Origin of the sequence: Paenibacillus rhizoplanae (genome assembly GCF_042684125.1) — a bacterium.
Taxonomy (GTDB): domain Bacteria; phylum Bacillota; class Bacilli; order Paenibacillales; family Paenibacillaceae; genus Paenibacillus_AQ; species Paenibacillus_AQ rhizoplanae.
The window spans coordinates 1-51,905 of sequence record NZ_JBHUKY010000023.1; the positions used below are offsets into that span (position 1 = coordinate 1).

39 protein-coding genes and 1 pseudogene are annotated in these 51,905 nt (G+C 52.3%); 30 read left to right on the forward strand and 10 right to left on the reverse strand.

Features of this window, described 5'->3' with window-relative positions; all coding sequences use genetic code 11:
• From ACFSX3_RS33305 to ACFSX3_RS13290, 16 genes are all read left to right on the forward strand, one after another.
• On the forward strand, positions 1 to 2,256 hold a 2,256-nt coding region (locus ACFSX3_RS33305; RefSeq protein WP_449290226.1), incomplete at its 5' end, for a beta strand repeat-containing protein.
• Positions 2,257 to 2,445: 189 nt separating this feature from the next.
• On the forward strand, positions 2,446 to 3,633 hold the full coding sequence (locus tag ACFSX3_RS13220) for a hypothetical protein (protein WP_379312928.1): 1,188 nt from the start codon (positions 2,446 to 2,448) through the stop codon (positions 3,631 to 3,633).
• Between the two features lie 27 nt (positions 3,634 to 3,660).
• Positions 3,661 to 4,839, forward strand: coding sequence for a collagen-like triple helix repeat-containing protein (locus tag ACFSX3_RS13225; protein WP_209985003.1), 1,179 nt, complete (start codon positions 3,661 to 3,663; stop codon positions 4,837 to 4,839).
• Between the two features lie 302 nt (positions 4,840 to 5,141).
• On the forward strand, positions 5,142 to 6,374 hold the full coding sequence (locus tag ACFSX3_RS13230) for a hypothetical protein (RefSeq protein WP_209985000.1): 1,233 nt from the start codon (positions 5,142 to 5,144) through the stop codon (positions 6,372 to 6,374).
• A gap of 65 nt (positions 6,375 to 6,439) precedes the next feature.
• Positions 6,440 to 7,645 carry a collagen-like protein gene (locus tag ACFSX3_RS13235; protein ID WP_209984997.1) on the forward strand — a complete coding sequence of 402 codons (1,206 nt, stop codon included), beginning with the start codon at positions 6,440 to 6,442 and terminating at the stop codon, positions 7,643 to 7,645.
• 31 nt (positions 7,646 to 7,676) lie between these two features.
• Complete coding sequence (locus tag ACFSX3_RS13240; RefSeq protein ID WP_209984994.1) at positions 7,677 to 10,007, forward strand: collagen-like protein; 2,331 nt, start codon at positions 7,677 to 7,679, stop codon at positions 10,005 to 10,007.
• Positions 10,008 to 10,134: 127 nt separating this feature from the next.
• Complete coding sequence (locus ACFSX3_RS13245; RefSeq protein WP_209984991.1) at positions 10,135 to 11,367, forward strand: collagen-like protein; 1,233 nt, start codon at positions 10,135 to 10,137, stop codon at positions 11,365 to 11,367.
• A 61-nt stretch (positions 11,368 to 11,428) separates the two neighbouring features.
• Entirely contained in the window at positions 11,429 to 12,637 is a 1,209-nt protein-coding gene (locus ACFSX3_RS13250; RefSeq protein ID WP_209984988.1) for a hypothetical protein, read from the forward strand.
• Between the two features lie 31 nt (positions 12,638 to 12,668).
• The gene (locus ACFSX3_RS13255) at positions 12,669 to 15,020 is read left to right on the forward strand and encodes a collagen-like triple helix repeat-containing protein (RefSeq protein WP_209984986.1); all 2,352 of its coding nucleotides are present in this window, start codon (positions 12,669 to 12,671) and stop codon (positions 15,018 to 15,020) included.
• A gap of 130 nt (positions 15,021 to 15,150) precedes the next feature.
• Positions 15,151 to 16,035 (forward strand): glucose-1-phosphate thymidylyltransferase RfbA, encoded by an 885-nt coding sequence (rfbA, locus tag ACFSX3_RS13260; RefSeq protein WP_209984983.1) that lies wholly within the window; start codon positions 15,151 to 15,153, stop codon positions 16,033 to 16,035.
• Between the two features lie 24 nt (positions 16,036 to 16,059).
• On the forward strand, positions 16,060 to 17,829 hold the full coding sequence (locus tag ACFSX3_RS13265; protein WP_209984980.1) for a thiamine pyrophosphate-binding protein: 1,770 nt from the start codon (positions 16,060 to 16,062) through the stop codon (positions 17,827 to 17,829).
• Positions 17,830 to 18,092: 263 nt separating this feature from the next.
• Entirely contained in the window at positions 18,093 to 19,493 is a 1,401-nt protein-coding gene (locus tag ACFSX3_RS13270; RefSeq protein WP_379255853.1) for a collagen-like protein, read from the forward strand.
• Positions 19,494 to 19,598: 105 nt separating this feature from the next.
• Positions 19,599 to 20,729 carry a glycosyltransferase family 2 protein gene (locus ACFSX3_RS13275; protein WP_209984977.1) on the forward strand — a complete coding sequence of 377 codons (1,131 nt, stop codon included), beginning with the start codon at positions 19,599 to 19,601 and terminating at the stop codon, positions 20,727 to 20,729.
• Between the two features lie 145 nt (positions 20,730 to 20,874).
• Positions 20,875 to 22,320 (forward strand): glycosyltransferase, encoded by a 1,446-nt coding sequence (locus ACFSX3_RS13280; protein ID WP_209984974.1) that lies wholly within the window; start codon positions 20,875 to 20,877, stop codon positions 22,318 to 22,320.
• Positions 22,317 to 23,270, forward strand: a complete 954-nt coding sequence (locus tag ACFSX3_RS13285; protein WP_209984971.1) for an NAD-dependent epimerase/dehydratase family protein — start codon at positions 22,317 to 22,319, stop codon at positions 23,268 to 23,270. The genes ACFSX3_RS13280 and ACFSX3_RS13285 overlap by 4 nt, the downstream gene beginning before the upstream one ends.
• A 69-nt stretch (positions 23,271 to 23,339) precedes the next feature.
• Positions 23,340 to 24,776 (forward strand): amino acid permease, encoded by a 1,437-nt coding sequence (locus ACFSX3_RS13290; protein WP_209984968.1) that lies wholly within the window; start codon positions 23,340 to 23,342, stop codon positions 24,774 to 24,776.
• Here the strand turns inward: ACFSX3_RS13290 and ACFSX3_RS13295 are convergent.
• Positions 24,773 to 25,384 carry a LysE family transporter gene (locus tag ACFSX3_RS13295; protein ID WP_379312931.1) on the reverse strand — a complete coding sequence of 204 codons (612 nt, stop codon included), beginning with the start codon at positions 25,382 to 25,384 and terminating at the stop codon, positions 24,773 to 24,775. The two genes, ACFSX3_RS13290 and ACFSX3_RS13295, sit on opposite strands and share 4 nt — an antisense overlap.
• Positions 25,385 to 25,529: 145 nt before the next feature.
• Entirely contained in the window at positions 25,530 to 26,051 is a 522-nt protein-coding gene (locus tag ACFSX3_RS13300) for a DUF3231 family protein (RefSeq protein WP_209984965.1), read from the reverse strand.
• 307 nt (positions 26,052 to 26,358) lie between these two features.
• On the opposite strand from ACFSX3_RS13300, the gene ACFSX3_RS13305 reads away from it, so the two are divergent.
• Positions 26,359 to 27,663 (forward strand): MFS transporter, encoded by a 1,305-nt coding sequence (locus tag ACFSX3_RS13305; RefSeq protein WP_209984962.1) that lies wholly within the window; start codon positions 26,359 to 26,361, stop codon positions 27,661 to 27,663.
• Positions 27,664 to 28,333: 670 nt separating this feature from the next.
• Here ACFSX3_RS13305 and ACFSX3_RS13310 read toward each other — a convergent pair.
• Positions 28,334 to 29,995 (reverse strand): ribonuclease J, encoded by a 1,662-nt coding sequence (locus ACFSX3_RS13310; RefSeq protein WP_209984959.1) that lies wholly within the window; start codon positions 29,993 to 29,995, stop codon positions 28,334 to 28,336.
• A gap of 153 nt (positions 29,996 to 30,148) precedes the next feature.
• Here ACFSX3_RS13310 and ACFSX3_RS13315 point away from each other — a divergent pair, with 153 nt between their 5' ends.
• The 3 genes from ACFSX3_RS13315 (at position 30,149) to ACFSX3_RS13325 (ending at position 32,628) form a co-directional block, all read left to right on the forward strand.
• The gene (locus ACFSX3_RS13315) at positions 30,149 to 30,274 is read left to right on the forward strand and encodes a hypothetical protein (protein WP_339219250.1); all 126 of its coding nucleotides are present in this window, start codon (positions 30,149 to 30,151) and stop codon (positions 30,272 to 30,274) included.
• A 234-nt stretch (positions 30,275 to 30,508) separates the two neighbouring features.
• Positions 30,509 to 31,801, forward strand: a complete 1,293-nt coding sequence (locus ACFSX3_RS13320) for a glycoside hydrolase family 125 protein (RefSeq protein ID WP_379255864.1) — start codon at positions 30,509 to 30,511, stop codon at positions 31,799 to 31,801.
• A 170-nt stretch (positions 31,802 to 31,971) separates the two neighbouring features.
• Entirely contained in the window at positions 31,972 to 32,628 is a 657-nt protein-coding gene (locus ACFSX3_RS13325) for a class I SAM-dependent methyltransferase (RefSeq protein WP_209984956.1), read from the forward strand.
• A gap of 49 nt (positions 32,629 to 32,677) precedes the next feature.
• Here the strand turns inward: ACFSX3_RS13325 and ACFSX3_RS13330 are convergent, their stop codons facing one another.
• Complete coding sequence (locus tag ACFSX3_RS13330) at positions 32,678 to 33,706, reverse strand: alpha/beta fold hydrolase (protein WP_209984953.1); 1,029 nt, start codon at positions 33,704 to 33,706, stop codon at positions 32,678 to 32,680.
• A 203-nt stretch (positions 33,707 to 33,909) separates the two neighbouring features.
• On the opposite strand from ACFSX3_RS13330, the gene ACFSX3_RS13335 reads away from it, so the two are divergent.
• The 9 genes from ACFSX3_RS13335 to ACFSX3_RS13375 all read left to right on the forward strand — a co-directional run bounded on the left by ACFSX3_RS13335 (position 33,910) and on the right by ACFSX3_RS13375 (position 44,674).
• Positions 33,910 to 34,056 (forward strand): lmo0937 family membrane protein, encoded by a 147-nt coding sequence (locus ACFSX3_RS13335; RefSeq protein ID WP_143804202.1) that lies wholly within the window; start codon positions 33,910 to 33,912, stop codon positions 34,054 to 34,056.
• A 156-nt stretch (positions 34,057 to 34,212) separates the two neighbouring features.
• Positions 34,213 to 34,788: a 5' nucleotidase, NT5C type gene (locus ACFSX3_RS13340; protein ID WP_209984951.1), complete on the forward strand. Its 576-nt coding sequence runs from the start codon at positions 34,213 to 34,215 to the stop codon at positions 34,786 to 34,788.
• 160 nt (positions 34,789 to 34,948) lie between these two features.
• Positions 34,949 to 36,541 carry a diguanylate cyclase gene (locus ACFSX3_RS13345; protein WP_209984949.1) on the forward strand — a complete coding sequence of 531 codons (1,593 nt, stop codon included), beginning with the start codon at positions 34,949 to 34,951 and terminating at the stop codon, positions 36,539 to 36,541.
• Positions 36,542 to 36,624: 83 nt separating this feature from the next.
• Positions 36,625 to 38,223: a DcuS/MalK family sensor histidine kinase gene (gene dcuS / locus ACFSX3_RS13350; protein ID WP_209984946.1), complete on the forward strand. Its 1,599-nt coding sequence runs from the start codon at positions 36,625 to 36,627 to the stop codon at positions 38,221 to 38,223.
• Positions 38,224 to 38,278: 55 nt separating this feature from the next.
• On the forward strand, positions 38,279 to 38,986 hold the full coding sequence (locus tag ACFSX3_RS13355) for a response regulator (RefSeq protein ID WP_209984943.1): 708 nt from the start codon (positions 38,279 to 38,281) through the stop codon (positions 38,984 to 38,986).
• Positions 38,987 to 39,300: 314 nt separating this feature from the next.
• Positions 39,301 to 40,656 carry a 2-hydroxycarboxylate transporter family protein gene (locus ACFSX3_RS13360; RefSeq protein WP_209984941.1) on the forward strand — a complete coding sequence of 452 codons (1,356 nt, stop codon included), beginning with the start codon at positions 39,301 to 39,303 and terminating at the stop codon, positions 40,654 to 40,656.
• Between the two features lie 254 nt (positions 40,657 to 40,910).
• Entirely contained in the window at positions 40,911 to 42,110 is a 1,200-nt protein-coding gene (locus ACFSX3_RS13365) for an NAD(P)-dependent malic enzyme (RefSeq protein ID WP_379255872.1), read from the forward strand.
• Between the two features lie 165 nt (positions 42,111 to 42,275).
• Entirely contained in the window at positions 42,276 to 43,340 is a 1,065-nt protein-coding gene (locus ACFSX3_RS13370; RefSeq protein ID WP_209984935.1) for a suppressor of fused domain protein, read from the forward strand.
• 176 nt (positions 43,341 to 43,516) lie between these two features.
• Entirely contained in the window at positions 43,517 to 44,674 is a 1,158-nt protein-coding gene (locus ACFSX3_RS13375; RefSeq protein WP_209984932.1) for an AI-2E family transporter, read from the forward strand.
• 635 nt (positions 44,675 to 45,309) lie between these two features.
• Here ACFSX3_RS13375 and ACFSX3_RS13380 read toward each other — a convergent pair.
• The 4 genes from ACFSX3_RS13380 to ACFSX3_RS13395 form a co-directional block, all read right to left on the reverse strand.
• On the reverse strand, positions 45,310 to 46,053 hold the full coding sequence (locus ACFSX3_RS13380) for an amino acid ABC transporter ATP-binding protein (RefSeq protein ID WP_379312934.1): 744 nt from the start codon (positions 46,051 to 46,053) through the stop codon (positions 45,310 to 45,312).
• Between the two features lie 15 nt (positions 46,054 to 46,068).
• Positions 46,069 to 46,728 (reverse strand): amino acid ABC transporter permease, encoded by a 660-nt coding sequence (locus ACFSX3_RS13385; protein ID WP_209984930.1) that lies wholly within the window; start codon positions 46,726 to 46,728, stop codon positions 46,069 to 46,071.
• Positions 46,729 to 46,757: 29 nt separating this feature from the next.
• Positions 46,758 to 47,498, reverse strand: a complete 741-nt coding sequence (locus tag ACFSX3_RS13390; protein ID WP_379258670.1) for an amino acid ABC transporter substrate-binding protein — start codon at positions 47,496 to 47,498, stop codon at positions 46,758 to 46,760.
• Positions 47,499 to 47,841: 343 nt separating this feature from the next.
• Entirely contained in the window at positions 47,842 to 48,525 is a 684-nt protein-coding gene (locus ACFSX3_RS13395; protein WP_209985194.1) for a pectate lyase, read from the reverse strand.
• Between the two features lie 238 nt (positions 48,526 to 48,763).
• On the opposite strand from ACFSX3_RS13395, the gene ACFSX3_RS13400 reads away from it, so the two are divergent.
• Positions 48,764 to 49,444, forward strand: a complete 681-nt coding sequence (locus ACFSX3_RS13400; protein WP_209984925.1) for a GDSL-type esterase/lipase family protein — start codon at positions 48,764 to 48,766, stop codon at positions 49,442 to 49,444.
• A gap of 70 nt (positions 49,445 to 49,514) precedes the next feature.
• On the opposite strand, the gene ACFSX3_RS13405 is transcribed toward ACFSX3_RS13400, so the two are convergent.
• Together ACFSX3_RS13405 and ACFSX3_RS13410 are read right to left on the reverse strand one after the other, a co-directional pair.
• Positions 49,515 to 50,714, reverse strand: a complete 1,200-nt coding sequence (locus ACFSX3_RS13405) for an MFS transporter (RefSeq protein ID WP_209985189.1) — start codon at positions 50,712 to 50,714, stop codon at positions 49,515 to 49,517.
• A gap of 252 nt (positions 50,715 to 50,966) precedes the next feature.
• A pseudogene (locus tag ACFSX3_RS13410) lies at positions 50,967 to 51,905 on the reverse strand (hypothetical protein); the annotation flags it as partial.

Sequence of the window (51,905 nt, forward strand, 5' to 3'; positions counted from 1 at the left end):
GGAGCGACGGGACTTACAGGAGAGACCGGGGTGACAGGTCTTACAGGTGAGACGGGTGCGACAGGACTGACGGGAGAAACGGGAGCAACGGGGCTCACGGGAGAAACGGGAGCGACGGGGCTTACGGGAGAAACGGGAGCGACCGGACTCACAGGAGAGACTGGAGCGACAGGGCTCACAGGAGAGACTGGAGCAACAGGGCTGACTGGTGAGACTGGAGCGACGGGGCTCACGGGAGAGACCGGGGCGACGGGGCTCACGGGAGAGACCGGGGCGACGGGGCTGACTGGTGAGACTGGAGCGACGGGACTTACTGGAGAGACCGGGGCGACTGGGCTGACAGGAGAGACCGGAGCGACGGGACTCACCGGAGAGACTGGAGCAACGGGGCTGACCGGAGAGACTGGAGAAACAGGGCTGACTGGAGAGACTGGAGCGACAGGGCTGACGGGAGAAACCGGGGCGACAGGGCTCACAGGAGAAACGGGAGCGACGGGGCTTACGGGAGAAACTGGGGCAACAGGGCTCACAGGAGAAACGGGAGCGACAGGGCTGACAGGTGAGACTGGAGCAACGGGGCTGACCGGAGAAACGGGAGCGACAGGGCTCACGGGAGAAACCGGGGCAACAGGGCTCACAGGAGAACCGGGAGCGACGGGGCTGACCGGAGAGACTGGAGCGACGGGGCTGACCGGAGAGACTGGAGCGACGGGGCTGACCGGAGAGACTGGGGCGACAGGGCTCACGGGAGAGACCGGAGCGACGGGGCTGACCGGAGAGACCGGAGCAACAGGGCTCACGGGAGAAACGGGAGCAACGGGTCTTACGGGAGAAACGGGGGCGACAGGTCTTACAGGTGAGACTGGAGCGACGGGACTCACAGGTGAGACTGGAGCGAAGGGACTCACGGGAGAGACTGGAGCAACGGGTCTGACAGGAGAGACTGGAGCGACGGGGCTGACCGGAGAGACCGGAGCGACAGGGCTGACGGGAGAGACCGGAACGACGGGTCTTACAGGAGAGAGTGGAGCAACTGGACTCACGGGAGAGAGCGGAGCGACAGGGCTCACGGGAGAGAGCGGAGCGACGGGTCTTACAGGAGAGACCGGTGCAACGGGGCTGACTGGTGAGACAGGAGCAACTGGGCTCACGGGAGAAACGGGAGCAACGGGGCTGACTGGTGAGAGTGGAGCAACGGGACTCACAGGTGAGACTGGAGCAACGGGTCTTACGGGAGAGACCGGTGCAACGGGTCTTACGGGAGAGAGTGGAGCAACTGGACTCACGGGAGAGACCGGAGCGACGGGTCTTACAGGAGAGAGTGGAGCAACGGGTCTCACGGGAGAGAGTGGGGCAACGGGTCTTACAGGTGAGACGGGAGCCACTGGAGTTACAGGTGTGACTGGTCCAACAGGAGTTACTGGATTAAGTGTTGTTGAAACAGGTGCGACTGGTCATACAGGCGCGACTGGTCAAACAGGTCCAACAGGTCCAACAGGTATGACCGGAGTGACGGGCACAACAGGGAAAGCGGGTAAAGATGGAATAAATGGAGCCCCAGGTTCAAAAGGTGAGGATGGTAATACTGGTGTAACAGGGGTTACAGGAGCCATGGGTCTTACGGGAGATACAGGGGCGACGGGTCTCACAGGGGCAACAGGAGAGACTGGTGTCACTGGGTTAACGGGGGCAACAGGCCTCACGGGAGCAACTGGAGCAACAGGTCTTACGGGAGATACCGGAGCGACAGGTCTTACAGGGGCAACAGGAGCGACCGGACCAACAGGCATTGGTCTTGTAGGTCCGACTGGTGTTCTGTCTCAGAATTACGCTCAATTTGTTTTCACAGGTGAAAATATTGTGGCAACGGGCGATAATTTCTCTCTTCCACACTTTAGTGTTGTTTTCACATCCAGCAGCGGTACTACTATTAGACCGTTTGTCCTTAATACGAATGAGTTTGTGGTAGATGCCGGAAACTATTTGATATTGTATCAAGCCAATGTTCTATCCTCTGATACAAGAGCAGCAGGGCTGGAATTGAAAATTAACAATAATCCAGAGTCTACATCAATAGTTACTGCTGCAATAAATACTGTCCCTTCTATTGTAAATGGAACTTATATTTTAGAAGCTCAAGATACAACAACTATTCAACTTGCGCTTGTATATGAAGGGACTGCTGTAACTGTTGATATGGATGGAGTTTATTATGGCTTCTTCCCTGCCAAGGTCACTATAATTCAGTTGAGCTGAGTTTTCCTTGATTGTAATCATTAAATTTGTTTCTCATGAAGACCAGCCTGATTTTGGGCTGGTCTTTTCTCACATAATAAGAACTGTAACACATATCAGTTTTTCTTACATAGCCTGGACGAATTGCCGAACCAATCGAACCAAACAGCATATGATGGACTATTCTAAACAGGAAAGGAGAGGATTGATTTGTCTCAAGCTAATCTGCCTAACATTACACCTACCATTACACTCTCCCGTAGCGATGCCATTAATATGATGCTGTCAGCCATCGCCATGGAAGAGTTAGGGCTTAGCCATGTGATTAATGCAGAAGGGGAGAAGATGCAATACGCGCTTGGCACTCTGCCTGGAGTAACTGCTCCTGTGGTGAACATCTCTAATCTTCAGGACATCACTGATAGCGTCCGTAGTTTGCTGGGGGAGACGGTGAAAAGCGCCTGGCTGCAGACCAGCCAGTTAGAGAGTCTGCTTGCAGCACCGGTTGATTATGGCGGGATCGGAGCCACAGGTGTAACAGGTCCAGACGAAGGTCCGCAAGGTCCAAGAGGTCTGCAAGGAGAAGTGGGAGATACTGGGGATGAGGGTCCAAGCGGTTCAACGGGGGTTAGCGGCTTCCCAGGCATATCGGGCCCTTCAGGGGCAACGGGAGCTACAGGTATTACAGGGGCCACTGGGTTGACTGCATTGACCGGGGCTACCGGCCTTACAGGGGAGACGGGTGCGATCGGCTTAACGGGTCTGACAGGAGTTACAGGGGAAACCGGAGTTACAGGGGAAACGGGAGCGACAGGTGCTACTGGCCTGACGGGTCTGACAGGAGTTACAGGGGAAACCGGAGTTACAGGAGAAACGGGAGCGACTGGCGCTACTGGCCTGACAGGTCTAACAGGAGTTACAGGAGTAACCGGTTTGACCGGAGCAAGCGGAGAAACAGGAGAGCCGCCTATCGACCGGTGGTTATCTACTCTTACAACAGGAGGTCCGATAGGTCCAGGAGGTCCAATAGTCTTTGATGCCGATGCGTATGCCACAGGCTCCAGCATCAACCGTAGCCCAGGCGGTTTCAATCTGCAAAATAACGTTGTTTTAGGCGTGGAGGAACCGGCAACCTACTACGTTCATTATTCAGCTAATGCTTCTACTCCGACAGGGGAGAATTTTAGCATTGCCCTTACGCTCAATGGGGCTACCCTTCCGGCAAGTGACGCAATATCCTATCATACAGCAGTTGCTCCCACTTCAAATCTGGTATTGGGGGGGAGTGTTTTTCCCACCGTTACTGCTGAAGCAGTTAATACACTAGTTATGATTAATAGTGGTGCCGGTACAATTACAGATGTTAATGCCTCGATATCCATTCTTAAATTGTTGTAACCTACTAATCATAGAGGAGTTGATTACATGTCTCAGGCGAATCTGCCTAATATCACCCCCACTATAAGCATTGCGAGGGATGATGCCGTTAACCTGCTGCTGTCCTCCATTGCAATGGAAGAATTGGGACTCAGCCATATTATCAATGCAGAAGGGGAGAAGCTGCAATATATCCTGGGTACCTTACCTGGAGTTACAGCTCCTGATGCAACAATAGGCGATGTGCTTGCTATGAACGAAAGTGTGAGAAATATGATGCGGGACATTGTCAAGAAGGAGTTCATTCTTACCAACAAGCTGGAGACGGTGCTTAATGCTTCAATAATGGTAGGGCCTACGGGTGCAACGGGGGCTACGGGGAATCCGGGCGGGCCTCCAGGACCTCAAGGAGAACAGGGAATTCAAGGTATCGTAGGTCCGGCAGGAATTACAGGCCAGACCGGAGAGACCGGAGCTACGGGAATGACGGGACTGACCGGAGTGACCGGCATAACGGGTCCGACAGGAGAGACTGGCTTAACGGGAGCTACAGGGCTGACCGGACTAACCGGACTGACCGGATTAACAGGGCTAACCGGGGAGACGGGTGCTACCGGAGCTACGGGATTAACCGGACTGACCGGATTAACTGGAGAGACTGGCATAACCGGTATAACGGGTGCCACTGGCTTAACGGGAGCTACAGGGTTGACCGGCTTAACGGGAGTTACCGGGCTGACTGGTGTAACGGGCCAAACCGGGATGACTGGTATGACCGGGATGACTGGCTTAACGGGGGTTGCTTTCTTCGCAGATTTCTTCTCTGCTGCCTCTACTGAGTTTCAAGTTGGATTTGATGAAATGGTGACCTGGAGCGTAACAGGACCAGCAAGCGGAACTATTGCTATAAATGATACAAATCAGTTTTTCACTTTGCCTGCTGATTCTACAGTGCTGGTTCAGTACTATGTTAATGCTCAGAATAATAGTCTGGATCCCATGGAATTTCAATTGTATACCGTAGATCTGGATAGTGGAGCTCTCAAAATGGGTGTTACTGGATCAATATCCACCTCACCACTGAACAATATGGCAGTTGCAAGCGTGGGGGGAGCCGGTATCATAGGAACAACAGCCACACAAGGTGTGGCATTAGTCAACGATACGAATTCCGTTATAGGTGAGGGCGTCTTCTTTGCCAACATTCAATTGATCAGGATTAATTAAATCATTCTATTTGTAGTGAGAAGCGCCAGAATTTAATTCTGGCGCTTTCCTGCATGTGGAAATTGATAATTAATCAGTAATCCGCCTTTTTAGAGCTATTGACCGAATAATCCAGACCCCCATAGATTCATCAGCATAGGATATTAAGTGCTGCCAGACCTCAGAGGTCCATGAAGTATTCTGCATAACATGGACTTGGACAAACTATAGGCAGCATACACTGGTATTGGGGTGTTGATTGAATAGTTCTGCCGTTCGCAAATGGCAAGCAAATATGAAAGTGAAAGAAGGGTTGTGTCCACATGTCATCATTAATTCCGGTGCAACTGGGAAGTCCGGGACCGGCAATCAGGCTGTCAAGTCCGGTATTGCTGGAAGAAAGTCATCCCTACTTCCAAATCGATTTCAGTGTGCCTCTGTCGTTCAAGCCGGAAGTGTCCGGCAATTATCACCTGATCATCGGGTTATCTGTTCTGAAAGACGGCAATATCATTCATACCCTTACTGAGCCTTATATCGGCAGCAGTAACAGCGGGGAAGCTCTTATTGCTGATCTGAATGTAAATATTTCAGGAAGCTTCGGCCAAGGGGTGCAACACTTTGAGCTGGAGCTCCGGGTTCTGTCTTCCCAGAATATCGCAGCGAATCCGCTGGTTGGCCTTCCGGCAGTCTCCGTGCAAAATGATATAGTTGCTGCTGATGATATCGGTCCAACAGGACCAACCGGTCCACAAGGTCCATATGGTACGCGAGGTCCGAAAGGTCCAACCGGCACCACCGGTCCAGCGGGAACAACCGGTCCTGGCATCCTAGGGATAAAGGGACCCAAGGGACCCACTGGAGCTACAGGCGTGGCTGTCGCAACCGGAGAGGGGGGCGGAACCGGAGCAACCGGCCATACAGGACCTACCGGAGTAGGAGCAACCGGGCCAACCGGAATGACTGGTATTGGAGCTACTGGTATGACCGGATATGGGGTGCCAGGACCGGCAGGAATTACCGGACCAACTGGCGTGACTGGGAATCCGGGGCCCGGATCAAGTATTACCGGAGATACGGGGACGACAGGACTCACAGGTGTAACTGGACCAGGACGGGCGTTACCACTCGTTGTGAGCAACATTCTGCTGTCGAGCAGTCCCATCGAAAGTGAAATCGTGGGGCAACTTCCGGCGGTACAGATCAATTCGACAGATCAATGTGTAGTCATATCGGGTACTCTTCAGATAATGTACGGGAATCCCCCTGATGGCCATTATACCAACAATCTTCTATATGAAGTGCGTCGAGATGGTCAGGAACCTGATACCAACGGTTTCTTTTTTTGGTCAAAAATATTCAACTATTCAAGTAATCCGGCATTTAATAACGATCCTTCTGAAGAATTACTGTCCTTCTATGCGATTGATGAAAATCCGCCTCCGGGTCTTCATAACTATGCGTTGCGCGTTCATATCTATGATGTGTCTGACAATACAACAATCAGTTATAGATCCTTCAATGCATCTGCAAAGGTATTCCAAAGAGGCAACTGAGGCTGCCCGTTCATGAATCTTAACCAGAAGAAAAGCATCTGAGACATAAAGGAGTTGAAACATGCATGAACATCTATTCGTCGCTTCCCCTTGGAGCCGGCAATGTGCTGGTGCTCACGGATATCCGTGCAGACTTGGAGCAGCCGTATGCATCTGCGGAATTACAGTTGTCGATTCCATTGCTGCTGGATATTCTGTCCCCCGGTTATTATCATCTACATTTGAATGTTGAACTATGGAGGGCTAACGCGCTTGTTGAGATGCGTGATGTATCCTTAGAATCAACAGCAATGTCTGCCGGACTGGTTCAGACTGAATCAACGGTCAGATTCAATGATGTACTGCCCGCAGGGGTTCATCAATACGAGCTGAGAATGAAGCTGCTCCATTATCAGAATATTGCTTCCTATATCCGAGTGGGCTCCCCCCGGTTACAGACCGGCCCAGGGCCTGTCGTATTCAACGGTCCTATAGGTCCTCAAGGTCCAACAGGCCCCACTGGTCTAACGGGACGTACCGGTGTATCTGGTGGCGATGGGAGAATGGGAGAGGATGGCGCCTCGCTTACAGGCCCGACCGGCCTAACCGGACCTACGGGTCCAACGGGGACAACCGGCTATGTAGGAAGCTTTGCCGGACCCACCGGTGTAACCGGAGCAACCGGAACAGGGGTTACGGGGGCAACCGGACCTACGGGTGTGGGAGGCACCGGAGCAACTGGTCCGGCAATTACAGGCGATACCGGACTAACGGGTCCGACAGGACCCATAGGCTTCAACGGTCCGCCCGGATCAGGTAACGAAACAGGCGAAACCGGACCCCAAGGTGCCAAGGGACATACTGGAGCCTTAGCGGGTGGAGCATCTATTCCAATATTGACTTACAATGTTTCACCAGGGGGTGTTGGGTATATTAATAAGCCCGAACTGCTTGCATCTCTCCCGGTGGATCCAGGAAGCGGGCGTTGCCAAGTAGAGGGGATTGTAGGCTTATGGTTTTGGAAACCATCTACTCGATTAAATTCTGGCATACGGTTAACCATCACACTTACTGATTCTGCTGAAAATACATTGTATCAGTATACTGATTATTGGCAGAAACAAGGTCCTGAATATGCTGAATTCGCACAGACCTTCCCATTTACCGTTATGTATGACGGGCCACCGACTACATTGACGCTAACTGAAGTGATTACCGGTGATGATCAAGATCGATTAATTATCGTGATCCTTCCAACTGTTTTAACTTCCACGATAATTCCGAATAACTAGCATTACGTAATATATCTAAGGCGGTGAAAGTATGTCGAATCTAACAACTCTCCCTTTGGGAGCGCCGGGACCGGCTGTTCACCTGGCGGAGACGCTCGAAATCACTGCGGCTCAGCCTCAGGCGCATGTGACCTTTCATATACCTGTTATCTTCCAGAGCAGCTCTCCAGGCCAATCCCTGCTGCGGGTTGAACTGGAAACGCGGCTCTCTGGCGCTGTGCTGCACACTCAACTGGTCACCCTGTCCCATAACGGGACTGAGGAGACTGCCAGAACGATGCAAGTTACAGTCGACCACCCGGCATACCCGGGAACATATGCCTACAATATAACAGCCCGGGTAGTCAGTTATATTAACGTTAAGGCCGATCCTTCTATAGGCAGAGCTGTTGCAGGGATTGCTTCTGTTCATGCGATTCGGGCTGCTACAGGAATTACCGGTCCGACCGGCCCTACTGGAACGACCGGCACCCAAGGCCAGAGGGGAGGCGGCGGTGATTACGGAAATAAGGGCGTGACGGGGGCAACAGGGTACGGAGCGACCGGTCCGACAGGAGATACAGGCGAACCGGGGCCTTCTGCAAGCTTCACTGGGGGAATTAGCTATGGGCCCACTGGTCCGACCGGGATGACAGGGATGACCGGAATAGGGCCAACAGGTGCAACCGGTAATGCGGTGACAGGTGCGACAGGTACGAGTGTGAAGGGGGCGCAGGGTGCACCAGGGAAGGAAGGTCTGCAAGGAGCGCCGGGACCAACAGGGACGATGGGTCCAGGCCCAAGAGGGCCAGCCGGCGCTACTGGTGCAACCGGCTCAACCGGTGAACCGCTGTCTCCTGCCCAATATCAATATCGTACTGATCCGATGGTGTTGACTGATGCTCCGCGAGTTTTTCTAACCTCGAACGTGCAGACTATGGCCGGACAACGCGTTCTATTACAGGGGAATGTACAAATCACGTATCTCCCGCTCTCAGTAGCTACAAGAATTTCTATTATTATTGGCTTTGCGTATAACTTTAGTGGCAGTGCTTCCTTCTTCCACTCGTTTAATTTTCAGACGATCGTCCAGGGCTATGGGAGCGATATGCCTGATCCCGGACAACGGGCCAGCGTACAGATTCCTTTTAGCCTGACGCATCTCCCCGAACCCGGGACAGGAACATATACTGTATTTTTGTCGCAGAACTCTAATCCACAGGATAATGTGACGTTGACGGCGGAGAGACGGTATCTTGTGGTAGAGGCAGTCGATGGCGGAACCATCTCCTCCCCGAACAGTGACGCTTATTTTCTGGCGGCGGGCGGGGTGCAGACCATCAATGCATTGGTTGGTCCCACCCAATCGGTTCCGATGGACCCCAATATCCAGTGGGGAGCGAACGCAGCTTATGCCGCTTCAACAGGCAGTGAGATTTACTATGCGGTACAAGACAGGTTGTACCAGTTCGATACAGAGGCTCAAGTGGTGAACTGGGGAATCGATCTGAATCAGGATATGCAGGCAACAGATCTGCTGCTTACTCCTGACCAGAGATATCTGTTCATCTCGGATGAAGCCAGTCCTCGGGTGCAGATCTATGATCTGGTGAACAGGGTTACTGTCCGAACGCTGCCACTGGAATCGAATGTTCTCTTCTCCGCTGCTTCTCCAGATAGCCGCTATGCCTTCTTCTATATCTATACGGGTGAGGTTCATGCCTATAACATTGCCCTGGGAACACTGGAGCGGAATATCTTCAATGGATTGTATGTTATTCAGCCTCAGTTATATCCAGGCTACTCCAACCCGCTGGTAGTATCACCTGACAGTACCGAGGTGCGGTTTACTCCTGGTCTGGCACAAGTCTTTTATGCCTACGCAGAGGTTGGCAACTTCAGCAACAATGGTCTCAGAACCATATCCAGTAACAGCTCATGGGGCATTGTGCAGTTAGATAACGGAAATTGTATAACCATAGATAACGGCATAGATCCAAATAATTCGGCGCAGAATGCTAAAGTCAACCTTCTTAGACCCAATGGAGATTATGTGTTGGTAGAACTTAGAGTGCCATTATACTCCCTGGTTCTATCACCGGATGAGCAGTTTGTCTGCATCCAAAGTGAAGATGGGCTCTTTTTACTTGATACCGATAATTTATCTGGAGGTTCATTACCCTCAATAACGGATCAAACCTTCCGGGGAGGAGTCAACTTCACAAAAGACAGTAGCTTTATAGTTGTTATAGGAACTCAACATATTTACACGATAAGCTTGGAGGATCGTTCAGTAAGAACCTTTGATCTTCCGCCAGAACCTGCTAATCAGCCGCTGATCTACACCCTATCCAGTGGAGCGTACAAAACGCAAAGTAAGTAAAATGTGGATCATGCTGCCCGAGTAGTGCTTAGATCAATCCCTACGGTTAGGGAACCGATGGGGATTGATCCATTTTACACCAAATGGACAAGGTGAATTATAAAGTGGGTAGAAGGGTTGTGTTCACATGTCATCATTGATTCCGGTGCAACTGGGAAGTCCGGGACCGGCAATCCGGCTGGAAAGTCCGGTATTGCTGGAAGAGAGTCATCCCTCCTTCCAAATAAATTTCAGTGTGCCTCTATCGTTCAAGCCGGCATTGTCCGGCAACTATCATCTGATCATCGGGCTATCTGTTCTGAAAGATGGAATGATGCTTCAGACTCTGACCGAGCCTTATATCGGCAGCGGCAACGCAGGGGAAGCGCTTATTGCGGATGTGAATGCAAGTATTACTGGGAGCTTCGGTCAAGGGGGGCAATCCTTTGAAGTGGAGCTGCGGGTTCTGTCTTCACAGAATATTGCGGCGAATCCGCTGGCAGGTCACCCTACAGTCTCTGTACAAGAAGTAGCGGCTGACGAGGATGATGTCGGTCCGACCGGATCAACGGGTCCGCAAGGTCCACGTGGTACACGGGGGCCTAAAGGTCTGACCGGGAGCACCGGTCCGACCGGTACAACCGGCCCTGGCATCATGGGAACGAAGGGACCTAAGGGACCCACTGGAGCTACGGGCGTGGTTGTGGCAACCGGATCGGGAAGCGCAACCGGATCAACGGGCCCTACGGGGGCTACCGGGGTAGGACCTGCCGGTCCAACCGGAATGACAGGAATCGGAGCCACGGGTATGACCGGGTATGGACTGCAGGGCCCGACAGGAACGACTGGAGCAAGGGGGGAGACAGGGTACACAGGCCCTGGTTCAGGGTATACCGGAAATACAGGGACAACTGGCCCCACAGGTGTAACCGGACCCAGCCGTGCATTGCCGGTAGTTGTGAGTGATGCTCTGCTGTCGGGCAGTCCAGAAGAGAGTGAACTTGTAGGCCAACTTCCGCCAGTACTGATTACCTCGACTGATCAATGTGTAGTTGTAGCTGGCACTCTACAGATCAGCTACGGGAATCCCCCTGATTACGAATACAGCAATAATATTGTTTATGTGATACAACGTGATGGAGTCAACCTTCCTGAAGGCGCTTTGTTTAATTGGATGTTGTTCTATAATTATTCGAATGATCCATCAGCTAATTCCATTCCTTCCGAACAATCGCTGTTCTTCTACGCCATTGATGATAATCCGCCATTAGGTCTTCACAGCTACACATTGTCGGCTACAGCTAGTACGATAACTCCCAACACAACTATCAGCTATGAATCCTTCAATGCAACTGCGAAGGTATTCCTAAGAGGAAACTGAACTATCTGTTCAAGAATCGTACAGAAGAACAGCATCTGAGTAATAAAGGAGTTGAATATACATGGCCATCTATTCGTCGCTTCCGCTTGAAAGCGGCAATGAGCTTGTGCTTACGGATATCCGGACGGATGTGGAACAGCCGTATGCATCTGCGCAAGTGCAGTTGTCGATTCCAATGCTTCTAGATATGCTGTCCCCTGGTTATTATCATTTGCATTTAAATGTTGAACTATGGAGGGCTAATGCACTTGTTGAAACGCGGGGTGTATCGATAGAATCAACAGCCTTGGCAGCCGGCCTTGTTCAGACTGAAGCCACCGTCAGATTCACCGATGAACTGCCTGCAGGTATTCACCAATACGAGCTGAGAATGAAACTGCTGCATTATCAGAACATCGCTTCGGATATTCGGGTCGGCTCCCCTCTGGTCCAGACGGGACCAGGGCCTGTTATATTTAACGGTCCTATAGGTCCTCCAGGCCCAACAGGACCCACTGGCCTCACCGGACGTACCGGTCTGTCTGGTGGCGACGGGAGAATGGGAGAGGATGGCTCCTCGAATACAGGCCCAACCGGCCTGACAGGTCCTACCGGACCCACAGGGGCAACAGCCTATATAGGAGCACTCAATGGACCTACCGGAGCCACCGGAGCCACCGGAATAGGAGTCACAGGAGCAACAGGAGTTACAGGTATGGGGGCCGTCGGAGCCACCGGTCCTGGAATAACAGGGGAGACTGGGCCCGATGGTGGAACTGGGCCCACAGGCTTCACGGGTCCGCCCGGGGCAGGCAGTGAGCAGGGAGATCCTGGGCCAGAAGGTGCCCAAGGCCCAACTGGAGCGGGAGTAAGTGATGCATATATTCCAATATTAACTTACACAAGGAGCAGTCCTTTTATTACGGTGAATTTCAATACAAATGTATTGATTGTATCTCTCCCGGTGGATCCTGGAGGCAGCCGTTGCCAAATAGAGGGGATGGTAGAAATCCAATATTGGAGTAACTCAATTATAGAGAATAATGGATTGGAAATGACAATTACACTTACGGATACTGCCCAGAACCCATTGTATCAGTATACTGATTACTGGCAGAAACAAACGGGATTATTTCGAATTGCACAGGTTTTACCATTCTACGTTATGTATGATGGCCCAGCAACGACTATATCGTTATCAATACTGGTTGTTGGTGATCAACAAGACCAAGGGAATGTCTATATTAATCAAAGCACCTTATCTTCAACGGTAATACCTGACAGCATCTGATGTTGCAGAGAATATCAAAGGCGGTGAAGTGATGTCGAATCTAACCACTCTTCCCCTGGGAACACCGGGACCGGCTATTCACCTGGCGGAGACCCTTGACATAGTTGCAGTGCAGCCTCAGGCGCATGTAACGTTCCAGATTCCTGTTGTCTTCCAGGCAGTGTCTTCCGGTCCATCCTTGCTGCGGATTGAACTGTTGACGATGCTCTCTGGAAGTGTGCTGCAGACTCAACTGGTCACGCTGTCCCATACCGGAACGGAAGAGACTGCCAGAAATTTACAAGTTACAGTCAATCATTCGGCGAATCCGGGAACGTATGCGTACACTATACGAGCCAGGGTCGTCAGCTACATTAACGTCAAGGCCGATCCTTCTATAGGCAGAGCCGTTGCAGGGATAGCGGCTGTTCATGCCATTAGAGCCGCCACTGGGCATACCGGTCCGACCGGCCCGACTGGAACGACCGGTACCCAAGGTACGAGAGGCGGCGGCGGTGATTACGGCAACAAGGGCGTGACAGGGGCAACAGGCTACGGAGCGACCGGTCCGACAGGAGATACAGGCGAACCGGGGCTTCCCGCAAGTTTCACAGGCACAGCAGGCTACGGCGCGACTGGTCCGACCGGGATGACAGGGATCACCGGAATTGGCCCTGCCGGTGCAACCGGAATAGCCGTAACAGGGACTACAGGGTATAATGTCACAGGATCACCAGGCTTACAAGGAGCGGAAGGTCTGCGGGGCGCACTGGGCCCGACAGGGACCGGCAGCAAAGGCCCGACGGGAGCGGCAGGTTCTACCGGCGCAACCGGATCGACAGGAGAATCCGTACCCCCTCCCTTATATCAATATCGTGCTGATTCACAGGTATTGACCTCTGAGCTACAAACGGTTCTCAGCCTGGATACATTGCAGACGAAGGCCGGACAACGCGTACAATTACAAGGGGATCTCCGCATCTCTTATCTCCCGCTGGCAGAAGCTGTTCGAATTCCTCTTTCCATCAATGTTCTCTACAATAATGCAGTGATCCGCTCATTTGAATTCCGGTCCATCGTCCAAGGCTACGGCAGCGGTGAAGCTGATCCCGGCAAAAGAGCCAGTGTGCAATTCCCGTTCAGCCTGACGCATATCCCCGAAGCCGGACCGGGAGTCTATTCTGTTCAAGTGCAAATCGACTTTAGTATACCGAGTGCCCTCTCGCTGATTATGGAGAACCGTTATCTGGCGGCAGAGGCGATGGGAAGCGGGACACCTTACGTTGTCAGCGAGGCAACGGCTTACTTTCTGTTTAATGGTGGGGTTTGTGTCTTGGATGCTCAATCGGGTACCGTACAATATATTCCCGTGGATCCTAGTATCAATTTTGACGCAGGGACAGCGACTTTTGCCGCCTCAGCGGACAGCAAGTACATTTACTATGGGCTACAAGATAAATTGTACCGGTTCAATATTCAGTCCCGTGCCGTCGATTGGACCATGGTTTTAAACCTGGACGCATCTGTAGTTGATCTGCTGTTGACACCTGATCAGCGCTATCTATTTATATCCACTAACACTTCGCAGACGATTGTCTTTAATCTGTCCAATGGGAGTCCTATTAATATTCTCTCCATGACCTCCTCTGTGCAGTACTCAGCAGTTTCTCCTGACAGCCGGTACGCTTTTTTCTTCGTCGCCTGGGGTCAGATTCATGCGTATGAGATTGCAACAAGGGAGCTTACCGAGAATATATTCGGAGCTTATCCGGTTGCGTTGTTACAAACGCCGGCTTTATCCAATCCGCTAGTGGTTACATCTGATAGTATGGAAGTGCGGATGACCCCGGCCATGAGAAACACTTTCTACATCTACGCAGAGATTGGGAATTTCAGTAATACCGGCTTAAAGCCATCGAACAGTAATAACAGCACATGGGGGATTCGGCAGCTAAAATCCGGCGAAACCTATATCCTGGACAATGGCTTTCCTGAAAATCAGAATGCCTTTATCCCGATGAATGTTAGCATTTTCGACAGACAGGGTAACTTAACAAACAGTTTGCCGGGTCCCTTCAGTTCGTATTCGATCATTATGTCACCGGATGAACGATGGATATGTGTACTGGGAACACCTCCTGGGTCTTTTCAGATTAGACTGATCTCGACCAGCGATCAGATGATACAGCAGATTCCATCGACAACTTTGAATGATGTCTTAATAGGTTTTGCGAATTTTACTAGTGACAGCAAATATTTAGTTTTCATGGGATTTAATACCGTTTATTTAATTAGCATAGCGGATTTCTCGGTCCGAACTATTAATTATAATCCAGATAACATTGATATTTCAGCGGTATTTTACAGTCTTTCTAACGGGCGATACAAAACACAGAGCAAATAGAAGCATAGCACAGTGATTTAATAATGTTAATGAAGATCAACCCCTCCGGTTCCAGAAACCAGGGTGTTGATCTTCAACTCTATAACAAGTGGATAAGGGTAGAAGCTATAAGATCGGGAGCGTGATTTGTGTGAAGGGCATTATTCTGGCGGGCGGCTCGGGGACGAGGCTGCATCCGCTGACGAAGTCGATCTCCAAGCAGATCCTTCCGGTGTACGACAAGCCAATGATTTACTATCCGCTATCTGTTCTGATGCTCGCAGGCATCCGGGAGATTCTGATTATCTCCACCTTAAGGGATGTCCGATTATTCCAAGACCTTCTGGGGAGTGGCGAACAGCTCGGACTATCCTGTCAATATGCAGTGCAGGAGCAGCCACGCGGGCTTGCCGAGGCGTTCCTGATCGGGGAAGAGTTCATCGGCACGGATCATGTATGCATGATTCTGGGTGATAACATCTTCTATGGACAGAGCTTCAGCTCCATTCTGGAGAGGGTTGTCCGGCGGCGGGAAGGTGCTACGATCTTCGGCTGCCGGGTACAAGACCCTTCCGCCTACGGTGTTGTGGAATTCGATAACACAGGAAAGGCGGTTGCACTGGAAGAGAAGCCGCTGTATCCCCGCTCCCATTATGCAGTACCGGGCTTGTACTTCTATGACCAGCAGGTTGTGGAGATCGCCAGGCAGATTAAGCCCTCCCGGAGAGGTGAGATTGAGATTACGGATGTCAACCAGGAATATCTAAGCAGGGGGCAACTGAACGTGGAGCTGTTCGGCCGGGGGATGGCCTGGCTCGATACCGGGACGCCGGATTCCCTGCTGGAGGCAGCCAATCTGGTCGAGACCATTCAGAAGCGGCAAGGGCTCTACGTGGCCTGCATCGAAGAGATTGCCTTCAATAAAGGCTACATCACCAGAGCGCAACTGCTGGAGCTGGCCCGGCCGCTGCGTAAGCTGGCCTACGGACAATACTTGTTCAGCATAGCGGAAGAATCTCTTGTTGCGGGCGGATAAGATATATGAAGGAGGGAGCATACATTGAAGGTATCCGATTATGTCATTGATTATCTCAAGCAGCAAGGTGTCTCGCATGTCTTCGAGTTCATCGGCGGGGCAATTGTCCATTTACTTGACTCCATCTCGGTTAGGGAGGACATCGAGTGCGTCTCTGTGCGTCATGAACAAGCAGGCGCCTTCGCGGCAGAAGCTTATGCCAGAATGAACGGGAAGCTTGGTGTGGCGATGGCTACGAGCGGGCCGGGGGCCTTGAATCTGCTGACCGGTATAGGGAGTTGTTATTTCGACTCCGTCCCTTGCTTGTTCATCACCGGACAAGTGAATACGTATGAGTACAAATTCGATACTCCGGTAAGGCAAATTGGGTTCCAAGAAACAGATATTGTCAGTGTAGCGAAGCCGTTAACTAAATATGCAGTTATGGTGACGGAGCCGGATCAGATCAGATATGAGCTGGAAAAGGCTGTGGCGCTGGCGCAGAGCGGCCGGCCCGGTCCGGTGCTGTTAGATCTTCCGATGAATCTTCAGCGGGCAGATATAGAGCCAGACGGGTTACCCAGCTTCAACGATAGTGAAGAGTACCGGCTACTTATGCAAGATGCCGGGGACATAAGTGACGCCGTCGCTGCAGATGTCTTGACGCGGCTTAGGGCAGCCAAGAGGCCGCTGATTCTGGCTGGCGGCGGAGTGAGGGCCGGTAACTCAGCGGCGGCATTCACCCGGTTCACTGATCTTACGGGAATCCCTGTGGTTACCTCCCTGATGGGGGTGGATGCCCTCCCGCATGACCATCCGCAATACTCCGGTCTGATCGGGTCATACGGCAACCGCTATAGCAATCTGATCCTGGCGAATTGTGACTTGCTGCTAATCCTCGGCTCAAGGCTGGATAGCAGACAGACTGGAACCAGACCGGATACCTTCGGGCGCGGTGCTGACAAGATTCACGTGGATATTGATCCTAATGAGCTTAACTGTAAGGTTGGCGTAAGCCTGGCTATTCACTCCCGTCTGGATATTTTTCTGGAGCGGATGAATACTTCCCTAACCGGGTATATCAAGCCGGACATTACAGCATGGCTAGCGTATATTACACGGCTCAAGGCACAATATCCCACCTATTCCTTCACTCCGCAGGCTGATGAGATTGAACCGAACCGGTTCATGAGCCTGTTATCCTCCAGAGCTGAGCAGTTCCATGCGATATGTCTGGATGTAGGACAGCATCAGATGTGGGCATCGCAATCCTTCAGACTGTCCGCGAATCAAAGGCTGTTGAATTCCGGCGGAATGGGGGCTATGGGCTTCGCCTTGCCTGCTGCCATCGGTGCCTGTCTGGCCTCAGGAGAAGAGACGCTTGTGATTGCAGGAGACGGGGGGTTCCAGCTTAATATACAGGAGCTGGACACGGTGGTCCGGCTGAATCTGCCCATTAAGATCGTGGTTATGAATAATAGCTCACTAGGGATGGTAAGACAGTTCCAGGATTTATATCTTGCAGGCAGACAACAATCGACGGTGAATCCCAATCCTTCGTTCTTGGATATTGTTAGTGCTTATAGAATTCCGGCCTATCATATGATTACCATGGCTGATACTCATCCGCTTGATCAGTTCCTGAGTACGGAAGGACCGGCATTTCTGGAAGTGAAGCTGGATAAGGATACGAATGTCCATCCTAAGCTGGTGGTGAACCGGCCGATTGAGGATATGTATCCCTATTTGGACAGGGAAGAGCTGAGACAAATCATGTGCATCGGCCTTCTGGATGAGGAATACATTCCAACGTAATACAAGAACAACTTCCGGACTTGATGCATATAGTGGCATACACAGAGCAGAGGAGATTTGGTGAAGGGAGATGAAGCCCGTTCTAGGGAGTCCATCCACGAAGTCCACACCAAACCTGTAAGCTTGAATACTACTATATTAATCATTAAGTATGCTGCTGAATGAATGCGGAGGCCTGAAGGGGGAAAGTTCATCTGCCGATACCGCACTAATCCTGGCGCATACTGGAATGAAATCTAAATCTGTCAGGAAGTGATCACAGAATGGCCTTTTTATCAACAGGACCTATTGAGAACAATCCGGTCAACGGGGTGAGACCGACCCAACAGGTTACCGTTAAGATTGATAACCGCAGCGCAGACTCGGCATACTCCTTAACAATTCAGGGTTATCAGCTGAACGGCGGCATAAGAGTGATGTACGTAAGTGAATTACTCCATGTTGCAGCGAATCAAGTGATTACGAAGAATTATTATGCTGACTTGAATGCTTTTGAATTCATATTTATTACATCGCCGAGTTCAGCTAATCTGATTGATTCTGTACAAATCTCGGTGTGGGGCAAGAACGGGTCGGGTCAACTGGTAACAGCACACCGGCTGGTAGCAGAAGAATTGCTTAGAGAGAATACCGGCGGCGGGGCCGGAGGGGGGACAGGTCCGACGGGACCGACAGGACCGGCCGGGTCTCCAGGATTAAATGGACAGCCAGGACCAGCAGGACCAGCAGGACCAACAGGGCCGACAGGACCGGGGGCAGGAGATCCGGGAGCTACAGGAGCTACAGGAGTAACAGGACCAACGGGCCCAGGGGGAGGAGACCCGGGAGCTACTGGGGCAACAGGAGCTACGGGAGCTACAGGAGCAGGTGAAACCGGAGCCACGGGAGCTACAGGTGGAACAGGACCAACTGGCCCAGGGGGAGGAGACCCGGGAGTCACAGGAGCTACAGGAGTCACAGGAGTGACAGGCTTAACAGGAGCTACAGGAGCAGGGGAAACCGGAGCCACGGGAAACACAGGAGCTACAGGAGTGACTGGCTTAACAGGAGCTACAGGAGCAGGGGAAACGGGAGCCACAGGAGTTACCGGCCTCACAGGAGTTACCGGCCTTACAGGAGTAACTGGTCTTACAGGGGAAACTGGAGCTACCGGAGCTACGGGCATGACAGGTCCAATCTTGGCAACTGAAGGATTCTCAGTATTTCTGCCAACCTTGGTGACAGGCACCACGGCCACAGTTGGAGGTTGGGAAGAGACGGCACCTTATTACGGCAATGCAGCATTTGATGCTGTTTTGGGTCAATATACCGTTCCAGAGGCGGGTAGATATTCTATTGAGGCTACTGTCAACTTTGCCTTTACTGCAGCTATCCCTGCTGCATTAGGTGCAGATGTGAATCCTTCATTAGTGGTCCGAAGAACTACACCAACTCCAGCTACTGATCTGGTCACCGGATTATTACCGGTACTGGATGTGGCTGTTACAGGAACGTTAACCCTTAGAACACTCCTTAGAAGCGGTACTGTCACCTTGGCGGGAGAAGTAGAACTTGCGGCAAATGATGTGATCACCCTCGTCTATCAATCGGCTGGAGTAGCGCTTGATGTGAATCTAGGTGCTGCAACTCCAGGCGTTATATGGTCTGTTCACCGTCTAACCTGATCGTGGAAGGGACCTGTTTTACTTTTCTTTTCTACAAGCTTAAGACCATCCTTTGCAGGATGGCTTCTTTTTTATATATCTGATTAGAGCCAGGAGGCTAGGGAGATGGAAGCAGAACAGCAGGGGCTGTTCAGTCTATGTATGATTGTGAGGAATGAAGAAGCTGTGCTGGGGCGCTGTCTGGATTCGGTCAGAGAATTGATGGATGAGATCATTATTGTAGATACGGGATCAACGGACAGGACCATGACTGTTGCGGGCTGGTATACAGGGAAGGTATTCACATATCCGTGGGATGAGGATTTCGCAGCCGCCCGCAACTATTCCTTCGAACAGGCGACGATGCCCTATGTGATCTGGATGGATGCGGATGAGCTGTTGGCTGCTCCAGAAGCGGAGAAGCTGGCCTGGCTGAAGCAACAGCTGGCGCAGGAACAGCAGGGGGTAGATGTAATCCGAATGGGAACCCGGCTATCTCCCCCGCCTGCCCAAGGTGATTCTGCTTTAGTGCCAGTGCATTCTGAGATCCGCCCCCGGGTTGTCAGACGCGGGCATTTCTGTTGGCAAGGGCGGGTCCATGAGGAGCTGGATATTGGAGCAGGCACAGCCATGAATACAGATATCTATATTGACCATCGGCCGTCGGCTATCCATACGGAACGCAACCTGCAGATTCTGAAGCGCTGGATTACTGAAGAAGGAAAGGCCGAAGGAAAGCTTCTCTTCCACTATGCGAATGAATGCTTCAACGCCCGAGATTATCAAGCAGCAGAGGCTTCTTATGAACAGTTGTTGCGTGAACCAAGCGGCTTCAGAGGGGAACAGATTACAGCTTGTCTGCGGTTGTCCGAGTGTTACCGGCAGAAATGCGAAGCAGAGCTTAGACTGAACAGCCTCCTTCGTTCTTTCGGCTATGGACTGCCCCAGCCCGATGTCTGCTGTGGTATTGCCGGGTTCTTCGAGGAACGCCGGGAATGGGACAACGCGATCTTCTGGTATCTCCAGGCGATCAACCGGCAGACGGCAGGACTGGGGGAACGTCCTGTCTCCCAAGCTTATTACACCTGGCTGCCCCATGTCTTGGTCAGCCGCTGCTTCGCAGCCGCAAGAGAGTGGCAGCAGGCCTGGCAGCATAATGAGCAGGCCTTGGCTTACCTGCCGGGTAATCAGGTTTTGCTGGGCACAAGAAGACAATTACAGCAGGTACTGGAAGAAGGACGGAGCAGGTCAGAGTAACGCAGAAGCAGGCAGCCGTGATTACAGTTGCCTGCTTTATAGTATGTATTGAAATTCGCTATTGCCCTGCCGGTTCAGTTGGACTCATAACTTGTGCCGGTAGTGAGTACGTATATGTAAAGTGTCTTAAAAAGGGGGGGTTCTCTTGACTAATTCACTATCACTTCTCAAAGAGCCGGGTTACATATCGAATCCATCTTGTATTTCAATAGGCAGAAATGTAACGGTGCAGGGCGGGTATTACTGGAACATTCTTGAATCGGCTTCGGGCAGCACTCCAGAGCTTACAATCAGGGATGGGAGCCGGATAGAGGCAGGTTTACATGTGCAGTGCAGCCATAAAGTCCACATCGGCCGGAATGTGAAGATTGGACCTAATGTCAGCTTAACGGACAGTACAGCGGATGCGGATCAACCGGGTTATCCAGCCTGGGCGCAGCCCGCGAATAATATTAATACCTGTGGAGAACTGATAGTGGGTGATGGAAGCATAATCGGTGCGCACGCTGTAATTAACAGAGCGGTCAAGATCGGGAAATTCAGTATTATTGAGCCTAACAGTGTTGTGGTGGATCATATTCCAAGCTTTTGCAGAGTCTCGGGTAATCCGGCTGTTGTTACCCAAGTATTCGTTCCTGAGTTACTGGAGTGGGTTAAAGTGAACAGTGATACGGAGAGAGAGTCCGCACTTGCCCGCCGCATAGAACATCCATTGCTGTCGATCGTGATTCCAACCTACAATCGCGTCCAACATCTTAGTAATAATCTGCAATCCATCTATAAACAGGTCTCGGATGAGGATTTAGTGGAAGTAGTGGTCTCCGATAATGCCTCGACAGATCATACACTGGAAGTAGGCCGTGTCTACGCTAACCTGTACTCCAGTTTTCATTATAGCCACAATGAACAGAATATCGGCGGTGACTTGAACATCGATTATGTCAGTACGCTGGCTAAAGGCAGCTTCATTAAACTACAAGGAGATGATGATTACTGGCTGAATGGAGCGCTGATTGATTTCATCGGAATTCTTCTGGAGCATTTGGATTGTGCACTGATTCACACGATGCCATTCCTTCCTGATAACCGGGTATATACTTTAGAGGGCGGTGACTTATTCCTGGCTCATACGAGTAATAATGCAATGCAAATTTCTATGAATACTATGAAAAGATCAGTGTGGGATCAAATTGAGGATAAAAGCAAATATGCTTATACAAGTATTAATCAAATCTACTGGTTCTATGAAATTCTAATGATTGATCCTAAATTTTGTATGATCAATCATAATTTTCATCTTAATGCAGGTATAGCTCCAGAGGGATACAACATAGGTGAGGTATGCATTAAACATTTCCTGGATGCATTACACCATTATGAAGGTCGTACTCTGAAGAGAGAGACCATCCATGAGGAAAAAAAGAAACGCTTTTATAATGTGATTCTACCGTTGTATGGAACCATTGTAAGAAATAAATTCCCCAGCGATGTGTCCAACCTGGAGCGGTATTACACGGACTATTATGCAAATGAAGATTATTATGAGGATGGCCTGCTGAAGCTGCGGGAGATCTCGGTGCTGCAGTCATGATGAACGATAAGCGTAAGCCTGTTGCCATTCTGGGAGCCACTGGTCATATCGCCAAAAATCTGATTCTCGGTCTTGGAGCGACGCAGGAGTATGAGTTGTATCTATTCTCGCGGTCCAAGGACAGGATGGCTCTTTTCCTGGAGGAGAACCAGCTTGAGGAAGGGGCCACGCTCTGTGAATATAATGAATTTGCTCATTTGGCGGCCTACGATGTGATTATTAACGGGGTAGGTATCGGAGATCCGCTTGACCTCATACACCATCCGTTCCAGGTCTTTCAGATTACCGAGCAATACGACAATCTGATTCTGGACTATCTGCACAAGAACCCGGAGGCTGTATACATCAATCTGAGCAGCGGAGCGGTGTACGGGTCTGACTTCGATCAGCCTGCTACAGACGGGAAGTGGCTTAAGCTTGATCCCAACCACCTGTCCGCTCAGGAATTTTACGGAATCACCAAGCTGAACATGGAGGCTAAGCACAGAAGTCTGGGCCAGTACCGTATTGTGGACTTACGGATCTTCGGTTTTTTCAGCGCGTTTATTGATTTGGAATCCCGTTATTTGCTGACGGATATCATTCATCACCTTAAGACGGGAGAGACTCTACAGACTTCAGCAGACAACATCGTAAGAGATTATGTGCATTCGGAAGATTTCGTCCAGCTCATCAAGCTGTGTATGCAAGAAAAGATACGGAATGATGCCTATGATGTATATTCGCTGAAGCCTGCATTGAAGTTCGAGATTCTGGATTACTTCGCAGAGCACCATGGGCTGAAGTATGAAATTCAAGATAACCCCAACCATAACTCTATTACGGGCTCCAAAAATAATTATTATTCGCTTAACGATCGAGCTTCACAAATTGGTTATCAGCCCCGTTACACCTCACTACAGAGTATTGAGTCCGGTTACAGTCAACTATGCCGAAATAAAAATTCATGAATCTCCGTCCGCAGGGAATTATAGAGCCTTAGAGACCTCTCTAATACTGATCAGATAAGGACGGAATTCATGAAGCAGACTTCTGGTTCGGCAGAGAACGACAAGAAACTGAAGTGGTGGCAGCTCAGTCTGCTGGGCATTGCGGGGACGATAGGGACCGGGTATTTCCTCGGCTCGGGGCTGGCGATCTCGATGGGCGGACCAGCGGTGTTGCTGGTCTACCTGCTCGCAGCGGCGGGAACCTATGCGGTCTTCGATGCGCTGGCGCGGATGACGGCGGCGCAGCCGGAGCAAGGCTCCTTCCGCTCCTATGCCAAGCAGGCCTTCGGCAGCTGGGCGGGGTTCGGCAGTGGCTGGTTATACTGGTTCTCGGAGCTGCTGATTATGGGCAGCCAGCTAACGGCGCTGTCGATCTTCTCGCGGTTCTGGTTCCCGGGCGTGCCGATGTGGATTTTTGCAGCGGGGTATGCGGTGGTCGCTCTGGGGATTGTATTCTTCGGCAACAAGGGCTTCGACCGGGTGGAGAACGTGCTGGCCGTCATCAAGGTGGCGGCTATTCTTATGTTCCTGGTGATTGCGGCCGCGCTGCTGGCGGGCTGGATTGGCGGCGGCAAGTTCACCCCGAAGGTGCCAATGAGCTATAAGGCGTTTTTTCCTTCGGGGGGAATCGGGTTATGGTCTGCGTTTATTTTTGCCTTCTATGCTTATGGAGGGATCGAGGTGCTGGGGATTATGTCTTACCGGCTCCAGAAGCCGGAGGAAGCGCCGAAGGCGGGGAAGGTAATGCTGCTGGGACTGGCATCGGTGTATATTTTGTCGATTGGACTGGCGGTCATTATGGTACCGCTTAGCGCTTTTAACCCGAAGGAGAGTCCCTTCGTTCTGGCTCTGCGCAGCGACCATCTAGCCTTCGTGCCGCATCTGTTCAACGGCGTGCTGATTATTGCTGGGTTCTCCACGATGACTGCGTCGCTGTATGCGATTACCTCGATGATGATTACGCTGGCCCAGGAGGGGGATGCGCCCAAGGTATTCTCGAAGAAGTGGAAGGACAAGTATCCGTTCCTGGCGCTGTGCCTGATTGCGGGTGGTCTGACGGGGACGGTAATTATGGCCTTGCTGCTGCCGGGAAAAGTGTACGAATACATCACCACCGCCGCCGGGCTGATGATTCTCTATAACTGGGCGTTCATCCTGCTCTCCTCTGCCAAGCTGCTTAAGCCAAGCATTCTCAGCGGCGTGAAGCGCTGGAGCGGGCTGGTGCTGATTCTGGCTGCGGTCAGCGGAACGCTGTTCCATAAGCTCAGCCGCCCTGGCTTCTATATCAGCCTGCTTATCGTAGCGCTGATTGCGCTGAGTGACTGGATCGTGCAGCATTACCGCAGCAAGCACGAGGCAGCAGGGAAAGAACAGCACCCAGATGCGCATAAGGGAAGCTTCCACACGCTGCCGGGTGGACCAGGCTTCCGGATTAAGGGCATCCGGCTGCGGAAGAACAAAATCTAATGAAAGAACAGCAGCCGGGCCGCCTGAATCCCGAAGTAGAAGCCGAAGCCGACCAGCGACAGACCGGACAAGACAGAGACGGCCTTCAGCACCCGCTGAGTCAGGAATTTGCGGAACATGCTGGAGGCAGCGGCCATGGTCACATCCCATAGCAGAATGCCAAGGACAATGGCGCCGCTGTAGATCAGGAGCTGCTGCATCGGGTACTCGTTAACCGCCTTGGCTAAGATGGAACCGTAGATGCCCAGCCAGAACAGGATGGAGAGGGGATTGAACAGCGACATCAGGAACCCGGACACGAAGGATTTGGATAAGGAAGCTCCGCTTCGACGCACCTCTGTTGCTGAGAGTTCCCCCGAATGCCTGATGCTCTCCATACCGCTGTAGACCAGGACGAAGAAGCCGAACAGCCACAGGAAGGCCTTCACGAACGGGGCATCCAGCAGGTGAATCATGCCGAAATACACCAGCAGCATGTAGACTACATCGGCACAGACCGCCCCAAGGCCCACCGCCCAAGCTGGAAGGAAGCCTCCGCGCAGCCCCTTGTCCAATTGGGCGGCATTAATAGGCCCGATGGGGGCTGACAGGGATAACCCGAGAACCATATAACCTATGAATATGTTAATGTTGTCCTCCTCCTTTTTATAATTAGCATATTCCGCAGAAGGCGATAATAGGACAACCAGATATGAAGAAGGCCCGCGAAGAATCGCGGGCCTTCTTGCTTTACAGATGCTTGAGCCAACAGCGTTACGCGTGGACTGGCTCAGGTCTTTTGACGAGCAGCGGCGGGGGAACCAGCCAGCCTTTTTTCTTCAGCAGATGCAGGTTTTTCAGGCCGATGGCCGCCTTGGTGAGATGATATTTGGCGAACAATGCGCCGATATCCTCACGGATGGACTGCCCCATTGCCTGGCTGCACGCTACCATCCCAACCGCCAGAGTGGCTGCAACCATGGCTGCAATCTCAGGGTCCGTGAACCGTGCGCCCACCGGAATATCCTCCAGTCTCGCTTCAGGCCGGTTCGGGAGTGCCGGAGCAGCAGCAATGCCCTGCTCCGCCAGCAGCGAGTCGCATTCGCTGATCTCCAGCTCCGCCTGGTCGATCATGGCGGCCAGAATTTTTTTCAGGTCGCTGTCCCCGGCGTGATACATATGAGCTCTGTAGCCGGATAAAGCGCCCTTTGCTGCCATTGAGGTCTCCCACAGGGTGAAGATCTCTCCATAATGCATCGGTTCTTCCTTGGGGTTGCCGCCTAGAATTCCTGTCATAGGTAAGCTCCTTTACGGTTGGATTTGAACATGGAGTAGCATGTCCCGCAGGAAACGGAGATATTACAGTGCGAGGTTGTGAATTTGTTTACACGGATAAAAGGCTGACTGCCATGCCATAATAAGCAGATGTGAAGTCAGGGTGGAGTATCACCCCGACCGGGCTGGATGTCCATACCCTATGTGCTGGCCTGTTCGTTGTGCTACGGCTGGTATCTGATGATTAAAGGCAGGTCCCAAGGGGTATAAATACAGCCGTTAGACCGACAATAAGCAGAATGCGAATATAAAAGAAGGTGGTTCGTCCATGAACGGGTCAAAAGAATCCCAAGGGGAAAAAGGTTCAAAGGGGGCACTAATCGCGCTCGCTTCCATCCCACTGATTATGACACTGGGCAATTCGATGCTGTTGCCGATTCTGCCCCAGATCTCGAAGGAGCTGGGGGTGAGCGCTTTTGGGGTCAGTATGATCATTACGGTCTATGGCCTGATTGCCATCCTAATGATCCCGATCGCCGGCTATTTATCGGACCGTTTCGGACGCAAAAAAGTGATTCTGCCCAGCCTGATTCTGGCTGCCCTGGGCGGTGCCGGATGTGTGGCCGCTGCCTGGTTCTTCACAGGAGTGACGGCTTACTGGATCATTCTTGCCGGACGTTTTGTCCAAGGGATCGGTGCCGCAGGCGCTTTTCCCATTGTCATTCCCTTCGTGGGTGATCTGTTCAAGGATGAGAAGGAGGTGAGTAAAGGGCTCGGAATTATTGAGACCTCCAATACCTTCGGAAAAGTGGTAAGCCCGATCCTGGGTGCTTATCTGGGGACGCTGCTATGGTATGCGCCTTTTATCGCCATTCCTGTGTTGTGTCTGTTCTCTTGTATTCTTGTGATCTTCCTCGTTAAGAAGCCCAAGGCGGAGGAGGAAGCGGAGAAGACCGGCCTTAAGGAATTCCTAGGCGGCATTAAGAGTGTATTGCATGAGAAGGGCCGCTGGCTGTACGCCATCTTCGCCATCGGCGGCATTTGCATGTTCGCCACCTTCGGGGTATTGTTCTATTTATCTGAAATCCTCGAATCGAAATATAACCTGCACGGGGCGTACAAAGGCTTTGTACTGGCCATTCCGCTTGCTTTGCTATGTCTGGCCTCTTACGGAAGCGGTAAGATCATCGGCAAAAACAAGCTGCTCATGAAATGGCTCGGCTTCGGCGGCATGGCCTTACTGACCGCTGCTACGCTGATTACCGGCTTCAATGAGAACATCTATTACATGGTCGGATTCCTGAGTCTAAGCGGAATCGGGATCGGGGTGGTCCTGCCCTGCATGGATGCGCTGATTACCGAAGGCATCGAGAAGGAGAACCGGGGCACGATTACTTCCCTCTACAGCAGCATGAGATTCATCGGGGTCGCGCTGGGCCCGCCGGTGGTGTCCCTCTTGATGAACCGGGGACACTGGACCTTGTTCTTCACTATGGCGGGCGTCGGGGCCGTCGGCGGACTGTTGAGCTTCTTCGCGGTAAGACCCAGCAAGGAGGATTCCGAAGGGGAAGGCCGGACAGGGCGGAATTCGTTGGCGAAGAAAGGAAGTCCACTGCGCCAGCGGGCTCGGTAGGTGGTAAGTAAGGCATGTGTGTATGTATTTATGATTGAAGGGGCGCCCCATATGAGGCGCCCCTTATTTGAAATAGAATTTATATGTTTCACACGATAAATTATCCTACTATTTCTCGCTGAAACGGTACCGTATGCTGAAAACCGAATACAATATACTGCCACGATGAGCGATGGGTTCCATGCTTACAGCCGGTAACAATTGTAGAAAAATCCTGCACGAAGTGCAACAATCCTGCCCCATAGAAGCGGTCTATGCTGAACTCCTGCACAAAATGCAACAAATCCAGCGCAAACTTGCTCTAATCACCGAAATTTATGCAATTCATGCAACATTCCACTTCATCCAGTAATAGGTATAGAGGATTCCTGCAATAATTGCAATGCTCCATACAAGCGGTCGGTGAGAGAAGGCACCAGCATCCTTCACTCGTAGGGTGATTTGATTTCTCTTCTACACCATAAAAAACACTAAAGAAAAATGCGACAAGCGAAAGGAACGGAGGGGAAATTTGGAACTGTAGAGCGGTAGCGTCCGCTTTGTCTCCGGATTTCTACCGCAAACAGCGGTCTAAATCAGGAAATCTGGAGACAACAGCGGCCGGAAGTCCAAATGTTCACCGCAGTGACGATTACGCCTCGACTTCAAACATCTAGTATTTTCTTCTCCCCTACACCTCAATAATTATCGGCAGGATCATCGGACGGCGCTTCGTCCGCTCATACAGGAACTTGCTAAGGATATCCTTCAGCGTCTGCTTGATCAGATTCCATTGGCCGAGATCCGCTGAACTCATTTTCTGGAGAGTGGCCTTAACGAGCTGGTTAATCTCATCCATCAGGCTGTCTGAATTGCGGACATAGATGAACCCGCGTGAGATGGTATCCGGCTCACTGAGCAGCCGTCCATCAGCCTGGCTTAGGGTAATTACAGTAATCAGCACCCCGTCTGCCGACAACTGGCGGCGGTCCCGCAGCACCACATTGCCGATATCGCCAATCCCCAGCCCGTCCACGAAAATCTGCCCCGCTGTGACCCGTCCCGCCTGGCGCACCACTCCGCCTGCCGACTCTACAACCTCGCCGTTCTTAAGCAGGAAAATATGATCTCCCTCCACCCCGACCCCTTCAGCCAATAGCCGGTGATGGTGCAGCATCCGGTATTCGCCGTGGATCGGAATGAAGTACTCCGGCTTCATCAGGGTCAGCATCAGCTTCAATTCCTCCTGGCTGCCGTGGCCGGAGACATGCAGCTCACTGCGGGAGCCGTAGATGACCTTAGCCCCGAGAATATAGAGATTGTCCACGATCCGCGATACATTGCGTTCATTGCCCGGTATCGGATTCGCTGCGAGCAGCACGGTATCTCCGGCCTGGATCTCCATCTGCCGGTTGCTTGCATTCGCCAGCCGGGATAACGCAGCCATCGGCTCACCTTGGCTGCCTGTGCACAGAACAGCCACTTCCTGCGGCGGAAGCTTCGCGGCCTCTACAGGCTCGACCAGCATTCCATCAGGGATGATCAGATACCCCAGCTCCCTGGACACGCCCACAACATTCACCATGCTGCGGCCCAGTAAGGCCAGCTTGCGTCCGGTCACTCCGGCAGCATCCACAATCTGTTGAAGCCGGTGGACATTGGAGGCGAAGGTGGAGACGAAGATACGGCGCTCCGCCTGCTTGAAGGCCTCCTCCATATGCGCGCCGACCAGCTGCTCGGAAGGGGTGAAGCCGGGACGTTCCGCATTCGTGCTCTCGGAGAGCAGGAAGCGGACGCCTCTCATGCCGATCGCAGCCATTTTGTGAATATCCGGGTATTGCTTGTTCACTGGAGTCATATCGAATTTGAAATCTCCCGTATGGACAACCGTTCCTTCAGGGGTATCGAACACTACTCCCAGACAGTCCGGGATACTGTGGTTGGTCCGGAAGAAGGTGGCGGTCACCGCACCGAAGGTGAGCTCGGAATCGGCATCAATACGGTGAAGCTGGGCATCCCGGAGCAGACCGTGCTCCTTGAGCTTAGTCCTGATCAGGCCAAGGGTCAGGCGGGAGGCATAGAGCGGAAGGTTCATCTGCTTAAGCAGGTAGGGAATGCCGCCGATATGGTCTTCATGCCCGTGGGTAACAATCAGGGCCCGGACCTTATCCCGGTTATCCAGCAGGTAAGCGATATCTGGGATAATCAGATCAATGCCCAGCAGGCTCTCATCAGGGAATTTGGACCCGCAGTCTATGGCGATAATATCGTCACCATATTGCAGGATATACATATTCTTGCCGATCTCATGGACGCCGCCCAAGGCGGCAATCCGTAGACGTTCTTTTGACATTGTGACGCTCCTCCTTTAATCAGTATGCTTATTATGTTAGGAGGGAAGGCTTACTATCCGGTGTCCCGGAAATAACATTCTTCACATTACTAATATAACATGGTATATTAGGTTGTGGCTTTCCAAGAGAAAGCGGTAATGGAGGTGCTTGATATGGCCAATGACTCAGGCTCGAGGCCGATGTACGAAATGATCTTTCATACGTTGCGTGAGCGGATTCCTAATCATGAATATAGGGTGGGGGAGGGCAAGTCAACAGCACCGGTCCGCAAGGACTGACCTGTCAGAGTAAAGTACCTGGAATTCTTGAAAGCCCAACTGCGGGAGTAAGATCAAAGCCTCCAATGCGTGGGCTTTTTTTGTTCAGTTTTCGACTGAATATACTATATATACCAAGGACATTAAACTCTATAAATATACCATTAATATATTGACATATTAATATTAATTGTTTACTATAATGAAAGCGTTTGAAATACTGATATATACCATTTGGAGGTGCAGCATACACCCGTGAAGCTACAGAATGAAATCCCGAAGTCTGTGTATGATTTGATCGGCAAGGTGCAAGGGGAGTTGCCAGACTCTTCCAAGCTGGCCAAGATGTTCGAGGAGTGCATTATCAATACTATTGGCACCACCATTTCGCAGAAAGCGGATGGTACCACCTTCGTTATAACAGGTGATATACCAGCTATGTGGCTGCGTGATTCCGCCGCCCAGGTTCGCCCGTATCTGCTGCTTGCCGCAGAAGACCCTAATATGGAGGCAATGATTGCGGGTCTGGTGAAGCGGCAGATGAATTATGTTCTGCTTGATCCGTATGCCAATGCCTTCAATGAAGAGGCGAACGGACACGGACACCAATCGGATCTTACCGCCATGAGCCCATGGATCTGGGAGCGCAAGTATGAGATTGATTCGCTGGCGTATCCGATTCAGCTCAGTTATCTGCTCTGGAAGAACAGCGGCTGCGTCACGCAGTTCGATGAGACCTTCCGCAACGCAGCGCTTGAAATTATGAAGCTGTGGAGAGTGGAGCAGCGTCATGAGACGGAGTCGGGCTACCGGTTCCAGCGGCTGGATGCACCGCTCACGGATACCTTGACCCGGGAGGGCAAAGGAAGCGAAACCGCTTATACCGGGATGACCTGGTCAGGCTTCCGGCCAAGTGATGACTGCTGTGAGTATGGTTATCTGGTGCCGTCCAATATGTTCGCTGTGGTGGTCCTTCGCTATCTGGAAGAGATCGCTCAAGAGATATACGGGGATCAGGAGCTTGCGGCAACGGCGCAGAAGCTGGGCCAGGAGATCAATCAGGGGATACAGGAGCATGGTATCTATAATCATCCGGTCTATGGGAGAATCTATGCTTATGAGACAGACGGGCTAGGTCATTACAACCTTATGGATGATGCCAATGTTCCAAGCCTGCTGTCCTTGCCTTACCTGGGCTACACCGACGAGAATGACGAGGTGTACAGGAATACCCGCAGATTTATCCTTAGCGAGGACAATCCTTATTACTATAAAGGGCAGGTTGCTGAAGGAATAGGCAGTCCGCATACCCCGGAGGGTTACATCTGGCACATCGCCTTGTCCATGCAAGGACTTACGTCACCGGAGCGCAGCGAGAAAGAGCGCTTACTGCGGCTGATTCAGGATACGGATGGAGGCACAGGCTTGACCCATGAAGCCTTCTCAGTCAACGATGCCACAGCATTTACCCGTCCGTGGTTCTCCTGGTCGAATATGCTGTTCAGTGAACTGATTATGGATTATTGCGGATTACGGGTAGCGAAGTAGAATTTCTTGCTGAAACGGTACCGTCCTTTTAAAGGACGGTACCGTTTCTACTTGGCGCGGGAATCCGGACAATCTGAAAATTTAGCAGATTTGGCGGTTACAGATATCCAAGCCAATCCCACTCGCTCCGAATACACTAACGTATATCTATTGGGGCGGGGGGAGCATACATGACGGTATGGAATAGCAGAAGACCTGTTTTTGAAACGGATGAGCGGGGAACACATCTGAATACCGCCTGGGAAGGACATCGCAGATTCGCTTACGACCTGGTTTGTCATATGCTGCCTGGTAAAATCGTAGAATTAGGGACGTATTATGGCGCTTCTCACTTCGCCTTCTGTCAGGCCGTTAAGGATCATGGGCTTGCAACGGTATGTTACGCAGTCGATACGTGGCTAGGCGACCAGCATTCGGGGCTGTACGATGAATCTATTTATCAGTCGGTACAATCTTCGTCAAGCACCTATTACTCTGGAATCTCCCACCTGCTGCGCATGACCTTCGACGAGGCATTGCTTCAATTTGCAGACCGAAGCATCGACTTGCTGCATATTGACGGTCTCCATACTTATGAGGCGGTCAAGCATGATTATGAGTCATGGCTGCCGAAGCTGGCAGATAACGGCGTTATTCTGTTCCATGATATTGCGGCTATGCAAGACGACTTCGGCGTGCACCGCCTGTGGGGAGAGCTTCAGATGCAGTACTATGCAGTTCAATTCGAGCATAGCTATGGGCTTGGCATTCTGATGCCCAAGGGCTGTTCTCCGGTAACCTCGTATATGCATGCCAACTGGAATGCAATCAAGCCGATGTACCCTTAATGAGTACAGCATGAAATATCCTGCTGAATACAATTTGCTTCAATTAAGGTTACTTCCCTGTGGCGAGCATCCTGCGGATGGTCTGGACGACCAGCTCCGGCTGGTCGTGAATGACCATATGGCCGCTATTCTCGGCGACTATAAGCTCACTATTGGAAGAGAGCTTCAGCATATTACGCTGGCCCTCCTGCCAGATGGCTTCGAGCCTGCGGCCGCCTTCCCCGGAGATTCCGAAGGAGGCATAGTCCTGGGGCAGGCCACGGGCGATCACCTTCACCGGGAGCGAGCCGAAGTGCTGTCCACGGATCACATCCTCGGTAGAGCTTGCCAGCGCTGCTTCCTGCTCCTTGGCGGCAAAATAACTTGGCGTGGAAATAACGTTAATGAACGTCCCGCGGTCTTGTGGCGCAACCAGCCCCGCTAGGAGCTGGTCCTGGAACAGCCGAAGCGCCCCGGATCGCTTGAGCAGGCTCAGCAGGGAAGCGCTGGGGTTGCCGGCCATATTCTCGGCAGCCAGAATCGGCTTCGTCTCGCGGTCGTCATTCTCGGGTCTGGCATCGATCAGCACCAGTCCGGTTACTTCGTCCGGGTAAGTCTGAGTGAACAGCCGGGCATACATGCCGCCGAGAGAGTGGCCGACCATCAAGTAGGGGCCGGGAAAATCTGCATTCTTCAGTGCCGTATGCAGCTCACGCACGATATTGGCGCCTGAGCGTTCCGTATCCGCCTGCTCACTCCAGGCATACCCGGCCCTATCGTAAGTGACAACGGTAGCATGTTCAGCTAACTGTTCAGGAATATCTCTCCACGACAGGCTGGTTTCACCGCTGCCTGCCTCAAGAATAATAGTGGGAGCTCCTGTGCCTAACTGGCGAATATGGAGGTTATAGCCTCCGGCATCCACCAGCTGACCCGGTGCAGGATAGCTTTTAAGAGCGGAGCTTGCGGCAATGGCTTCATATAGGAACCCTGATCCTGCAAGAAGCAGGACGGCAGATAGAAGGAACAGCAGCAGCTTAAGCAGTCTGCTCCGCAGTTTCGGGGCTGTGTTCTTCGGGTGACTGGAAGAGTTAGTCATGGGGATAGGTTCGTCTCCTTTTTTACAATACAGTTGTATTATTTAAGAAACAGTATAACAGCCTGTCCCGCAATTAAGCAATGTCCTAATACCTGAAAAAACAGCTGTCTCCACAGCCGGATCTGCCGGACCAGCCGTTTAAATTCCCCTCCACAAGGGTAAAGTACATACAAATCAAACCGGAAGAGAAAGGCGGTAAGCTTATGCTGTGGGGATTAATCGGACTTGTAGTGGTAGTATGGCTGTTAGGCCTTATCTTTAATTTCATGGGCAACATGATTCATCTTCTGCTGTTTGTCGCAGCGGTCCTGTTCGTGATCAACCTGGTCAAGGGACGGTCGCGGAGATAAAGGGGAAAAAAGTGGATAGGAATAGGCAGCACAGCATGTGTCCCTGTGAAGGAGGCATGTGCTTTTTGATGTTGAGTCTGGCTGATGTCTGGACACTTATTCCCCGGTTGCCTATAATAAATGAAAATGAATGAAAGTGTACATGGAGGAGATTCAATGCGCAAACCGATCATCGCCGTTGATATGGACGATACGATCTGCCATCTCGTGAAGCGTGCGATATACCACAATAACATTGAGTTTCCTACACATCCGCTACGCTACGAAGATATGATGGATTGGAACACGGACCATCTGCGTCATCCGGAGAGCACCATGGACCTGTTCTTCGGCAGACCCGGCCTCTACGAGGAGCTGGAGCTGTTCGACGAATATGTGGTGGAAGAGATGGAGAAGCTGCACAACGCTTATGACGTTATTATTGTGACGGCCGCTGTCCCGAAGACGGTGCTGGAGAAATGGAACTGGCTGCAAAAGCACATGCCGTACATCCCGGCCGACAATTTCTTCACCTGCAAGCGGAAGCATCTGATCGGCTACGATCTGCTGATTGATGACGGCCCGCATAACCTGCTGCCCGCCGTTCAGGCAGGGAAGAAGGTGCTCTGTATTCCGCATCCGTGGAACCTGAGGGCACGGGAGCAATACTCTTTTCCGCTGATGACCTCCTGGGAGGGTGCCAAGGAACGGGTGGATGAGATTTTGCAGGCGCAGGGTGAACCTGAACTGTAACTAAAAGCTTGAAGATGAGCCCTGCTGCTGCGGGCTTATTCTGCTATGTCCGGGTGATATTCGCCGCCTGTTCTGCCATAAATCCGCTGTCGAACATTATCAGTATTTGCGGTATGATGGATATATCATTGCGTTTTTTGTTCCAAGGAGGATTGCGGGTTTGTATATAAGGTTGAAGCGCAAGCTTCGTCAAAGTCAAAAGCTGAGCCTTACCACGCTGCTCACAGGTCTGGTGACGCTGGTGGTTTTGCTAACTTCAAGTATTCTTCTGCTCGGTTCGTATGAGTCCAAGAAGCGGTCCTTAATGGAGACCACGCTTCATTTGAATTACCTCAATGCTGACCGGATGTCCAAGACGATGGATTCCTTATTTCAGTCCATGCACGGGACTCTGGAATACAACGCCGCCAGACTGTCTGACATAGAAGCTATGCCGCCGCAGGAAGTGAATGATTCTCTGGATCTGATGCGCAGCAGCAGCAATTTCTTCAATTCCATCACGGTGGTTGATGCCAGCGGACTCATTCGCAATGTTTCACCTGCCAGCTTAGGGACTACAGGCAAGCACATCACCTCAACGAACAGTAAGGAAGCATTAGCGCTCCGCAAGCCATATATTTCTTCCCCTTATTTGACAGCCAATACCAAGCGGTTAATCGTATTTTTGAGCCAGCCGATCTTCGACGCTGCGGGTACCTATGCTGGAATCTTTAGCGGCACTATCTATCTTCAGGAGAATAATGTGCTGTCTGAGATTTTTGATAATGGGCAGGAGGATGATTCGGGGACTTATTATTATATTGTGGATTCGAAAGGGCATCTGGTCTATCACCCGGATAAAGCGCGGATCGGCACAGATGTCAGCAGTAATGAGGTTGTGCAGCAGCTGATGAATAAGCAAAGCGGAGAACAGCCTGTCACGAACACCCGGGGCATCGAGATGCTGGCCGGATACTCCAGTGTGCCCGCTAATGGCTGGGGCATTGTGGTTGTCTCCCCGATTAGCCAGATTCATCAGGAGCTGATAGGGCATTTCCGTACCCTGATCGGGTATTCCTCCATACCGTTCATTCTGCTGCTGCTGGGGGTTATTCTTCTGGCACGCAAGTTTGCGCGCCCTTTCGTCTATCTGGCAGATGTTGTGAGCAAGATGGGCAAGGAGCAGATAGAATTACAGGAAGCGAAGCGGTATTGGAGCAGGGAAGCCTATTTATTGACAGACGGCGTGTCGCTTGCCCTGGGCAATATCCAGCAGCAGACCGAGCAGTTGACCCATGAAGCCGAAACGGATATGCTGACCGGTCTGATGAACCGCAGGTCCCTTGAACATACGATCAGCCAGCGGATAAGCTCCGGTATTCCTTTTTCACTGGTGATACTGGATGTAGACAAGTTCAAGCTTGTCAATGACACGTATGGCCATAAGCTGGGCGATGAAGTTCTGAAGCATGTTGTCCGGGTTATTGTGACCTCGCTTCGCCCGGATGATGTCTGTTACCGCTACGGCGGGGAGGAATTCGTTATCCTGCTGGCCCGGACTAAGCCTGCGGAAGCCTTCAGCGCTGCTGAGCGAATCCGTCTTGCTGTCGAGCGGAGCCAGGCGCCGATTGCGGCGCAGCTTACGATTTCACAGGGGATCGCCCACTATCCTTCGCATGCTGCGGACTTTACGGGACTGCTTGTGAAGGCGGATCAGGCCTTGTATCTGGCGAAGAGCAGAGGGCGGAACCAGTCGGTGATTACGGAGTCCTAGCTGAATTTACTTAGAATTGTGATTATCGCGCTTTGAGTGCTTTTGCGTTATAATCGAGAAAAATTTCCTGAAGGTGGAGTATTGTGAGAATTGGTACAAAAAGATTGCGCCTTCAGACCACCATCACCCTGATGATTTGCCTGATCGTCGTGCTGGTGCTGCTGATTGTGTATGTGATGTTCGGCATGAGATTCTCCGAAGAGGCCCGGGCTTCTCTGGAGAACAAGGCCATCACCATTGCCCGCACGGTCTCGCGTACACCGGGGGTGGTGGACGAACTGGTTGCAGAGGCATATTCCGGCAGCATCCAGCGTTATGCAACCGATATCAGCGCCATCAATGACGTTCAATTCGTGGTGGTGATGGATATGGGAGGTATTCGCCGTTCCCATCCCGATCCGGCCCTGATCGGCAAGCACTTCATGGGCGGGGATGAGACGGATGCGCTGCATGGCAAGGAGACCATATCCGTGGCTGAAGGCTCGCTCGGTTATTCTGTGAGAGCGTTCTCACCGATCTTCGCCCCTGACGGCAAGCAGGTTGGAGCAGTAGCTGTAGGCATATCGCTTGGCAGCGTCCGTTCTGCTGTTCAGCAGAACCGCTGGATTATCTATTCGGGCATCCTGGTCGGCGGGCTGATGGGGATATTCGGTGCCATCCTGCTGGCCCGCAAAATCAAGCGGATGATGTTCGGCATGGAGCCGGGAGAAATTGCCAAATTGCTGGAGGAGCGCAGCGCTATGCTGCAATCGACCAAGGAGGGAATTCTGGCCGTCGATAAGGAATCGCGGATTACCCTGGTGAATGCCGAAGCCCGGAGGCTGATGGGCAGTGTCGGCTTGAACCAGGAACCGGTAGGCAGGCAGGCCGGGCAGTTCTGGCCGCTGCTGCGGATGGAGAAGGTGCTGGAGACAGGGGAAGCCTTGCAGGATAAGGAAGTGGAGCAGAGCGGCATCACGCTGCTGGTGAATGTGGTTCCGGTCCGGGTGAACGGAATTATCGAAGGCGCTATTGCCACGTTCCGGGATAAGACCGAGATCAGTATTCTGATGGAGCGGCTCTCCGGCATCTCCCTGTACGCCGAGGCGCTGCGCGCGCAGACCCATGAATTCATGAACAAGCTCCATGTCATCATGGGGCTGACCAATATGCGCAGCTACAGCCGGCTGGAGGAATATCTTACGGATATTGTACAGAGCATCCAGACGGAGGCTGATTCGGTGGTCCGGCAGGTCAAAGACCCGGTGATGGTCGGTTTCCTGCTCGGCAAGCTCAGCAGAATCCGGGAGGCCGATGTACGGCTGGTTATCCGGGATGACGGTATGCTGCCTGAAGCGGCGGATCACGAGGTGGCGCGGGAGCTGGTCACGATAGCGGGCAACCTGCTGGACAATGCGCTGGAAGCGCTCCAAGGTGCGGACAACAAACAGATCGAGATTGGGTTCCGGCATAAGGACAACCAGCTTACACTCGAGGTCAGTGATAACGGGACAGGCATAGCTGCGGAGAATGGAGCTCACCTGTTTGAACAGGGCTATTCGACCAAAGGCGGCGACCGGGGCGTAGGGCTGTATCTGGTACGGCGAAGTGTAGACAAGCTGGGCGGAACGATTACGTATAACAGCCGGGAAGGGGAAGGCACCGAATTCACGGTGGAGATCCCGTATAGAGCGAAGAATTAAGATAAACCAACCATAAAAAGGGTGGAGAGCCCATGAAGAGTGATGATAAGCCATTATGATAAAAGTACTTATTGTTGAAGATGATCCCATGGTGTCGGAGATGAACAAGTTTTATCTGCAGCAGGTGGAGGGCTTCCGTGCCGATGGCTGGGCCAGCTCGGCGGAAGAAGTGCTGGGTATGCTGGAGAAGCAGGCCTACGACCTGATTCTGCTGGATATTTACATGAAGGAGAGCAACGGGCTGGAGCTGCTGTCCGAGATCCGGCGCAGAGGTGTGAAGATCGATGTCATCGTGATCTCGGCGGCGAGCGACAAGGAGAGCATCCAAGAAGCGCTGCAGAACGGGGCGGTGGACTACTTGATCAAGCCGTTCGAGTTCTCCAGGCTCCGGGCCGCGCTGAACGGATACCGGGAGCAGAACAAGCTGTTCCGCAGCCAGGAGCGTCTGAACCAGTCGGAGCTGGACAGGCTGTCCCGGTTCAAGCAGGAACGGACGTCCTCGCAGGAGCTGGCCAAGGGCTTCACCCGTCAGACGCTCCAGACTATCTGGCGTGCCGTGGAGGCCTGCGGCAGCGAGCTGTTCTCCGCTGAGGATATCTCGGCGGTATCCGGCATCTCCCGCGTCTCCGCCGGCAAATACCTGATCGGGTTAACCGAGATGGGCGTGCTGGAGATGGACCTCGTCTACGGGAGTATCGGCAGGCCTGTGCAGAAATACCGGCTCGCTCCGAACGGTAAGGGATTAATTACTAAGTATATTTGAGAATACTAACTAATTCTGGAGCTCCTGCCGCACAACCTGCGGCGGAGCTTTTTGTGTTGCGGAGACAGCGGAAGTGGGCTGGGGGCTGAAAGTCGGCTGGATGTTGAAATGAAAGGGATAAATCCCTTTGACTTGGCCAAAAGTGGGGCGGAAGCCCGAAATGAGGGGCACTAATGCACCTGAAGTAACCTGCCCTCTCCTGATAGCGCTTACTTTAATAATTTACAAAATCCCTTTATTACTTTCATAAAAACAAAAGCGCTTTCAAAGCAGCTATGATGAATTTGTAAAAGAGTTAAGGAGGTAAGGTAAACATGCAAAAAGCAATTCAACCCCCACTTTCGGTACCGGAACAGCAGCATGTACTGAAGCAAGGTGAACCAAATTTCGTCCAGAAGGTTCTGCACTTAAAGGTAGGCGTTATTCCACTCCCATTGTATGTGGTTTTTGCACTCATTATTTTTGCGGCTTCTGTGCTTGGTGAACTGCCAAACGACATGATCGGCGGCTTTGCAGTAATTATTGTACTGGGGGTGCTGCTCAGTGATCTGGGCTTCAAGCTTCCGATTCTGAAAAATATCGGCGGTCCCGCGATCCTCTCCCTAATGATCCCATCCTTCCTGGTCTTCTGGAATGTGCTTGATCCTTCGGTGCTCGAATCGGTCAACACGCTGATGAAAACGTCGAACTTCCTCTACCTGTACATCTCGATTCTGGTAGCCGGAAGTATTACAGGGATGAACCGGACCACGCTGATTAACGGCTTCATCCGCATCTTCATCCCGATGATGGCCGGAACCCTCGCCGCAGTGGCTGCGGGGATGGGCGTGGGCATGCTGCTCGGCTATAGTGCACACCGGACACTGTTCTACATTATCGTACCTATTATCGGCGGCGGCGTCGGTGAAGGCATTCTCCCGCTGTCCATCGCGTTCTCGCAGATCCTAGGCGGGGAATCTGGCTCTTATGTAGCTCAGATGATTCCAGCGGCGGTTATCGGTAATGTGTTTGCAATTATTGTTGCCGGACTGCTCAAGCGAATGGCTGACAAAAATCCGTCCATCACCGGGAACGGTGTCCTGGTGAAATCGAAGGATGGCCAGAAGCTGGCGGGCAGCACGTATGACAGTGCAAAGCCGGACTTCCTGCTGATGGGCGCGGGCCTGCTGTTCGCCTGCGGATTGTTCATCACCGGTCATCTGCTGTCGCCGTTTGTCGGCGTTCCAGGTCCGATCCTGATGATCTTCGCAGCGGCACTACTCAAGATTTCCAAGCTGCTCCCGTCCAAAATCGAGCAGGGCGCTTATCAGCTCTACAAGCTTGTGTCCGGCACATTAACCTGGCCTCTCATGGTCGGCCTGGGGATGCTGTACATTCCGCTGAAGGATGTCGCAGCCCTGATCTCGCTTCCTTATATTATTGTCTGTGCTACCGTTATCGTGGCGATGACGATCACCGGCTATTTTACCGGAAAATGGGTCAACATGTACCCGGTTGAAGCGGCCATTGTTACCGGCTGCCGCGGCGGCCTTGGCGGAACAGGCGATGTAGCTATTCTGTCTGCCTCGGGACGCATGGAGCTGATGCCGTTCGCACAGATCTCCACCCGTATCGGCGGAGCGATTACAGTAGTTGTAGCCACGCTGCTCATCTCTGTATGGGGCGGTTGATCAGGGTGCTCAATCAGTAGACGATACGCCTGAATCACATGAAATCGCATCCAATCGTGTCGAAATCGTGGACAATTTTCAGGTGTCAGCTTTTATCTTGCCAATCCGATACTTATCGTGGAGAATGACTAAGGGAGTATATGTAATGCAAAGTTGACGGGCCTGCATACGGGTCTGGTAAGGTTCCGGATGCAGGAAGCTCCGCTATATATAGAAAGATCTGAGATGAATGGAACAAACGGTTAACCAGTTGAATGGAGGAGTTACTCATGGAACTATTAGAAGAAATTATGCTGCTGCATAAAGGCGGTAAGCTCGAAACTACCCTGAAGCATCCGATTCTGTGCAAAGACGACCTGTCCAAGGTCTACACGCCGGGTGTAGCGAAGGTCTGTCAGGCGATTGCCGACGATCAGTCCCAGGCCTATGAGCTAACCACGAAGAAGAATACCGTAGCTGTCGTATCTGATGGCACGGCTGTACTGGGGCTTGGCGATATCGGGCCGAAGGCAGCCATGCCGGTTATGGAGGGCAAAGCGGCGCTGTTCAAGCAGTTCGCAGACGTCGACGCCGTGCCGATATGCCTGGATACCAAAGATACCGAAGAGATTATTGCGATTGTAAAGGCACTTGCCCCGACGTTCGGCGGCATTAACCTGGAGGACATTTCCTCTCCGCGCTGCTTCGAGATTGAAGCCAGACTAAGAGCCGAGCTGGACATTCCGGTCTTCCATGATGATCAGCATGGTACGGCAATTGTCGTAACTGCCGGACTACTGAACGCACTCAAGGTATGCGGCAAGGATATTAAGGATGTCAAAATCGTAGTCAACGGCATCGGCGCAGCAGGCATCTCCGTCTCCAAAATGCTGCTGCATGCCGGAGCGGTGAACCTGATCGGCGTGGACCGGGAGGGCGCGATTAACCGGCTTGCGGATTATGAGCGCAGCCATTGGAGCGATTACGCCCAGATTACGAACCCTTATCTTGAAATCGGAAGTCTGTCCGATGTGATCAAAGGCGCGGATGTCTTCATCGGAGTCTCTGCACCGGATGTGCTGAAGCTGGAAGATGTGCTGAACATGGCTACAGATCCGATTGTGTTCGCTATGGCGAACCCGATGCCGGAGATTGATCCCGCGATTGCTGCGCCGCATGTAAGAGTCATGGCGACCGGACGTTCTGACTATCCGAACCAGATTAACAATGTTCTGTGCTTCCCTGGAATATTCAGAGGAGCGCTGGATTGTGAAGCTACGGATATCAATGAAGACATGAAGCTGGCGGCAGCAGAGGCGATCTCCTCAGTGATTGACCCGTCTGAGCTGCATGAGAAATATATCATCCCAGACGCCTTCGATCCGCGTGTAGTAGAGAGAATTCGCATGGCTGTAGCCGAAGCGGCAGTTAAGAGCGGCGTAGCCCGCAAGAACCTGCTGGTTGGCATTAACTAATTACTGAAACGGCAAGCTCAACGAATGAGCTTGCCGTTTTTTTGCCGCGTCTATAGGGGAGGCTGCGCTGGTTATGCCAGCGGAATTACGGGTAATCAATGGGAGATTAAGGGCCGGGGGCGGATGCTCCGGCTATACATAAATCTTAGACTGGAGGGTACGAACATGAGCGAGGAAGAAGTGGAAGCAACCGGCTGGGATGCCATTGAAGATCAGATGAAGAGGTTGTACGGACAGCAGGAGCCGAAGCATTATGCTGCAATGCTGCCTTATAGGCTGGGGGGTAAAGACCCGCTGAGCGGAATCAGCGCCTATGAAGCGCAGCAGCCTTATCCGCATTGGCATTTCGTAACCTTCGGTTTCTCTGAGTTGTACGATAAGGAGTCGGAGAACCTCGAATACAGCGGGTACGGCTTCGAGCTGACCTTCCGGTTGGCTCGCAGTGCCGGAGAACAGGAGCCTCCGGCCTGGGGGATCAGTCTGCTCCAGAATATGGCCCGGTATGTATTCTCCAGCGGGAATATTTTTGCCTCTGGTCATTATCTGGATGCGAACGGTCCCATCTGTCTGGGCGCGGACACCCGGCTGACTGCGCTGGCTTTCATTGATGACCCGGAGCTTCCAGCTGTGGATACGCCCAATGGGCGGGTTGAATTTCTGCAGATGGTCGGAATTACAGCAGATGAACTGGAAGCCATGATGACCTGGAATACGACCTCATTCCTGTACGCCAGCGAGGAGATGCTCCCCGCATATATCACTGATCTTGCCCGGGATTCGCTGCTCCGGCTTCCGGCTATTAAGGAAGCAGTTCGCCTGGGCATCGAGCGTGACGGGTCCCAGACGGGTATCCTGTATGTAGATGAATTGGGCTTCGAGCCTGCAAAAAGCCGTCTGCTGGGCACCGCACCGGCGGTCCTGACCATTGGGGCTCGGCAGGCCGCGTCAGTAGCCAGCCTGCTGCGCGGACGATTGCTGAAGGGGAAGCCGCTGAGGTTAACCTGCCCGAAGCTACAGATCTTGCTAGAACCGGCTGAAGAGACTAGCTGTGTACAGGACGGGGAGATCGTCCGTATCAGCCTGAGTGAAGCAGCTATCCTGGAGCTGGAAACGAAACTCCAGCCCAAGGAAGGCGAATTCCGGCTGTCCACCGCCAAAGAACTGAAGGTGCAGGTAAGAAAGACCTACATCAAAGACCAAGAGGGTAACGTGGTGGAGACCATCGGCTAACCTGCACTGACGGCTGCTTCATTCTAGCGGGACTTCCGTTTCGATTGTGATCATGCGTTCACTCCATCCCAAATCTTTAGCTTATCTTTAGACTTGGTTTAGTTTGAATTAAGAAACCCCGGCTATATTTAAGTGAACAAGAAACGCTGTTCAAAATAACGGAACGGGAGCCCACTATGGCCAAATTGAATTTGTTCATCCGCATTTGTATTGCCGTGCTGCTGGTGCTGGGAATTATCTATGTCAGCTCACTGGTAGACTTTATTTTTACCCCTATTATCTCGTTGTTCAATGTTGTGATGGTGCCGTTAATGCTGGCCGTCTTCTTCTATTATCTGCTTCGGCCCCTGATCGACTTCCTGTCCTCGCGCAAATTGAAGCGGACGCTGGCGATCCTGCTGGTCTATCTGGTCATTGCTATTCTGCTGCTGGGCTTCACGGTAGGCGTCTGGCCATCGCTGCAAAGTCAGCTGCTGAACCTGGGCAACAATATGCCGGGGGTGCTGAGAGCAGTTGGAGAGCAGTTAAGTAAGCTGGAGAACACTGAGCTGCTGTCGGGTCTGATTCCCGAGAATATGAACCTGTCCAGCCAATTAATGGGCTATTTGAATACAGGCTTCTCGCTGGCAACGGGCTATGTGTCCGGGCTGTTCTCCTTTGTCTCTAATTTTGCGATTGTGCTGTTCACCTTTCCGATCCTGTTATTCTACATGCTGAAGGAAGGCGGGAAGTTCGGCGATAAGCTCGTGAGCTTCTTCCCCAAACGGTATCACGAGGAGGGCGCGGGGGTGATTGCCGAGATTGACGGCGTGATGGGCAGCTTCATCGTCGGCAGAGTGCTGGTCAATCTGGCGCTCGGCGTCCTGATGTACATCGGGTTCCTGATCATCGGCCTGCCGTATGCGCTGCTGCTGACAATGGTAGCGGTGCTGATGAACTTCATCCCTTTTATCGGAGCCATTCTGTCTACCGTGCCGATCTTCATCTTCGGTCTGATCGAGTCCCCGTCTACGGCGGTCTGGTCGATTGTGGTCGTGCTCGTTGCGCAGCAGATTCAGGATAACCTGGTGGCCCCATATATCTTCGGCAAAAGCATGGATATCCACCCGCTGACCACGATCATCCTCGTCCTGGCCGGCGGCGATTTCGGCGGAATTATCGGCATTTTGGTCATTATTCCGGTCTATATGATGCTCAAGATCATCATCGTCAAGCTCTATCAGCTCTTCATCCGCACGCGCTGGGACGAGGAGCCGGCAGCGCCGATGGGACCGTTGGAGCCGGTGCCCGGGGACACGGCGCCGCCTGCGGATGCGGGGGAGAATGTGGAGTGAAATAAGGTGGATTAAGGGCGGATTAGCGCGTGAGTGTGACAGAGAAAGTGTGGGTCGGGTGAAGTAAGAGCGAGTAGGTTGAAGTAAGAGTGGGGTTGGGCCGAGCTTGGGACAGAGTTGGAAAAAAGGCACTTATTTCGCGCCGAATGGACGGTTACGGGGAAGCAGTTGGAAAAAGTACATCTAATCTTCCCAATTATAAGGATTCGCCGAAAGTCGGCTCGAGTAAGTGTTGTTTATCCAACTAATGTTTGAAAAGTGTATCTATACGCAAAATTAGATGGACTAAATCCACTTGCATCCTCCGCTGCGACCATAGCTAAGCGTTAATGCGACAAACTAAAACAAACACACCGGAAATCAATCCATAAATGATGATTTCTGGTGTGTTTGTTTTTTTATAAGTTCCTTTGAAATGTAATTAGCTACTTCGATGTTTTCTTAAACATCTTACTCAAATACACGTTCATCGGTAGATTGCTCTTGCAACAGATGAACAACCTGCCAGATCCATTCCTGATTATCCAAGTGATCGAACTGGGGATGATTAAATAAGGCGTTCAAGCTGCACGTTTTGCTCGCCGCGTTCTAATCAGGACTCGCATTAAACCAAGTCCTTATAAGCATCCACTATACTAATCCCGCATCAAAAACGCCCGTGTCCGCTCCAGCTTCGGGCTGCCGAAGATCTCCTCCGGTGTGCCCGATTCGGCAATCTCCCCGTTGTCCATGAAGAAGACGCGGCCCGCGACATCGCGGGCGAAGCTCATCTCATGGGTGACGATCATCATCGTCATGTTCTCCTCGGCGAGCTGGCGGATGACGCGGAGCACCTCGCCGGTCAATTCAGGATCAAGCGCTGAGGTCGGCTCGTCGAACAGGAGAATAGCCGGGCTGAGCATCATCGCTCTAGCAATGGCAACCCGCTGCTTCTGCCCGCCCGACAGCGTGGAGGGGTAGACGTCTGCTTTGTCGGAGAGGCCTACCTTGGAGAGCAGCTCCCGGCTCTTCGCCGTAATCTGCTGCACACTCTCCCGCTTCAGCGTTCTGGGGGCAAGCTCCAGATTGTCCCTTACGCTGAGATGCGGAAACAGATTGAAATGCTGGAACACCATCCCCATACTTGAAGTGATGTCTCTAATCTCCGCCGTACTGGCGTAGCGCCCGTTCTCAACCAGGGTTTTCCCACAGATTGAAATGCTGCCCCCGGTGACCTCCTCCAGGTGCACAAGGCTGCGCAGCATGGTGCTTTTGCCGGAGCCTGAGGGTCCGATCACCGCAACGACTTCGCCGGGCTTCACGTCAAAGCTAATCTGGTTCAGCACGCTGAGGCTGCCGAAGTCCTTCTTCAATTGCCGTACTTCAATCATGCTACTCATAGCCAAACAGCCCTTCTACTCAAATTTGAAACGTTTCTCCAGCAGCTTGAAGAATAAGGTCAGCACCAGTGTCATCAGCAGATAAATGACGCCCGCTACGACAAAAGGAGTGACAGTGAAATCACGGTTCACCGCCGTCTTGGCGAAATTCAGCAGCTCCGGTACGGCCACGGCATACAGCAAAGCGGTATCCTTGACCAGTGTAATGGACTCATTGGCAACCGCAGGCAGCGCCACGCGGAACATCTGGGCAAGAATGACCTTGCGCAGCGTCTGCCACCGGCTAAGCCCGAGAACCTTGGCCGCCTCATGCTGACCTTTATCGATCGAGAGCAGCCCGCCCCGGAAAATCTCGGCGAAATAAGCGCCGTAATTCAGAATAAAGCCCAGGCTGGCCGCTACAAAACGGTCCATAACCAGATATTGCCCGATTACAGGAATCTGCGGCAAACCGAAGCAGAAGAAGAACAATTGCAGCAAGAGCGGCGTTCCGCGCATGACGTAAATATAAGCGTGTGCGATCCAGGCCAGCGGCTTTAGCGTGCTTTTGGCCATCAGAGTGACCACCATCCCGAGCGGAATGGACAGCACGATCACGATCAGGAACAGCAGCACCGTGGTCCGGGCGCCTTCCAGCATCGGTCCGGAAATTCTAATAATATAATCGATATCCATGTCTTCAACCGGCTCCTAAACGATAGCATCTAGTTCAATACTTTGTTCTCTCCGAACCACTTGGTTGAGATCTCAGCGGCGGTTCCGTCACTGCTTAGTTCATCCAGCGCCTTCTGCAGCTCATTGAGCAGAGCTTCATTGCCTTTCTTAATCCCGATGCCATATTGCTCAGGGGCCAATGATTCTTCCATCAGCTTGTACGTATCCGGCTCCTTGGCTATGTAATATCTGGCGACAACCTCATCGATGACCACCCCGTCCAGACGGCCCGACTTGAGGTCGGTCAGCGCCAGCACATTGTCGGTGAATTCAGACACGCCGCCAAGCTCCGCCTTGATCGGATTCGCATCCAGGGCATCGGCGGCAGAGGAGAGGCTTTGCAATCCGACTTCTTTGCCAGCCAGATCCTTAAGCGCAGACAGCGATGAACCCGCCAGCACGACTACCACCTGGCTATTCTCCAGATAAGGCTTGGTGAACAGTACCTTCTCCTTGCGCTCGTCCGTGATGGTGTATCCGTTCCAGATCATATCGATGCGCCCGCTGTTCAGCTCGGATTCCTTGGCGGACCAGTCGATCGGCTGGAAGGTAATCTGTTTGCCCATCTTCACGGCAGCCGCCTTCGCATAATCGATATCGAAGCCGACAAGCTCATTGTTGTCATCCCGGAAGCCCATCGGGGCGAACTTGTCATCGATACCGATAACCAGCTTCCCGTCCTTGCCGCCTGAGCTGGACCCTGAGCAGCCTGTAATTAGTACAATAGCCATGATGGTTAATAGAACCCATATTCCCTGTCTCTTCATCTCTCTAATCCCCCTAGTAGATTGCCTGCCGCATCGGTTGCTTTAGTTCGTTAATACGTTATCAGTGTATCATAATAACATATCATGTGAGTTCATGTCGATAGAGTTGAGAAAGGCAGATGTGTCCAAAATAAATCTATTCCTCCGTCCCGGATATTATCGTGTTCATGTGTGCTTGGCCGTCCGTCTGAACTGAAACCGCCTCCATCCCAGCGGAGCCGGAAATGGAGGCGGTTACTGTTAAAGGTGGTCTGCTGCAGGAATCAGACTGGTGTATTCACACTAGCTTCCCTGACCTTGTTTTACCTTAATATTGCGTGTTGCCCGATTGGCTGGTCTTACCCGAGGCAAAACCCTTGAACAGGGTAGGCACATTGCGGTAGCGGGTATTGGTGATCCGGGCGGCGCTGCTGCTGCTGTCTGTGCGGAAGATGGAATCCTTGACATTCGAGATATCCGAGTTGTCCAGGGTGAAGTTCACGGCATAGGAGGTGCCGCCGTTCTGGCGGGCCAGCTTGCCGATATCATTCGCTTTGAAATTCTTGATGTTGATGGTGCCCGCAGCGTTCGCCTGGAACACTTTATCGTAGGCTTTGTACGCACCTCCGCCTGTAATATTAACTGTGCCGGAGGCCTTCAGTGTCAGGGCATCCTCGCCGACATCCTGCCAGGTCACATTGGAGATGGTAGCATTCCCGTAACAGTGCACCCCGTCTGCGCCGGGAGCACCGATAATTACATTTTTGAGTGTGGCATTCTTTTCCAGCCGGAAGATGGGCTTCTGGTTCTCTGCCTGGCTGCCGTCTCCCAGCGTATTCGGATTGGCGACGAACGTCTGGCCATTGCCGTTATACGTCTCACCGGCCGGTACGACAATCGTCGAATTCACCACAATGGGCGTTGCGGCAGATACCTCGGGGGGACTGGCAACATAGAACGAAGACAACAATGCAACCGACAGGAGCAAGCCAACTACCTTTTTCAAAAACATTCCGCCCTTCAACTGTAGAATTAGGTCCGGCGCACCGGTCCCTTGCGGGCATACCAGCCAGATGTGCACCTCTGACAGCACCCGATATCTAACCTATTCAGAACACGTGTGCATAGAACATAAACCTTACATGAAGATCAATTTCCATATTTCTGACACAATTTGGGCGGGCTGCAAGCTGAGGGATAAAAGATAACAATGGTAGAATAACAGAGCAGCAGAAACGGAGGAGATTAGATTGAATCAGGAAGAGCTTGACGAGATGATGGAGATTCAGTGGCAGAGAGAGAAAGAGGAGAAGGTGAAGAAGTACAGCATCCTGAACACCTTGGCGCTAAAAGGGCAGACCGTACTGGCGGGCTCCTCGCTGATGGAGTTTTTTCCGGTAAATGAATTGCAGCAGACACTGGAGAAGCAGACGGTGATCTATAACCGCGGGATTGCGGGCTATGTGACCCGGGAATTGCTCGAAGCGCTGGAGGTATGTGTACTTGCGCTTGCGCCTTCGAGGCTGTTCATTAATATAGGCACCAACGACATCAGCTCAGCGGATGGGGAGTATGAGCTCGGGAAGCTGCTTGCGAATTACAATGAGATTCTGACCCGGATTAGAGAGAGGCTGCCGGAGTGCAAGGTATATGTCATGGCGTATTATCCGGTGAATGCCAAGGCCGACTTCCCCGGAATGGATGAGGAGATGCGAGCGAACTACTTCAGAACGAGAACCAATGCGGCGCTGCTGGAAGCGAATCGGGCCGTGGAGGAGCTTGCACTTGGGCACGGATATGAGTTCATTAATGTGAATGAGGGACTGACGGACGCTGAAGGGAATCTGAAGGAAGAATATACGATGGACGGTGTCCATATGTACGGGAACGGGTACGCGGTGGTTCTTGATAATCTGAAAAAATACCTATAAGTAGCCTCACGCAGCAAGAGCAGCGGTCTTCCGGTAGCCGGAGAGGCGCTGCTCTTGCTGTCCACAACCGTCAAATCAACTCCCGCCGCCGCTTCAGATACACATACAGCACGATGCCCGACACGGAGCAGACCGCTGCGCATAAGCCGATGAAGCCGTACCCCGCCTGAAGACCGCGCAGCAGGCCAAGCTCCGAAGTACTGCCGTATACTCCTTTGACGGTCTCAATCACCCAGCCGATGATGTAATTGCCGATGACGCTTCCGAGGCCCATCAACGTGACGACAAAGGTAATGGCCGTATCGCTTCCGTTTGGGTAACGGCGGGCAATGAAAGCCATAACGGTAGGATAGATAATAGCAATCCCGGCACCGGATATGGCGAACAGAAAGGCAAGACTCTCCCCGCCGGCCAACGCGATGAAGGTACAGACCGCCGAGAAGCAGGAGAAAATAATCAGCGAGAGTACGAAGCCGATCTTGTCTGTCAGCGGGCCGATCAACAGCCTTCCCAGCGAGAAGAGCAGGAAGAAGGCCGACAATAAGCCGGAAGCGCGGACGGTATCCCAGGCATAGGCTTTTTCCAGAAAATTAACCAGCCAGCCGCCCACGGCCAGCTCTGAGACAACACCGAACGAAAGAATCATCACCATCATCCAGAGCGCGGGATCACGCATCAGGGTACGGAAGGAGGTACGGTCCTCATTCGGCAGATCATCACCGGGAAACGTGCCGCGCAGCGCCGACAGGATCGGCAGCAGACACAGCGACAGCATAACCAGATACATCCCCCGCCAGTCCAGCGTATGCCCGAATACACTCAGCGACATCACCCCGGTAGCCAACAGTGGCGCGACGGTTGAGCTTAGTCCATAGAAAAAATGGGACAAGTTCATCATCATCCCCGTGTTTTTGACGAAAATACGTGCCCCCAGAATCGCCAGTCCAATCTCCAGCATCCCGTTCCCGATGTACATCAGGAAGTAAGAGGAAGCGAACAGCGGATAGCTGTGTGAGAGGAAGATCAGCACGCCCGAGATCACCATCGAGGCGAACGAAATAATGGTGACAGCCTTGATGCCCCATTTGCGGACAAGGATGGCAGTGAAGGAGCAGGCGATCAGATAGCCCAGCGCATTCAGCGAGAGCAAGGTGCCGAGCTGTCCTTCATTAAGGTTGAAGGCGAGCTGAATCCGCGGGATGGCGGGCCCTTTAATATTCTCCGAGATGCCAAAGACGACAAAGCCCAGGAAGATAGTGACAAGTTGCATGATATAAACGGTATTGCGTTTGCTTGCAGAGTTGCGGGACTGAGCTTTCAAGGTAAATTGCCTCCTGGAAGATTGCGTGTTGGAATACGTGTATTGTAGTTATTTTACGGTGAAAGGGCAAGGGTTACTTGTTCAATCTCCCTACATAAAGAAAGCCCGCACAGGCAGGGGATGATAACTTTCCTGCGTTGTACGAGCATTTGGAGGAATTGGACCGGTTGAACCGCCTTTGCTCATTTTTTAGCCCTACATTTAAGAGATTCTAAATATGCTTACATTACTGTAAGTGTCAGATTGTCCTGTGATTTGCAAGTTTAACCCCGTAATCCCTTGTGCCGTGACTGGGAAAATAAGCTCTGTGTTGGCCGTAGTTACATTTATTAGACCACTGGCCGCCAGGGCCAGACCGCCAGAGCCTGTAGTTCCTCCAGCAGCTTTATACAGATAGGAGGGGAAGGGGGTAATTGCACCGTTCAAAGTAGGTATAACAGTTATAATATCGGCACTTGCAGAGGTATCACTAATAAACAATCGAATGTTGTAGGCAACAAAATAAATGCCTGTTTCTGGTATCACTATACTTTGGTTACCGCCGGTACCTCCAAGGGTAATCCCCTGAGCAAATACCGTATTGAACGGGATATTAACCGGGACGCCATTAGTTACTGCTGTGTTATTGACCGGAACAAATCGTCCATGAGTGGCCAATATATTCGGCCCTGTGATTCCAGTAGCCCCAGTGAGGCCAGTAAGGCCGGTAGCCCCAGTGAGGCCAGTAGCGCCGGTAAGGCCGGTAGCCCCAGTGAGGCCAGTAGCGCCGGTAAGGCCGGTAGCCCCAGTGAATCCGGTGGTTCCGGTGACTCCGGTGACTCCGGTAAGGCCGGTAGCCCCAGTGAATCCGGTAGTTCCGGTGACTCCGGTAAGGCCGGTAGCACCAGTGAATCCGGTGGTTCCGGTGACTCCGGTAAGGCCGGTAGCACCAGTGACTCCGGTGACTCCGGTGACTCCGGTAAGGCCGGTAGCACCAGTGACTCCGGTGACTCCGGTCGGCCCTGTTGCCCCTTCTCCTGGACCAGTAGGTCCTGTCACTCCGGTCGGCCCTGTTGCCCCTTCTCCTGGACCAGTAGGTCCTGTCACTCCGGTCGGCCCTGTTGCCCCTCCCCCAGGCCCCGTAGGTCCTGTCACTCCGGT

Excerpts from the sequence above, each read along its gene's own strand:
- ACFSX3_RS13225 (WP_209985003.1), top strand. The coding sequence starts at position 3,661 with ATGTCTCAGGCGAATCTGCCTAATATCACCCCCACTATAAGCATTGCG.
- ACFSX3_RS13230 (WP_209985000.1), top strand. The coding sequence starts at position 5,142 with ATGTCATCATTAATTCCGGTGCAACTGGGAAGTCCGGGACCGGCAATC.
- ACFSX3_RS13235 (WP_209984997.1), top strand. The coding sequence starts at position 6,440 with ATGAACATCTATTCGTCGCTTCCCCTTGGAGCCGGCAATGTGCTGGTG.
- ACFSX3_RS13240 (WP_209984994.1), top strand. The coding sequence starts at position 7,677 with ATGTCGAATCTAACAACTCTCCCTTTGGGAGCGCCGGGACCGGCTGTT.
- ACFSX3_RS13245 (WP_209984991.1), top strand. The coding sequence starts at position 10,135 with ATGTCATCATTGATTCCGGTGCAACTGGGAAGTCCGGGACCGGCAATC.
- ACFSX3_RS13250 (WP_209984988.1), top strand. The coding sequence starts at position 11,429 with ATGGCCATCTATTCGTCGCTTCCGCTTGAAAGCGGCAATGAGCTTGTG.
- ACFSX3_RS13255 (WP_209984986.1), top strand. The coding sequence starts at position 12,669 with ATGTCGAATCTAACCACTCTTCCCCTGGGAACACCGGGACCGGCTATT.
- ACFSX3_RS13270 (WP_379255853.1), top strand. The coding sequence starts at position 18,093 with ATGGCCTTTTTATCAACAGGACCTATTGAGAACAATCCGGTCAACGGG.
- ACFSX3_RS13275 (WP_209984977.1), top strand. The coding sequence starts at position 19,599 with ATGGAAGCAGAACAGCAGGGGCTGTTCAGTCTATGTATGATTGTGAGG.
- ACFSX3_RS13285 (WP_209984971.1), top strand. The coding sequence starts at position 22,317 with ATGATGAACGATAAGCGTAAGCCTGTTGCCATTCTGGGAGCCACTGGT.
- ACFSX3_RS13290 (WP_209984968.1), top strand. The coding sequence starts at position 23,340 with ATGAAGCAGACTTCTGGTTCGGCAGAGAACGACAAGAAACTGAAGTGG.
- ACFSX3_RS13295 (WP_379312931.1), bottom strand. The coding sequence starts at position 25,384 with ATGGTTCTCGGGTTATCCCTGTCAGCCCCCATCGGGCCTATTAATGCC.
- ACFSX3_RS13300 (WP_209984965.1), bottom strand. The coding sequence starts at position 26,051 with ATGACAGGAATTCTAGGCGGCAACCCCAAGGAAGAACCGATGCATTAT.
- ACFSX3_RS13305 (WP_209984962.1), top strand. The coding sequence starts at position 26,359 with ATGAACGGGTCAAAAGAATCCCAAGGGGAAAAAGGTTCAAAGGGGGCA.
- ACFSX3_RS13310 (WP_209984959.1), bottom strand. The coding sequence starts at position 29,995 with ATGTCAAAAGAACGTCTACGGATTGCCGCCTTGGGCGGCGTCCATGAG.
- ACFSX3_RS13315 (WP_339219250.1), top strand. The coding sequence starts at position 30,149 with ATGGCCAATGACTCAGGCTCGAGGCCGATGTACGAAATGATCTTTCAT.
- ACFSX3_RS13325 (WP_209984956.1), top strand. The coding sequence starts at position 31,972 with ATGACGGTATGGAATAGCAGAAGACCTGTTTTTGAAACGGATGAGCGG.
- ACFSX3_RS13330 (WP_209984953.1), bottom strand. The coding sequence starts at position 33,706 with ATGACTAACTCTTCCAGTCACCCGAAGAACACAGCCCCGAAACTGCGG.
- ACFSX3_RS13335 (WP_143804202.1), top strand. The coding sequence starts at position 33,910 with ATGCTGTGGGGATTAATCGGACTTGTAGTGGTAGTATGGCTGTTAGGC.
- ACFSX3_RS13340 (WP_209984951.1), top strand. The coding sequence starts at position 34,213 with ATGCGCAAACCGATCATCGCCGTTGATATGGACGATACGATCTGCCAT.
- ACFSX3_RS13355 (WP_209984943.1), top strand. The coding sequence starts at position 38,279 with ATGATAAAAGTACTTATTGTTGAAGATGATCCCATGGTGTCGGAGATG.
- ACFSX3_RS13360 (WP_209984941.1), top strand. The coding sequence starts at position 39,301 with ATGCAAAAAGCAATTCAACCCCCACTTTCGGTACCGGAACAGCAGCAT.
- ACFSX3_RS13365 (WP_379255872.1), top strand. The coding sequence starts at position 40,911 with ATGGAGGAGTTACTCATGGAACTATTAGAAGAAATTATGCTGCTGCAT.
- ACFSX3_RS13370 (WP_209984935.1), top strand. The coding sequence starts at position 42,276 with ATGAGCGAGGAAGAAGTGGAAGCAACCGGCTGGGATGCCATTGAAGAT.
- ACFSX3_RS13375 (WP_209984932.1), top strand. The coding sequence starts at position 43,517 with ATGGCCAAATTGAATTTGTTCATCCGCATTTGTATTGCCGTGCTGCTG.
- ACFSX3_RS13380 (WP_379312934.1), bottom strand. The coding sequence starts at position 46,053 with ATGAGTAGCATGATTGAAGTACGGCAATTGAAGAAGGACTTCGGCAGC.
- ACFSX3_RS13385 (WP_209984930.1), bottom strand. The coding sequence starts at position 46,728 with ATGGATATCGATTATATTATTAGAATTTCCGGACCGATGCTGGAAGGC.
- ACFSX3_RS13390 (WP_379258670.1), bottom strand. The coding sequence starts at position 47,498 with ATGGCTATTGTACTAATTACAGGCTGCTCAGGGTCCAGCTCAGGCGGC.
- ACFSX3_RS13395 (WP_209985194.1), bottom strand. The coding sequence starts at position 48,525 with ATGTTTTTGAAAAAGGTAGTTGGCTTGCTCCTGTCGGTTGCATTGTTG.
- ACFSX3_RS13405 (WP_209985189.1), bottom strand. The coding sequence starts at position 50,714 with ATGCAACTTGTCACTATCTTCCTGGGCTTTGTCGTCTTTGGCATCTCG.